The sequence below is a fragment of the Rhizobium sp. 3T7 genome (assembly GCF_020166565.1).
Classification (GTDB): domain Bacteria; phylum Pseudomonadota; class Alphaproteobacteria; order Rhizobiales; family Rhizobiaceae; genus Rhizobium.
Genome location: NZ_JAIQXS010000004.1, coordinates 172,052 through 229,302 on the forward strand (window position 1 = coordinate 172,052; position 57,251 = coordinate 229,302).

Consider the following 57,251-nt stretch of genomic DNA (forward strand, 5'->3'; position numbering starts at 1 on the left):
TCGTATTCATCCGAGATTTTCCCGCCGTCAGCTGTGATCAAGAAGAATTCGGCCTCGACGCCGGTCTTCACCCGCTTGCCCTCGGCCTCGGCTTCCTTGACCAGCTTCTTCAGTACATTGCGCGGCGCCTGGGCGACCAGCTCGCCATCCATCAGCAAATCGGCGGCGACCCAGGCAACATCCTTCTTCCATGGGAGCTGGATGACGGAGGATGGGTCCGGCACGGCGAAGAGGTCTGGATGGGCGGGCGTCATGTCGAGCCAGGTGGCGAAACCGGCAAAGCCCGCGCCCTCTTCCTGCATGCCCGCGATCGCCTGCGCCGGCACAAGCTTGGCGCGCTGGCCGGAAAACAAATCAGTATAGCTGATCATGAAATATTTGATGCCTTTGTCTTTCGCAAAAGCAGCAAGGTCCAGTGTCATTCTTGTTCCCCTTTGGATTTCTTAGAGACACCTCGATTTTGATGCGATGCCGCCGGGCGCTTCGGCCCGACGGTGAAATTCAGTAGCCTCCCTTGCCCGGATACCAGTTGGTGCCCGCAAGCGGGATTTGCGCCATGGCGGCAGCTTCCATCGTCAGCGCGCAGAGGTCTTCCGGTTCGAGATTATGCAGATGATTCTTGCCGCAGGCGCGTGCAATCGTTTGCGCTTCCAGCGTCATCACCTTGAGATAGTTGGCAAGGCGCCGACCGGCCACGATCGGGTCGAGCCGCTTTGAAAGCTCCGGATCCTGCGTGGTAATACCGGCTGGGTCTTTGCCTTCATGCCAGTCGTCATAGGCACCCGCCGTGGTGCCGAGTTTCTGATATTCCTCCTCCCAGCGCGGATCATTATCGCCGATCGCGACCAGCGCTGCCGTGCCGATGGCAACCGCGTCCGCGCCAAGCGCTAGCGCCTTTGCAACGTCGGCGCCGGAACGAATACCGCCGGAGATGATCAGTTGCACCTTTCGGTGCATGCCCAGATCCTGTAGCGCCTGAACCGCGGGACGAATGCAGGCAAGCGTCGGCATGCCGACATTTTCGATGAAGACGTCCTGGGTCGCGGCCGTGCCGCCCTGCATGCCGTCAAGCACGACGACATCGGCACCGGCCTTCACGGCCAAAGCCGTATCGTAATAGGGACGCGCGCCACCGACCTTCACATAAATGGGCTTTTCCCAGTCGGTGATTTCGCGCAGTTCCATGATCTTGATTTCAAGATCATCTGGGCCGGTCCAGTCCGGGTGTCGGCAAGCCGAGCGCTGGTCGATGCCTTTCGGCAGGTTGCGCATGTGGGCGACGCGGTCAGAGATCTTCTGGCCGAGCAGCATACCGCCGCCGCCGGGCTTTGCACCTTGCCCGACGACCACCTCAATTGCATCTGCGCGGCGCAAGTCCTTCGGGTTCATACCATAGCGCGAGGGAAGATACTGATAGACCAGCGTCTGCGAATGGCCGCGCTCCTCGTCTGTCATGCCGCCGTCGCCCGTCGTGGTGGACGTGCCCGCAAGCGTAGCGCCGCGGCCGAGCGCTTCCTTGGCGTTGCCCGATAGCGCCCCGAAGCTCATGCCAGCGATGGTGATCGGCGTCTTGAGCGTGATCGGCTTCTTGGCAAAGCGGCTGCCGAGAACGACCGTCGTGTCGCATTTCTCGCGATAACCCTCAAGCGGATAGCGCGAAATCGATGCGCCCAAAAACAGCAGGTCGTCGAAATGAGGGACCTTGCGCTTGGTGCCGGCACCGCGAATATCGTAGATACCGGTTGCTGCGGCGCGGCGGATTTCAGCCAGCGTATGATCGTCGAAGGTTGCAGACTTGCGCGGCGGCGTAAGCGGGTTGTGATAGCTCATGGTGTCCCTTTCGCCTTAATACGCGTCTGCATTGTCGATGTTGAAGTTGTAAAGCTTGCGCGCCGATCCATAGCGCTTGAATTCGTCCGGTCTGACACCCCTGACCCCCGCCTTTTCAAGAAGCTCGGCGAGCTTCTCGATATGCTCGGGACGCATCTCCTTCTCGATACAATCGGAGCCCAGGCTTTTCACCGAGCCGCGTACGAAAAGCTTGGCTTCGTAAAGACTGTCACCCAGCGCATCGCCAGCGTCACCGAGCACGACCATGTGTCCCGACTGCCCCATGAAGGCCGACATGTGGCCGATATTGCCATGCACAACGATATCGATGCCCTTCATCGAGATGCCGCAGCGCGAAGCCGCATTGCCCTTGATGACCAGAAGGCCTCCCTGACCGGTTGCCCCTGCATACTGGCTGGCGTCACCCTCGATGACAACGGTGCCCGACATCATGTTTTCTGCGACGCCCGGTCCGGCCGAACCATGCACGATGACCGTGCCGCCGTCGTTCATGCCGGCACAATAATAGCCGACGGATCCTCTGATATCGACGGTGACGGGCGTGTCGATGCCGACGGCGACGGCATGATGGCCGCGAGGGTTGACGACTTCGAAGGCGGTATCATTGGCGCCGACCGCAAGGCTGTGAAGCATGCTGTTAAATTCGCGCAGCGAAGTAACGGATAGATCGAAAACTGGCATGAAAGAACTCTCTCGATTGCGCCAAGGCTGGATTAGGCGGCCTTTTCGTGATCCCAGAAATAGACGGTGGCCGGCTCCGGTTCCCAGATGCTGGCATTCTCGATGCCCGGCAGGTTTACGAGCGCACGATATTCGGAGCCGAAAGCGACATACTGATCGGTTTCGGCCATGACGGCCGGCTTGCAGGCGATGGGATCACGAACGACGCCAAAGCCGGACTTCGTGCCGACGACGAAGGTGAAGAAACCGTCGAGATCGCTGAGCGCACCGGTCAACGCCTCGCCGAGGTCCTTGCCCTTGGCCATCTCGGCCGTCAGATAGGCGGCGGCGACTTCGGAATCGTTCTGTGTTTCGAAGGTCATGCCCTCGCGCACGAGTTCGCGGCGAAGATTATTGTGATTGGAAAGCGAACCGTTATGGACCAGGCATTGGTCTGATCCAGTTGAAAACGGATGGGCGCCAAGCGTGGTCACGGCCGATTCCGTTGCCATGCGGGTATGGCCGATGCCATGCGTTCCGGACATGGAGGTTACACCGAAACGCGAGATGACGTCCTTCGGCAGGCCCGTCTCCTTGTAGATCTCGATGGCATCGCCGCTGCTCATCACCCGGACATCGGGCCGTAGCGTCGCGATCGCCGCCCGGCCCTCGTCGAGTTTCTCCTTCGCAAGCGCAATAACGGCATGCGTGCTCTTTACCTCGACCGACACCGGCGTATCCAGCGCGCGCCTCAGCTCGTGCTCGAGGCCGTCGAAGTCCTTTGCCGGGCTGGCCGACTGGATCGTGATCTTCGCCTTGTTGCCATTGGCGCCGCCGTAAATCGCAATGCCCGCGCTATCAGGCCCGCGATCAGTCATCGTGACAAGCATTGACGAAAGAAGCGAGCCGAGCTCCGGCTCGAGGCTTTTGTCTTTCAGGAAGAGACCTACAATTCCGCACATGATCAGACCCTCCATTTCGCGTCTGCAAAATGGCTAGCAGGTCTATTTTTGGATTTCAACCCAAAAGAATATTTTTTTCTTTTGAGGCAAATTATTCATTCTTGCCGCGCTGTGGATAGCTGATGATCGACAGGTATTTGCTCGGCAATTTCACCAGCACTTCCGGGCCATGCGGTGCGTCCGCATCGAAGAACAGGCTATCGCCGGGCTGCATGGGGTAAAGCTGATCGCCATGGCGATAGACCACCTCGCCTTCGAGCATGTAGAGGAACTCCATGCCCTCGTGCTGGAAGGTCGGGAACACATCGGAATCGGCCGTCAGCGTGATGAGGTAGGGCTCGACGATGACGCCGCTCGAATTATTGTCGATGTGGCCGAGCAGATTATATTGATGGCCAGCGCGCGTGCCGCGCCGCTCCAGCTCCACGCCCTGCCCCGCCTTGACGAAGACGGCATTGCGCTGCTCTTCGTAGCGACGAAAGAACGCCGTCAGCGGCACGCCGAGGGCGCGGGAGAGCGATTGCAGTGTTGTCAGCGACGGCGAGATATTGCCGTTTTCGATTTTCGAAAGCATGCCGAGCGAAATTCCGGTTGCCGCGGCCAGATCCGTCACCGTGATGCCGAGCTTCTTGCGATAGGCGCGCACCTCGTGGCCGATCGCCATTTCAAGATTGTTTACCTTCGGTTCGCGAACCGCATGCGGATCCTGCAAGAATGCTGGCCGTGCGGTATGCGAATGGTCCTCGCTCGACGTCTTGTGCGGCTTGGTCTTCATTCACGATCCTTTTCCGATATTGCCTATTGCAACTCTATCTTCCCAGTGAAATTTTCTCAACTATGACGAAAGTCACGCCTGGCGGGTTTCACTTGGAGCGATGCCATAGAGATTGCGATAGGCTCGCGAGAAATGGGCGCCGCTTGAAAAGCCTGTCGCGATGGCGATTTCGGAAATCGAAAGCGGGCTTTGTTCGAGCAGCCGCCGCGCATGCTGCAGCCTGATGCGGCGATATTGATCGAGGAACGTCGAGCCCAGATGCGCAGCAAACAGCCGGTCTAGATGGCGCGGCGTGACGCCTGCAATTCGCGCCATGGCGGTGCGGTTAAGCGGCAGTTCGATCGTCTCCTCCATTTTCTCCAGCACACTTAAAAGACCGGGATGGTGGACGCCGTAGCGCTCGGCCAGAGACCCTCGCTGCGGCGCCGTCGGCTCCCCCACCTGTGTGTGCAGATACCAATCGCTGACGCGGCGGGCGAAATCCGGCCCCATACGTTCGGAGATCAGCACATGCATCATGTCGAGCGGGGCGATCCCGCCGCCGCAGGTGATGCGGTTGCCGTCGACGACGAAGCGGGCCTGACGCGGCGACAGGGCCGGAAAAGCCTCGAGCAGCGCCGGAGCGTGCTCCCAATGGATGGTGAAATCGCGCTCTGTCAAAAGACCGGCCGCGGCCAGCAGATAGGGACCTCCGGAAATGCCGCCGATACGCACCCCCTCACGCGCCAACTGCCTCAGACAGGCCAGTACAGCCGGATAATGCCAGTCGCGTGGAGTGCCGCCGGCACATACGAAGACCGTTGCGAGCCCGGAGCCACGGCCGGGAAGCGGTGCCGCCGGCACGGGCACGCCACCGGACGACAATGCCGGCGCACCATCCGGCGAGAAGGTCGACAATCGATAGATCTCGCGTCCGGCCAGCAGATTGGCGGCGCGCAGCGGCTCGCTCGCCGAGGCATAGGACATCAGCGCAAACTCCGGGATCAGGATGAAGCCGATATGCTGAACGTTTCTCGCATCGATCGAAGACATGTCCCTTTTCTATCGAAATATGTCCTGAATAGGCAAGTCGGCAAATGCCGTTCTGCCATCATGAGCGCAACTCCACTTGGATGAATCGATGCGCTATTCCGCTCTCTCCATTTTCCTCAACGGTCTTCGCGGCAATGCCGGCTGGGCTCCGGCCTGGCGTCAGCCGGCGCCGAAGCCGCACTATGACGTCGTCATCGTCGGTGGCGGCGGTCATGGGTTGGCGACGGCTTATTATCTCGCCAAGATCTTCGGCATCACCAATGTCGCCGTGCTGGAAAAGGGCTATCTCGGTTCCGGCAATATCGGCCGCAACACGACGATCATCCGCTCGAACTACCTGCTGCCCGGCAACAATCCCTTCTACGAGCTATCGATGAAGCTTTGGGAAGGGCTCGAGCAGGATTTCAACTACAACGCCATGGTCTCGCAGCGCGGCGTGCTCAACCTCTTCCACTCCGACGCCCAGCGCGACGCCTATACACGGCGCGGCAACGCCATGCGGCTGCACGGCGTCGATGCCGAATTGCTCGACCGGGCGGCAGTACGCCTGAAACTCCCCTTCCTCGATTTCGACAATGCCCGCTTCCCCATCATGGGCGGCCTGTTCCAGCCGCGCGGCGGCACGGTGCGCCACGATGCGGTCGCCTGGGGCTATGCCCGCGGCGCCGACAGCCGCGGCGTCGACATCATCACCGGCTGTGAGGTAACCGGCATCCGCAGCGAGAACGGCCGCGTAACCGGTGTCGAGACCAGCAAGGGCTTTATCGGCTGCGGCAAGCTGGCGCTGGCGGCCGCCGGAAATTCCACTGTCGTCGCCGACATGGTGGGGCTGCGCCTGCCGATCGAAAGCCATGTGCTGCAAGCCTTCGTCTCCGAAGGGCTGAAGCCGTTCATCGATACCGTGGTCACCTTCGGCGCCGGGCACTTCTATGTCTCGCAATCGGACAAGGGCGGCCTCGTCTTCGGCGGCGATATCGACGGCTATAATTCCTATGCCCAGCGCGGCAATCTTTCGACTGTCGAGCATGTCGCCGAGGCCGGCGTCGCCCTGATCCCTTCCTTGACCCGCGTGCGCTACCTGCGCGCATGGGGCGGCGTCATGGATATGAGCATGGACGGCTCGCCGATCATCGACCGCACCCATATCGACAATCTCTATCTGAACGCCGGCTGGTGTTACGGCGGCTTCAAGGCGACACCCGCCTCCGGCTACTGCTACGCCCATCTGATCGCCCGCAACGAACCGCACGAGACGGCGCGGGAACTGCGCCTCGACCGGTTCCAGCGCGGTTACCAGATCGATGAAAAGGGCGTCGGCGCCCAGCCGAACCTGCATTGAGGACATGACGACATGGCAAGCCTGATTTCCTGCCCTCACTGCGGCATTCGTCCCAAGGAGGAATTTACCATCAAGGGCGACGCAAGCCTTGCTCGCCCGGCTCCCACTGCCGGTCCCGACGCCTGGTACGACTACGTCTACCTGCGTGACAATCCGAAGGGGCGGCACAAGGAATATTGGCACCATTCCTCCGGTTGCCGCCGCTGGCTGGTCGTCGAGCGCGATACGGTTACCCACCTGGTCTACGGCGTCAGCGACGCAGCCCTTGCCAAGCTCGGAGATCAGGCATGACCAGTTTCCGCCTTTCTTTCGGCGGCCGGATCGACCGCTTCAAGAGCATCCGTTTCAGCTTCGACGGCGCCGATCTCACGGGCCACCCCGGCGATACGCTCGCCTCCGCCCTGCTTGCCAACGGGATCCAGCTCGTCGGGCGCAGCTTCAAATATCACCGGCCGCGCGGCATTCTGACGGCGGGTGCGGCCGAACCCAACGCGCTGGTGACCACCGGAGCCGGAGGCAGGACGGAGGCCAACAGCCGCGCCACGATGATCGAACTGCACGAGGGGCTGGTTGCGCGCAGCCAGAACCGCTGGCCCTCGCTCGGCTTCGATGTCGGCGCCGTCAACGGACTGCTCTCGCCCTTCCTCAGCGCCGGTTTCTACTACAAGACGTTCATGTGGCCGGCCGCCTTCTGGGAGAAGGTTTACGAACCGGTCATCCGCAAGGCCGCCGGCCTCGGTAAGGCATCCTATGAGACGGACCCCGATTCCTACGAGAAATGCTGGGCGCATTGCGACCTGCTCGTCATCGGCGCGGGGCCTGCGGGGCTCGCCGCCGCGCTGACGGCAGGACGCGCCGGAGCGCGCGTGTTGCTTGCGGACGAAGGATTTGCCCTTGGCGGCAGCTTCCTTACTGATCGCGAATCACCACTTGGCGACATTCTGAACGAACTCGAAAGCCTGCCGAACATCCAGTGCCTGCCGCGTACGACCGTCATCGGCTGGTATGACGACAACGTCTTCGGCGCCGTCGAGCGTGTGCAGAAACATGTCGCAACGCCCGATGCGCACCGGCCGGTCGAGCGCCTTTGGCGCATCATCGCCAGGCAGGCTATTCTTGCCACCGGCGCCGAAGAGCGGCCGCTCGTCTTCGGTGGCAACGACATTCCAGGCGTCATGATGGCGGGCGCCATGCGCAGCTATCTGAACCGCCATGCGGTCGCACCGGGCAAGCGGACCGTTGTCTTCACCACGAACCGGTCCGGCTACCAAACGGCAGCCGATCTCGAAGCGGCAGGTATCGAAGTCGCCGCCATCGTCGACAGCCGCGCTGGGGCAAGCGACGCTTGGAACGGCAAAGCGCCCTTATTGTCAGGTGCCCGCATCATCGATGCGCATGGCGGCAAGCAGCTGCGTCGGGTTAGCATTGCGACGGCCTCAGGAATACAACAGGTCGAAGCCGATGCGCTTGCCATGTCCGGCGGCTGGAGCCCGATCATTCACCTTGCCTGCCATCGCGGTGGAAGGCCGGCCTGGTCCGACAAGCATGCAGCCTTCCTCGCGCCGGAGCGGCAGGAGGGATTGCTAATCGCGGGTTCGGCTGCCGGTCTTGCCTCAACGGATGCGTGCCTAGGTGACGGCGCGCGCAAGGCAGTAGAGGCGCTGGAGGCGATCGGTCTCGCCAAGATCGAGCCTGCCTTCCTGCCGGTGGAAGACATACAGGCTTCCGCCTCACCGCTCTGGTCCGTCAAGGGTGGCAAGGGCAAGGCCTTCGTCGATTTCCAGAACGATGTCCACCTCAAGGACCTCGGCCTTGCCGTGCGTGAGGGTTATGGGCATGTCGAGCTTGCCAAGCGTTATACGACGAACGGCATGGCGACCGATCAGGGCAAGCTCTCCAATATCAACGCGATCGGCATTCTCGCCGAGGCCCGTGGGGTGTCGCCCGCCGAAGTCGGCACCACGACATTCCGGCCCTTCTATACGCCGGTCTCCTTCGGCGCCCTTGCCGGTTCATCGCGCGGCAAGCACTTTCAACCCGCGCGCAAATCACCTTTGCACGACTGGGCGAAGAAGAACGGCGCGGTCTTCGTCGAGACCGGGCTCTGGTATCGTTCCTCCTGGTTCCCGCGCGAGAGCGAAAAGAGTTGGCGCGAGAGTGTCGACCGCGAGGTGCTGAACATCCGCAAGAATGCCGGCATCTGCGATGTCTCGACACTCGGCAAGATCGAGATTTTCGGCAAGGACGCGGCGACCTTCCTCGACCGCATCTATTGCAACGGCTTCGCCAAGCTTTCCGTCGGCAAGGCGCGCTATGGCATCATGCTGCGTGAAGACGGCATGATCTATGATGACGGAACCACCAGCCGTCTCGGTGAGGAGCATTTCTTCATGACGACGACGACAGCCCTTGCCGCCGGCGTGCTGACCCACCTCGAATTCTGCGCTCAGACGCTTTGGCCTGAGCTTGAGGTCTACTTTGCCTCCTCCACCGACCAATGGGCGCAGATGGCGGTCGCGGGGCCGAAATCCCGGGCGATCCTCTCCGAGATCGTCGATGAGGACATATCCGATGCCGCCTTCCCATTCATGAGCGCACGCGCGGTCACGCTGTTCGGCGGCAAGCTCGAGGGCCGGCTCTTTCGCATCTCGTTTTCCGGCGAACTCGCCTATGAGCTCGGCGTGCCCGCTGCCTATGGCGAGTCCGTCGCCGATGCCATCATGCGGGCGGGGCAGAAGTACGAGATCTGCCCCTATGGTGCCGAGGCGCTCGGCGTCATGCGTATCGAGAAGGGCCATGTCACCCATGCCGAAATCAATGGCACCGTTACGCCGGGTGATCTCGGCTTCGCCCGTTTGGTCTCCGCGACGAAGGCCGATTTCATCGGCAAGGCGATGCTTGCCCGCGAGGGTCTTCAGGCCACCGACCGCCCACAGCTCGTCGGCGTCAAGCCACTGGATCCGGCGACAAGCTTCCGCACAGGCGCCCATATCCTTGCGGACGGCGCAGCAGCAACGCTGGAAAACGATCAGGGCTATGTGACGTCGAGTGCCTTTTCGCCGAGCCTCGGTCACACGATCGGTCTGGCACTGGTCAAGAACGGGCCGAAGCGGATCGGCGAAAAAGTCTTGATCTGGAACGGCCTTCGAAATGAATTCACCGAAGGGCAGCTCTGCAGCCCGGTCTTCATCGATCCTGAAAATGAGAAGCTCCATGCCTGATCTTCCAGAAAAAAGCTCGGTCCTTGCCGGCAAAGCCATTTCGCAAGGTCCGGGCCTCCGGCTCGAGGCCCGGCCCGAGGGCCATCTGCTGCAGGTGATGGGAGCGACAACGACCGAAGGCCTCGAGGCACATCTTTCAGCGGCTGGTATCAAGGACAGCGCCGTGCGCCCGGCCGGATACCGGCAATGGTTCATCGCCGGCAACGATATCCTCTCCACGGCCCTTATTCAGGATTTTTCCAACGCTCTTGCCGGTAGCGCCTTCGTCTCTGACCAGAGCCATGGCCGCGTCCGCATCGGCGTCTGCGGCCTGCTTGCCGCCGAATTACTGCGCAAGGGCACGGCGATCGACCTTCATCCGTCAGCCTTCCCTGAGGGACGCGCCGTGGTGACGCTCTTCGGCCACATATCGGTGCAGGTCGCACGCACCGGTGCTGACGACTTCGAGCTGACGGTGCTGCGCAGCTTTGCGGAATCTCTGTACGATGAGCTCGAGGTACTGGCGCTATCGCTGGGTGGCGCGCGCGTTGCATCTTGAATGCTGATTTCCACTGAGAACCGACCCGGCGTTTCCGCCGAGAATTGACCCGCTTCTTAGACCGTATGTTTCGGGTTAGTGGTCGTGGCCAAGTTCTTGGAGTGCCCCACTTGGGGTGGACAGAGAGATCAGGCTGCGGTTTGCCCGTCAGCCGGATATGTTGATCCTCGAACTGCCTGGGGCTGAGATACCCCAGCGCCGGCTGCAGCCTTCGTTTGTTGCAAGTCTCCTCAATGAAGCAGGGAAGATGCTCGATGACATCGTCGTAGGTTTCGGACGCCATCGGGTAAACTGCTTCTACCTTGAGCGTCTTCACGAAGCTTTCGGCTTTGGCATTATCATACCGATTGCCTTTGCGTCCCATGGACCCCACCAGTCTATGATCGCTGAGGTGGCGACGACTGCGGGCGACAGCTTCAAATACCCGGATGGGAAGGAATTCTGCGGCACGATTGAGGTGCGCTAGGTGCCCGCGACGGGGAACGGTGCCAGACGATGTCCGTGGCCATGTTGGGTGTTCGGTCGTGCCTTGGAAACGGCGGAGACGCTATGCCACGGCGGCGCTAAAGCTCTTGCTCAAACTCGCCGCGGGTTTCCGGACTTTCAAGAAAAAGATTGGATGCCGCTTGCTTGGAAACGATGCTCAGATAATCGTGACTCCCGCGCGCTTGCCATAGCCTCTCAACTCCAGAAGAAGATTGGGGTTTGTGGCAACATCAGGAGGTTCTCGAACGCTACTTTGCGCGACTGATAAGATGCGCGGCGCTTCTGTGCGCAGCGCCGGCCAGTTCGTGCTCAAACATTAGGCAATTGCTGTTGAGTGTACACAGTCATGAATCGCTCCGGACACAGAAATGATGAAAATCAATAGTTTATAATTTGGCACACCTCTTGCTTCGAAAATACTGAGTTGGTGGCTAGGGTTCCGGCGCTTCAAGAGCGTGCTGGTCCGAGAGCTGCCGTCGGCGGGGGAGAAATCCCGTCGGGTGCACGGCGGGACAAAAGCCCGGGAGACCTCGTAAGCCAAGGGATTGGCGGCACGATGGTCATTGCCGATCCCTTTTTGAAGAAAAGCAAAAGGGGAATTTCAATGCAGACTTTTTCGAAGATCCTTTCCATCACCGCCCTCTCCGCCTCGTTGGCGCTGGGATTTGGCTCCACCGCCAGGGCCGAGCAGAAGACCGAATTCAAGGTCGCGTGGTCCATCTATGTCGGCTGGATGCCCTGGGGCTATGCCGCCGATCACGGCATCGTCAAGAAATGGGCCGACAAGTACGGCATCAAGATCGATGTCACGCAGTTCAACGACTACGTGGAGTCGATGAACCAGTACACGGCGGGCGCCTTTGATGCCGTGACACTGACCAATATGGACGGCCTGTCGATCCCGGCCGCCGGCGGCGTCGATACGACCGCCGTCATCGTCGGCGACTTCTCGAACGGCAATGACGCGGTCATCCTGAAGGACAAGGCAAGCCTTGCCGATATCAAGGGCCAGAACGTCAACCTCGTTGAATTCTCCGTCTCGCACTACCTCCTCGCCCGCGCGCTCGAAGGCATCAAGCTGACAGAGCGCGACGTGAAGGTGGTCAACACGTCCGACGCCGACATGGTCGCCGCCTACAAGACGCCCGATGTCACCGCCGTCGTCACCTGGAACCCGCTGGTGTCGACCATCCTGGAAGACCCGACCGCCAAGAAGGTCTTCGACAGCTCACAGGTGCCGGGCGAAATCATCGACCTGATGGTCGCCAATAGCGGCGTGCTGAAGGACAATCCGAATTTCGGCAAGGCGCTTGCCGGCATCTGGTATGAGACGGCCGCCCTACTGCGGGCCGATACCGTGGAAGGCAAGGCAGCCCGCGAGGCCATGGGCTCGGCGTCCGGCACAGACCTCGCCGGTTTCGAAACCCAGCTTGCCGCTACCAAGCTCTTCGACAAACCGGCTGACGCCGTTGCCTTCACCGCCTCGCCCAACCTGCCGAAGACCATGGATCTGGTCCGCAACTTCCTCTTCGAGAAGGGCCTCCTGGGCAATGGCGCTCCGTCTGCCGACGTCATCGGCATTGAAATGCCCGACGGCAAGGTTCTGGGCGACAGCGGCAATGTGAAGCTGCGCTTCACGGAGACCTACATGAAGGCAGCCGCCGACGGTTCGCTCTGACCGCAACAGGAGGCGCGGTTTGCCGGCGCCTCCTCCCCTTTAGCAGCGGAGCAGTTCCCATGCGTTGGATCAACACGAGGCCGAGCCGGGGCGCGCAGCTTGCCTTGATGCTGCTGCCCTTCGTACTGCTGGCCCTTGCCTATGCCTTCGGCTCGGCCGCGCGACTGGCGGAAAACGCCAATGACAAGCTTTTGCCGAGCCTTGCCGGCTTTGCCGATGCGATCAACCGTCTGGCCTTCGTCGCCGACCAGCGCACCGGCGAATTTCTGCTATGGTCGGACACCGGAGCGAGCCTGATCCGGCTGCTCTCAGGCCTCGGCATCTCGACGGCGATCGCGCTCCTGATCGGCATGCTGATCGGCATGCTGCCCTATCTCAGAGCACTGCTCGCGCCATTCATCGCCGTCATTTCCATGGTGCCGCCGCTCGCGCTCCTGCCGATCCTGTTCATCATCCTGGGGCTCGGCGAAACGTCGAAGATCGCCCTCATCGTCATCGGTGTCGCGCCAACGATGATCCGCGATCTGGCGCTGAAGGCGCTGGAATTGCCTCGCGAGCAGATCGTCAAAGCCGAGACGCTCGGCGCCTCCTCGTGGCAGATCGGCCTGCGTGTCGTGCTGCCGCAGGTCCTGCCGCGGCTGATCACCTGCCTCAGACTGCAGCTTGGTCCGGCCTGGCTCTTCCTGATTGCAGCCGAAGCGATCTCCTCGGATTCCGGCCTCGGTTACCGCATCTTCCTCGTCCGCCGCTATCTCTCGATGGATATCATCTTCCCGTATGTCGTCTGGATCACCCTGCTTGCCGTTGTCATGAACGCGCTGCTCGATCGCCTGCGCATCGCCGTCTTCCCTTGGTCGGAACTGGAGAAGCAGGCATGAGCGAACTGAAGGTCGAAAGAGTCTGGAAGGAATACGGCGACCAGATCGTGCTCGAGGACGTGTCCCTGACCGTCGCCTCGCGCGCCTTCGTCGCCCTTGTCGGCCCCTCCGGCTGCGGCAAGAGCACCTTCCTGCGCATGCTGCTTGGCCAGGAGCAGCCGACGAAGGGGAAAATCCTGCTCGACGGCGAGCCTCTACCACCGGAACCGGGACCGGATCGTGGCGTCGTCTTCCAGCGCTATTCCGTATTTCCGCATCTGACCGTGCTCGGCAATGTGCTGCTCGGCAAGGAATTTTCCGCCGCGCGATACAAGGCCAAGCTCTTCGGCACCACACGCCGCAACGCCATCGAGGAAGCACGCCAGCTGATCGCCGATGTCGGCCTCGCCGGCTCCGAAGGCAAATATCCAGCCCAGCTTTCCGGCGGCATGCAGCAGCGCCTTGCGCTTGCCCAGGCGCTCATCATGAAGCCGAAAGTGCTGCTGCTCGACGAGCCCTTTGGCGCACTCGATCCCGGCATCCGTGCTGAAATCCACACGCTGATGAAGCGACTCTGGCACGAGACGCAGATGACCGTGGTCATGGTTACCCACGATATGCGCGAAGCCTTCACGCTTGCGAGCCGTGTCGTCGCCTTCGAGCGGCGCCGCGACCGGCCGGAGGAGAAGGAGCGCTACGGCGCGACCATCACCAAGGATATCTCCATCTGGCCGCCGCGCCTTGCCGGCCAGTCGCCAGTCTTCAGCCCCGACCGGGACGGCCCGGTCGCTTCCCTGGGGCACCGCCGGGACGACCTGGCACCGTCAGGAGAGATGCAATGATGCATGTGAGACGCTCGCCCATGGAAATCGCCGCAAATCGCGCGCGCTATGAGGAGCATCAGAAGAAGGGGCTGGAATTCGCCCCCAAGGCCCTGCCCGACCCGAGCCCGCTGCCGGCGCCGGCCATCGATGCTGCCGCCGTTATCCACCAGGAGACCGTCCCGGGCGGCTGGTACTGGTCGACGAAGCTGCTGCGTGGGGAGGCGATCCGCATCGATCAGGCTGAAGGCAATTCCACAGTGGCGCTCGTCGCCTGGAATGCCGCCGACACCAGCGAGCGGATCAATCTCGTCGATACCGCCAAAGTCCAGTGGACGACGGCGCTCGGCAAGGGGCGCGTGATCTTCTCCGACATGGGCCGCGTCATGTTTTCGATGATCGAGGACAGTTCTGGCGCCCACGACTGCCTGATGGGCGGCTCGAGCGCTGCCTCGAACACGGCGAAATATCCGGGCGAAAAGACACGCAACACCCGCGACAACCTGATCCTCGCCGCTGTCAAGCTTGGCCTCGAGCGCCGCGACATACCCGGCATCCTCAATCTCTTCGCCCCCGTGCGCCTCGCCGAAGCGGGCGGCTTCGGCTGGCAAGGCAAGCGCTCCAACAGCGGCGATTATGTCGAGCTGCGCGCGGAAATGGACATGCTGGTCGGCTTTTCCAATTGCCCGCATCCGCTTGATCCCGACCCGACCTACCAGCCCAAGCCGGTCGTCATCACCCGCTACAAGGCCGCGATCCCGGCTGCGGATGATCTTTGCCGCACGGCAACTGCCGAAGCCGTTCGCGGTTTCGAAAACAACGTCCTGATGCAGGCCTGAGGAGAAGACGATGTCAGATTTCATCCAGACCTCGGCTGCCCGCAGCGTGGAAAGTGCCGCGCAGGATCACTTCATTGCGGCGGAAGCCCCATGGTCCGGCATCGTGCGTAAGGGGCAGACCATCCGTATCGAGGATAGCTACGGCCAGCAGGCGATCGACACGCTCTTTTACCGTGCCGATGATTTTTCCGAGCGCTATTCCAACCAGGATACGATGCGCATGCAGGGCGCCGCTTATATCGGCATCGGCACCAAGATCATGTCGAATGAAGGCAATGTCATGCTGACCATGACGGCAGACAGCTGCGGGCGTCACGACACTTCGGCCGGCGCCTGCTCCTGCGAGAGCAACACAGTGCGCTTCGGCCATGGCACGAAATATCTGCATGCCTGCCGCGACAACTTCGTCCTCGAAGTCAGCAAGCATGGCATGGGCAAGCGCGATATCGTGCCGAACATCAATTTCTTCATGAACGTGCCGATCAGGCCGAATGGTGAGATGACGATCGTCGACGGTATTTCCGCGCCGGGCGACTATGTCGAACTCGTCGCCGAGATGGACGTGCTCTGCGTCATCTCCAACTGCCCGCAGATCAACAACCCCTGTAACGGCTTCGACCCGACGCCGATCCGAGTGCTGATCTGGAATGGCGAGGACTGATCATGTTCAAAAAAGTCCTGATCGCCAACCGGGGCGAAATCGCCATCCGGGTCATCAAGACCCTGAGGCGGATGGGCATTGCCTCGGTCGCCGTCTATTCCGATGCCGACCGTTTCGCCAAGCCCGCGATGATGGCCGATGAAGCCGTCCGCCTCGGGCCGGCACCGGCCAGCGAAAGCTATCTCAATGTCGATGCCGTCATCGCTGCCTGCAAGGCGACGGGGGCGGAGGCGGTGCATCCCGGCTATGGCTTCCTGTCGGAAAATATCGGCTTTGCCGAGCGCCTTGCCGCCGAAGGCATCGCCTTCATCGGTCCCCGACCCGAGCACCTCTTTGCCTTCGGCCTCAAGCATACGGCCCGCGAGCTCGCCAAGGCGAGCGGCGTGCCGCTCCTGCCTGGCACCGGCCTGCTTACAAGCGCCGATGAAGCGCTCTCGGCGGCAAAGATGATCCGATATCCCGTCATGCTGAAAAGCACAGCCGGCGGCGGCGGCATCGGCATGCGGCTCTGCGCCGATCCTGAGAGCCTGAAGGCCTCCTTCGAAAGCGTGCAGCGCACCGCGCGGGCAAGCTTTGGCGATGCGCGCGTCTATATCGAGCGTTTCGTGGCAGAGGCACGGCATGTCGAAGTACAGATCTTCGGCAATGGCAAAGGCAAGGTGATCGCACTCGGCGAGCGCGACTGCTCGCTGCAGCGACGAAACCAGAAGGTAGTCGAGGAGACCCCTGCCCCCGGCCTTTCGGCCGTAACCCGCGCCCGTCTGCACAAGGCAGCCATCGACCTCGGCGCTGCGGTTTCCTACGAGTCCGCAGGCACGGTTGAATTCATCTATGATCCACTGCGTGAGGACTTCTATTTCCTTGAAGTCAATACCCGCCTGCAGGTCGAGCATCCCGTAACGGAGACCGTCTTCGGCATCGACCTTGTCGAATGGATGATCCGCCAGGCTGCAGGCGAGGACGTGCTCTCGGGCGCCGAGGCTCTGCAGCCGAAAGGGGCAGCGATCGAAGTGCGCGTCTATGCCGAGATGCCGCATGCCGATTTCCGCCCGAGTGCCGGCCTGCTAACGCAGGTCGCCTTTCCTGAAGATGCGCGCATCGACGGCTGGATCGAGACTGGGACGGAAGTGACGCCCTTCTACGATCCGATGCTCGCCAAGGTGATCGTCTCCGCCGAGGATCGTCCGGCGGCAATCGAAAAGCTGAAGACGGCACTTGCCAGCACGGCGATATCGGGCATCGAGACCAATCTGGACTATCTTCGCGCCATTGCCGGCTCCGAGCTTCTCGCGAGCGGCAGGGTGGCGACGACGGCGCTGCGCGACTTTTCCTTCGTACCTGACGTCGTCGAGGTGATCGCGCCGGGCGCACAGTCGAGCATTCAGGAATTGCCGGGCCGGCTTGGCCTCTGGCATGTCGGCGTGCCGCCGAGCGGCCCGATGGACGAGCGCTCGTTCCGCCATGCCAATCGCCTCGTCGGCAACGGTGACACGGTCACGGCGCTGGAACTGACGGTCTCAGGTCCCGTACTGAAATTCCATGCAGATACGCTGGTCGCGCTTGCCGGCGCCAAGATGGCGATGAGCGTCGACGGCGTAAAGGTGTCCCATGACGAAGCCGTGACCATCCGCGCCGGTCAGATCCTCTCGATCGGTAGCATCGATGGGCCGGGGCAGCGGGCCTACCTCGCCGTGGCTGGTGGTTTTGCCGCCCCCGTCGTGCTCGGCTCGCGCGCCACCTTCGGCCTTGGCCAGTTCGGCGGCAACGCGACCGGCACGCTGAAAACCGGCCATGTGCTGCATCTTGCCCGTCAGGCCTCCGTCGAACCGCCGAAGTCGGCAACCGAGCCGGCGGAATTGACGCGCGAATGGGATGTCGGCGTTCTCTACGGTCCGCACGGCGCTCCTGATTTCTTTCAGCACGGCGATATCGAGACCTTGTTCTCGACGAGCTATGAGGTGCATTTCAACAGCGCCCGCACCGGCGTGCGCCTGATCGGTCCCGCGCCGAAATGGGCGCGCAGCGATGGCGGCGAGGCCGGTCTTCACCCCTCCAACCTGCACGACAATGCCTATGCGATCGGCGCGATCGATTTCACCGGTGACATGCCGATTATCCTCGGGCCTGACGGGCCGAGCCTTGGCGGCTTCGTCTGCCCAGCGGTGATCGCCCGTGACGAACAATGGAAGATGGGTCAGTTTAAGCCGGGCGATCGCATCCGCTTCCATCCCGTCGCGCGACCTGAAGATCCGATTGCCGGTCCAGCGGTGCATCGCGCGAAGGAAGAAGCAGGCTCGCCGATCGTCGGCCACCGCGACGACGGGCCTGTCTCGGTCGTTTACCGCCGCCAGGGCGATGACAATCTGCTGGTCGAATACGGGCCGATGACGCTCGATATCGCCCTGCGGCTCAGGGTGCATCTCTTAATGCAGGCCGTATCGCAGGCGCGTGTGCCGGGGATCATTGATCTCACGCCCGGCATCCGTTCGCTACAGATCCACTATGACGGTACGGCGCTGACCCGCAAACGCCTCCTCGGCCTGCTGGCCGAGATCGAGGCGAGCCTGCCGGCAGCGCAGGACGTCAAAGTGCCGAGCCGCATCGTGCATCTGCCACTCTCCTGGAATGATCCGGATGCCGAACTTGCCATGCGCAAGTATCAGGAGCTCGTCCGGCCGAATGCGCCCTGGTGCCCCTCCAACATCGAGTTTATCCGCCGCATCAACGGACTGGCGGACGAACAGGCGGTGCGCGACGTCGTCTTCGATGCCAGCTATCTCGTGCTCGGCCTCGGCGACGTCTATCTCGGCGCGCCGGTCGCCACACCGGTCGATCCACGCCACAGGCTGGTAACGACGAAGTACAATCCAGCCCGCACCTGGACGCCGGAAAATGCCGTCGGTATCGGCGGGGCCTATATGTGCATCTATGGCATGGAAGGCCCCGGCGGCTACCAGCTCTTCGGCCGCACTATCCAGGTGTGGAACACCTGGCGGCAGACGCCGGTTTTCGCGAAGGACAAGCCGTGGTTGCTCGATTTCTTCGATCAGATCCGCTTCTTCCCGGTCAGCCACCAGGAATTGGCGGAAGCCCGCAGCGCCTTCCCGCATGGCGGTTATCCCGTCAGGATCGAGGAGGCGGAGTTCTCCTATGCCGCCTATGAGAGGCAATTGCAGGCGAATGCCGTCTCGATCGGGACCTTCAAGGCAAGCCAGCAGGCGGCTTTCGATGCGGAGCGCCAGAGCTGGAAGGAGGCGGGCCTCGACAGCTTCGTCATGGACGAAGGAACCGGCGAAAGCCTGGATGGGGATATTCCCGAAGGCTGCTTTGGCGTTGCCAGCGCGGTGCCTGGCAATATCTGGAAACTGCTGGTCGAGCCGGGCGCACCGGTCGCGGCCGGCGACACGCTTGCCATCCTCGAATCCATGAAGATGGAAATTAACGTTACCGCACATGCGCCGGGCCGCGTCCGCGACCTGCGCGCCGGGCCCGGACGAAACGTCAAAGCGGGCGATGTCATTGTTGTTTTGGAGGAGTGCTGACCCATGCTGCCGACCATTCTTGATCTGACAAGCCTTCGCGCAGCCTATGAGGCAGGTCAAAGCCCGCTCGACGTTATCGATACCGTCATTGCCCGTCGGGCAGCCTCGAAGGATCCGGCAATCTTCATCACGCCGACGCCTGATGACACATTGCGGGCCGAGGCACGCGCTCTGATGGAACGTGTGCCTGAGCCGAACAGCCTGCCGCTCTGGGGCATTCCCTTCGCTGTGAAGGACAATATCGACGTGGCGGGTCTGCCGACCACGGCCGCCTGCCCTGCCTTCGCCTATCAGCCTGAAAACGACGCAACAGTCGTTGCAAGGCTGCGGGCGGCAGGCGCGATCGTGATCGGCAAGACCAATCTTGACCAGTTCGCGACCGGCCTGAACGGTACACGCTCGCCGCATGGCGCACCGCGCTCGGTCTTCGACAAGGATTATGTGTCGGGGGGCTCGAGCTCCGGCTCGGCGGTTGCCGTCGCTTCGGGCCTGGCGAGCTTCGCACTCGGCACTGACACGGCTGGCTCCGGCCGCGTGCCGGCAGCCTTCAACAATCTCATCGGAATCAAGCCGACACCGGGACTGGTGCCGAATGTCGGCGTGGTGCCTGCCTGCCGCAGCGTCGATGTCGTCACCGTCTTTGCCGCAACCGTCGGCGACGGCGTCGCGATCCGCAAGGTGATGGAGGGTTATGACGCCGCCGATCCGTTCTCGCGCAAGGCGGTTCCCACCAACCTGCCCACCTCCGGTTTGCGCATCGGCGTGCTCGACGGAGCCGAACGGGAATTCTTCGGCAACAGGCACGTCGAGGCTCTCTATGATGCGGCAATCGAAAGGGCGCGCGCCCTCGGCGCCACCATCGTTCCCTTCGACTACGCGCCGTTCCGGGAGGCCGCCGAACTGCTCTACAACGGTCCTTGGGTCGCCGAACGGCTGGCTGCGGTGAAGGATTTTCTTGTCACCAACGCTGGTGACTTCGACCCGACGGTTCGCACAATCATCGAGGGCGCGAAAGCCTATGACGCGGTCGCTGCTTTCGGTGGCAGATACAAGCTCGAAGCACTGCGCCAAAAGACCGGAAAGGAGTGGGAGAAGGCTGATATCCTGATGTTGCCGACCTCGCCGACCACCTATACGGTTGAAGAAATGATGGCGGATCCGATCGTCAAGAACGGTCATTTCGGTCGGTACACCAACTTCGTCAATCTGCTCGACTGTGCGGCGATCGCCGTTCCGGCCGGCTTCGACGCCGACGGCCATCTGCCGGCCGGCGTGACACTGGTCGGGCCCGCCTTTACCGACGACGCCCTCGCACCCTTCGCCGACGCTATGCATCGCATCTTGAACGCGGGGATGGGCAAGGATCGCCTGGCGCTAATCCCCGAGGCAAGCCGCGTGCCGCAGGCCGATGACGGCTTGGTGCCGATCGTCGTCGTCGGGGCGCATCTCACCGGTATGCCCCTCAACCACGAACTGACCCGGCCAGGCGGCAAGCGCGTCAAATCCTGTCGTACTGCGCCGGACTACCGCCTGTTCGTTCTGCCCGATACCGCACCGCCGAAGCCGGGCCTAATCCGCGAACCGGGCTTTGCCGGCAAAGGGCTCGAAGTTGAGGTTTGGAAAGTCACGCCGGAGGCTTTCGGGCGTTTTGTGCAGAACATCCCGGCCCCGCTCGGCATCGGCAAGGTAACTCTCGATGACGGTTCCCAAACTTCCGGTTTTCTCTGCGAAGCTCATGCCCTCGAAGCTGCGCGCGAGATAACCGAATTCGGAGGCTGGCGCGCCTACATCGCAAATCAAAGGATGGGGAAATGAAAAACAGCGTGAAGCATCGTCTCAAAAAGCTCCTGTTAGCCCTGCTGGCGGCGCTTGAGGCCCGAAGTGCCTTTCGACGGTTCGGTCGCGGAATATGGTAATCGATTGCCGGTGCGGCCTTGATCGCCAGCTTGCTTTTCCTCGAGAAGCCTCGCAGGCATTCACCGCCCTGCCCTCTTCGCCGCCGCCCTGCCGGTCGGAATGACTATTTTCCATCCGTGCTTCCCGATTGTTTTGTGGCTGCCTTTAGCACTCCTTCGTGCAAATCCGCCTCATCGGCAAGAATGGCGCCGGCCTCATCCAGCAAAACGTCTTTTGCCTTCTTGCGGGCATTTTCAATGGCTATATCAGCACTTAGGCTGCGCTCGTTTGCCTGCAGACCATCATCACCGGTATCTTCGCCATCGCTTGCTTGCGCTCGAGACTTGAGACGATTTTCTCGAGCAGTCAATTCGCTACGACGTTCGGCTTCATTGAGAGAGACAATCCCTTTCTCACGCTGCGCCTTCAGATCAGCAATGTCTTGTAACAGGCGTTGGAAGTCCGGATCGCTCTCAACCCGGGCATCATGGCGACTTTGCAGTGTCGGCAGCAAGGTCGTTACAGTGTCGTCGGGCGCATAGGTCGCAGGCTTGATCTGCGCCCACGGCAAGGCATTGTCATAGCTGGTCTCGCCAAAACGTGTCGGATCCGAAAGTCCGGGCAAGCTAATATCAGGCGTCACACCGCGCAGCTGCGTCGTACCGCCATTGATCCGGAAAAACTGGGCAATCGTCACTTTCAGTTCACCGAATTCGGGCTTGTTGTTATGAACCATCTGGTCAAGATTAACGACAGTTTGAACTGTCCCCTTGCCGAAACTGGGTTCGCCGACAATCACGCCTCGACCGTAATCCTGGATTGCCGCAGCAAAAATCTCTGAAGCTGAGGCCGACCCGCGATTGATCAGGACACCAACGGGACCAGTCCAGACAGGGGCTGGAAGATCAGCGCTTCTTACCGTGACCTTACCGTCGCTGCCGCGTTGCTGGACGACCGGGCCATGGCCGATGAACAGGCCGGTCAAATCGATCGCCTCGTCCAATGAACCGCCGCCATTGTTGCGCAGGTCAATGAGAACACTGTCGACCTTTTCTTGTTTCAGCTCGCCGAGAAGCTTGGCGACATCGCGGCTTGCGCTTCTGTAGTCCTTGTCTCCTTTGTGCCGGGCTTCGAAATCCTCATAGAACGCTGGCAGAGTAATCACCCCGATTTTACGTGTCGCATCGCCCACTTTCACCGGCAGCACGGCCTTGCTGGCCGCCTGTTTTTCGAGGCTGATTTTATCGCGCACCAGGCTGACAACACGATGGGTGCCATCGGCTCCGGCATCGGCCGGCAGGATGTCCAAGCGCACGACAGAGCCTTTTTTCCCTCGTATCAATTGCACGACTTCATCAAGGCGCGTGCCCACCACTTCTTTGATCGCCCCATCCTTGCCCTGCCCAACGCCGGTAATGCGGTCTCCGACCGAGAGCTTCCCGGACAACTGCGCCGGCCCGCCAGGCACGAGCTCACGGATCGTCGTGTAGTCGTCGCGTTCCTGCAGAACCGCACCGATACCAAAGAGCGAAAGTTTCATCGCGATATTGAAATCGGCCGAAGCGTTCGCGCCAAAATAGTCCGTGTGCGGGTCGATCGAGTTTGAATAGGCATCCATGAACGACTGGAAAACGTCGTCGCTTTTGTACTTGTAAACGCGCTCGAGGGCGTTCGCGTAGCGTTTGTCGAGCGTTTCGCGAATAGCCGTGTCGGTTTTGCCACCCAGTTTCAACCGCAACCAATCGCTTTTGACGCGCTTGCGCCACAGTTCATTGCTCGCCGCTTCCGACTGCGGCCAAGGAGCCTTGTCGCGCAGCACGGAATAAGTTTCCTGCGCCGCGAAATCGAAGTCCTCCTTAAGCAAGTTGCGCGCGTAGTTCATGCGGTCGACAACGCGCTGTTCATACACGTTGAAGATCGCAAACGGGATCTTCAAGTCCTCCCTATCAATGCCATCGTCGATCTCGCTGCGCTCCGCCATGAACCTGTCAATGTCCGCCTGCAGGAAGAGCACGCGGTCGGGATCGAGTGATTTAATGAACCGATCCATGATCCTCGCCGACAAAGCGTCGTCGAGTGGAACAGGCTTGTAGCCGAAACGCGTGAGAAATTGTGCACTCAATTGAGCGGCTTGTGCCTGTTGCTTTAGCGGCGCCAAAACAGGCGGTGATGCGACTTCGGCATTTGCGGACTGTACGAGTGCAACAAATGCACCAAGGAAGACGTATGATATGCGCATTCAGCGTTGATCCAATTCTTAATGCCGAGTGTCGATGTGCTTTTAGGTGAAGCAATTGTGGTTTTTTGGCAACCGGGTGGATCATACGCGCCAATTCGTATGGCCGAAAAATCCGTTCAAACGACAGACAGGGGGCACCCAAAGAAGCTGCCACCCCAGCTGATCGACCGCCTGCGACGCCCGTCGGCGCCGGCATAAAGCGAGGTCTTTTCAGCGACCGAGCGGCAAGCTCTCGTTCACAAGTGCGGTGCGGGTTATCCACTCGGCGGTAAGTCGAAGGAGTGTAACCGGCCCCATTTAAGGCACGCAATGGAAACGACCCAAGAGAATAGCTATCTTGTCGCGGGCTGAACCAGACTTGACCGCGTACCATGCCTGACGCCTTACTGAACGATACCTCAGCTGATCTGCTGGCTTGGGAGGGCACCCATTGACCTTGAGACACCAAATCATTGCGCTGGCGATCATTCCGCTCGTGATTGCCATCCTGGCAATCACGGCATTCATCACCTGGCAATCGGCGCACCTTACCCGGGACAATATTGCGACATTCGAGCAGAATATGCTGAAGGCCAAGGAGACGGAGATTCTCAATCTCACCAACCTCGCGCTATCTGCAATCCAGGCGACCTATGGTGGTGCCGGTGCGGACGACCAGGGCGCCAAAGACAAGGTGGCGGCGATCCTGAACTCGCTCGACTACGGCAAGGACGGATATTTCTTCGTCTACGACTATGACGGAAACAACATCGTTCATCCGCGCCAAGGCTTCCGGCATGGGCAAAACTGGCTCAACCTGACCGATCCGGATGGCGACAAGGTGATCGCGGAACTGATCGCCACGGCCAAATCGGGCGGCGGCCTGCACCAATACAAATGGCAGAAACCGTCGAGCGGCCAGATGGCAGACAAGCTGTCCTTCGTCGTCAGCCTCGACAAGTGGCACTGGGTCGTGGGAACCGGCGTTTATCTCGATGACGTCTATGCCCAAACGGCTGCCGCGAATGCAAGCATGCGCGCCAACATCAAGCGGACCTTCGTGATTGTGGCGCTGATCGCCGTCCCCGCTGTGCTGGTCGTCTTCACCACCTGCATGCTGGTGACCTTCCACGAGCGACGCATGGCGGACGGCAAACTCAAGGAACTAACGCAGCGGGTGATTAACACACAGGAGGAAGAGCGCGCCCGACTTGCCCGCGAGTTGCATGACGGCATTTCGCAAAATCTCGTCGGCGTGCGCTATACGATGGATCTCGCGGGACGTAAGGTCAGGACAGATGTCGATGGCGCCGCACAGATTATCAATCGTGGCATCGAGGCCTTGAATGGCGCGATCAAGGAAATCAGGCGGCTGTCGCACGATCTCCGGCCACGCGTGCTCGATGATCTCGGCCTGACGGCCGCGATCGAGGCACTGTGCTGCAATTTCGTCGAGCGGACCGGTATTCAAACCGATATCGAAGCTTCGGGCTTCATCGACATGCTAAAGCCGGAAGCCAGCACCGCACTTTATCGCGTCGCACAAGAGGCCTTCAACAATGTCGAACGGCATTCCGCCGCAACACGGCTTTCCGTCAAGCTCTGGAGCGAGAAAGGCCGCGCCCGCATGATGATTTCCGACAACGGTTCGGGCTTCGGCAGCGGCGGAGACGGGGCCCCCAACCGATCCGGTCTCGGCCTGCGCAATATGCAGGAAAGGATGGCGCATTTCCGCGGCCTGTTGCTGATCAATAGTGATGCAAGCGGCACAGTGTTGACCGCGATGCTGCCAAAATCGGCCAATCGTCCCGCCAACCAGCAGGCCGAAGCCGCATGACCAAAGGCGACAAAATCAAGGTCCTGTTGATCGACAACCATCCGCTCGTGCTGGATGGGCTGAAGGCCGTCCTTGAGACATTCGACCACATCGAAGTCGTAGGAACAGCCGGCCTCGCCGAGACCGGCCTCGAACTCGCCTGCCAGGTCCGGCCGCATGTTTTGCTGATGGACATCAACATGCCGAAGCTCAGCGGCATCGACGCGATCGAGCTTTTCAAGAAACAGATCCCGGAAACGCGGATCGTGATGCTCTCCATGCATGACAGCCGCGAATACATATCCTCCTCGGTGATACGCGGCGCCGCAGGCTATATTCTCAAGGACGTATCGACCGACGAGATCATTTCGGCCGTCGAGACCGTTGCGGATGGCGGAAAATATTTCTCGTCCGGCGTCTTTGACGTACTGATGGAAGGGGAGGCCAGTAATGGCGCCGATCCCCTCACGCCGCGCGAGCGTGATATCCTCAGCCTGCTCCTTGCCGGAAAGGCCAACAAGGAGATCGCCGAGGCACTCGGGATAACGCAGGCCACCGCCGAAACGCATCGCAAGAATCTCAAGAAGAAGCTCGGTATCGCGACAACGGCCGGCTTGATCCGTTATGCGCTCGATCACGGGATCCAGACCAAAACGACCTGAACTCAGTCTACCCACTTATGGGTAGTCCCGGGCATTTCACCCCTTCCCTCCTCTTGTCGCATGCAAAGCTTCGCCATAGGACTTGGGCACGGCTCGCCAAGCGCAGCCGTTGGGAGGACTTTCAAATGCACAACGCTCTCTTCCGCCTTCGCGGAAAACCCGTCGCGAGAAGGCGGTTCGGGCTCACTCTGTCCAGCGACTGACAAACCACATTAACCACCGACACCTGCAACTTGGCGCCGATCGCACGGCGCCCGAGAGGTATCCGTCATGGAAAAACCAAAGAACAGGGCAGCCTGCTGGCTGCTCGTCATTCCGTATATCGGGCTGCTCTGGCCACCTTTCTACAATATCCGCGAACCGGCTCTCTTCGGTTTCCCCTTTTTCTACTGGTATCAGCTTGCCTGGGTGCCGGTTACCGCTTTCCTGACCTGGATCGCTTACCGGAGCATGCGCGATGACGACTGAAATCAACACCACCGCACTTGCCGTCTTCATCTTCTTCTTCGTGCTCGTCACGGTCATGGGTTTCGTTGCATCCCGCTGGCGTAAACCCAAAACGCTTGCCCATATCGAGGAGTGGGGTCTCGGCGGCCGCAGCTTCGGCACCTGGATCACCTGGTTTCTGGTCGGCGGCGACTTCTATACCGCCTACACAGTCATTGCCGTCCCGGCGCTGGTCTACACCGTCGGCGCTTACGGCTTCTTTGCGCTGCCCTACACCATCGTCGTCTATCCCTTTGTCTTCATGGTCATGCCTGTGCTGTGGAAACGGGCGAGGGATTTCGGCTACGTCACCGCAGGTGATGTGGTTCACGGCCAATATGGTTCGCGCGGCCTGGAGCTTGCGGTTGCCGCAACCGGCGTGATTGCGACAATGCCCTACATTGCGTTGCAGCTCGTTGGCATGACCGCTGCGCTCAAGGCGCTCGGTCTCCACGGTGAAGTACCGCTGGCGATCGCCTTCATCGTACTGGCACTCTATACCTATTCGGCGGGCCTGCGGGCGCCGGCGCTGATCGCCTTCGTCAAGGACATCATGATCTACATCGTGGTGATCGCCGCCGTGGCGCTTATCCCCTCGAAGCTCGGCGGCTATGCCAATGTCTTTGCGGCCGCCGATGCGGCGTTCCAGGCAAAGGGCTCCGGCAGCCTGCTCCTGCAACCCAACCAGTATGTCGCCTACGCGACGTTGGCGCTCGGTTCGGCGCTTGCGGCCTTCATGTACCCGCATACGTTGACCGGCATCTTTGCCTCCAACAGCGGCAACACGATCCGCAAGAACGCTGTGCTATTGCCGGCCTATACATTGCTGCTCGGCCTTCTGGCCCTGCTCGGCTACATGGGTCACGCCGCGGGCTTGAAGCTCGAAAGCGCCAACGATGTCGTTCCGGCGCTCTTCCAGACGCTGTTCCCGAGCTGGTTTGCGGGCTTTGCCTTTGCGGCGATTGCCATCGGCGCGCTGGTGCCGGCGGCAGTGATGAGCATTGGCGCGTCCAACCTCTTCACCCGCAATTTCTGGAAGGCCTACGTCAACCCGGCGGTGACGGATGCTGGTGAGGCCAAGGTCGCGAAGGTGACGTCGCTCGTCGTCAAGGTCGGCGCGCTTCTCGTCATCGTCTTCCTGCCGACGCAGTTTGCACTCGACCTTCAGCTTCTTGGCGGTATCTGGATCCTCCAGACGTTTCCGGCGCTGGTTTTCGGTCTCTACACCAACTGGTTCCGCGCGCCGGCACTGCTCGCCGGCTGGTTCGTCGGCTTCATCGGCGGCACCTACCTCGTCTGGGATGCAGGCTGGAAACCGCTGCACATGATCAGCCTCGGTGGCGAACCGTTCACCATCTACACCGGACTGCTTGCCCTTGCCGCAAACATTCTCGTCGCGGTGGCGGCCAATGCCATCGTTCCAGCAAGAACTCCGGCACGTGCATAAGCTGTCAAGAGCGAGGGGCCTCGACCCCTCGCTCTTGACGCTGCTGATGACAATAGTATCAGCGCCCGGCGTCGCCATTTATGGTCGTTTCGAAATCTAACCCCTCACGGCATCTGAAGTCGTCGTTGCGGGCCGATATCGGCACCGTGACACTCTGGCGGGCCGATCAGCCCTGATGAAAGAACGCACGAGCCGTGCAGACGGTGGCAGAATCGACCTGAAACAGGCTCCTATCCGGCAAATTTGCGCGCCGCAGCCACGCAGGCAATGACAGCGGCGGTTGCAGCAAGCATCGTCCAGGTCACCGTTTCATGCAGCAGCGTGGCTGCCAGGGTCAGACCGAGGAAGGGCTGCAGCAACTGTAGCTGTCCGACGCTGGCAATCCCGCCCTGGGCAAGGCCGCGATACCAGAAGACAAAACCGATCAACATGCTAAAGAGCGAGACGTAGGCCAGGCCTGCGAGCGCTGGCGCATCGATGTTCGAGAAGCTTGCCGGCATGAACCAGATCGACGAAAGGATCATCAGCGGGAGCGACAAGACGAGCGCCCAGGATATGACCTGCCATCCCCCCAGCGTTCGCGAAAGTTTGGCGCCTTCGGCATAGCCGAGCCCACAGACGATGATCGCCGCCATCATCAGCGCGTCTCCGACAGGCGCGGCCGTCAGCCCCTGCGACAAGGCAAAACCGCAGACCAATGCACTTCCCGTCACGGCAAAGAGCCAGAAGACCGGCTTCGGGCGTTCTCCGCCACGGATGACGCCAAAGACAGCCGTCGCAAGGGGCAACAGCCCGACGAAGACCACCGAGTGCGCCGACGTAACGTGCTGCAGCGCAAGCGCGGTCAAGAGCGGGAAGCCCACCACCACGCCCGCGGCGACCACCATCAGCGACAAGATATCGCGTCTTGCCGGTCGCTTTTCTTTGAAAAACAGCAGAAGAAGAAGCGCCAGCGCGCCAGCGATCCCCGCCCGCGCGACGGTCAAAAACACCGGATCAAACTGCATCACCGCCAAACGCGTGGCGGGCAGCGAGCCGCTGAAGATCACGACGCCGATCATGCCATTAAGCCATCCAGATGCTGTGCGGTCCATTTTCACTGCCTTTCTCTGCTGCCGTCCTTATCGGACAGAAGTCATGGTCATACCAGCAACGGTCTGGTACAGTTTGAGAAAACTGTTATGCTTGAGGTAGCAGTACGGATGGACACAAACACCGAACACAACATCACCAGAGTGGCGATGGTCATGGCGGCAATCCGGCAGCGGATTGCCAGCCGCAATTTGACGCCAGGCGCGAAACTGCCATCGGTTCGGGCAATGGCCGCAGCAGCAGGCGTGTCCACGTCGACGGTCGTCGATGCCTATGAGCGCCTGGTCGCCGAAGGTGTGATCCTGTCTCGACCGGGCTCCGGTTTTTACGTCGCAAACCAGGTCGCTCCATTTTCGCTTGCCGACGTTGGCCCGAAACTGGATCGCGCAGTCGATCCCTTCTGGGTATCCCGTCAGTCGCTCGAGGCTGAGGAAAGTGATTTAAAGCCAGGCTGCGGCTGGCTGCCGCCATCCTGGCTTGCGGAAGACGGCATTCGACGGGCGTTGCGAACACTTTCGCGCGCCGACAATTCCGCGCTTGCCGACTACGGCTCGCCGCTTGGATTGCCGCCGCTGCGCCAGCATATCGCGCGGCGCATGGCGGAGCGAGGCGTGGAGGCCTCGCCGGATCAGATCATGCTGACGGAATCCGGCACGCAGGCGATCGATCTCCTCTGCCGCTTCCTCCTCGAACCGGACTCTGTCGTGCTGGTCGACGATCCCTGCTATTTCAATTTCCAGGCACTGCTGCGGGCGCATCGTGCCAGGATCGTCAGTGTTCCCTATACACCGTCAGGCCCTGACATAGACCTGTTCACCCGGGTCGTTGCAGAGCACCGGCCGCGCCTCTACATCACCAACTCGGCCATCCACAATCCGACCGGTGCCACGCTTTCTCCTGTCGTCGCCCACCGGGTCTTGAAGATCGCCGACCAGTTCGACGTTACGATCGTCGAAGACGATATCTTTGCCGATTTCGAGCACACGCTGGCGCCGCGTCTTGCAGCCTTTGACGGCCTGGACAGGGTCATCCATATCGGAAGCTTTTCAAAAACCCTGTCGGCCGCCGCCCGCTGCGGCTTTATCGCCGCCAAGCGGGACTGGGTCGATGGGCTGATCGACCTCAAGATCGCGACCTCGTTCGGCGGCGGGCGGCTTTCGGCTGAGCTTGTCTACAAGGTGCTCAGCGATGGCGGCCACCGCAAACATATCGAGGCGCTGCGCAGCCGGCTTTCGAAGGCGATGTTCGAGACGTCTGCCAGGCTAAAGAACCTTGGAATAAGGCCCTGGCTGGAACCGTCGGCAGGCATGTTCCTTTGGTGCCGATTGCCGGGAGACACCAGCGCCACCGATATCGCGCGCGCAGCACTGGAAAGGAAAATTGTGCTCGCGCCCGGGAATGCGTTCAGCCTTTCCCAGACGGCCGCGAATTTCATGCGCTTCAATGTGTCCCAGATGCTGGATCCGCGGGTCTTCGATGTGCTGCGCGAGATCCTGAAGCACTAAATGGTTGGGAATTGGGGCGCTGTTCTCTTGGCCTCAGCGATCGAACATGTCCTGCCATTGCCGCTCGCCGATCATGCAGTCGGTTGCCGGTTGATCCGTAATTTTGCCAACCGTGGGCCGAGGGGAAAGCCCGCTGACCTCAAGGACCAGCTTTCGGCGCACTGCCACAGCGAAGTCCTCGATCTTGTAGACCGGCAGGACAAATGATCCTGGGCCGCCGATTACGCAATCGGCATAATACTTGTCGAGCCCACCCGGTGCGCCAGAGGGGCGCAACATCAGCGTCAGCCCATTGATGATGATGCCGGCCTCCACCGCCTTGTCACGCGTTGGTGCGACCGGATTGCCGGAATTGTTTGTACCGTCGCCCGAGACATCGATCACCTGGCGAATGCCTGAATAGGGACTGGAGACGATCATTGCAGCGCCCTGGGCAATCGCGGTGGAGATTGACGTGCGGCGCTGGGTGATGATCGGTCGCTGTTCAAGCTTGTTGGCAAAGGCAATCGCATCCTGCTCCGTCTCAATCAGATGCCAGTCGATGACGGAATCCGGCACGACATAGCCGGCCCATTCAAAGTAGCTGATCGCAATGCGCCCAGTGAGCCCGCCGGTCACCGCCTCAATGAATTCCCTGTGCTTGAGCGCCTCGACGTAGCCCTCGCGCTGAATGCGGACCTCTTCCTGATCCATGGACCGGGAGGTGTCGACAGCGAGGACCAATTTCACATCCACGTCGCTCGCCCCAAGTTGCGCAGCAACCGGGGTTGCTCCGGAGAGGGTCAAGAGCATCGCAATCGTTGCCAACATCGGCGTTCCAGTCCCGCCTCATTCAAGGAGTGAAAAATGTAGCACAGCTTGGTAGGCAGGCGACGTCGCCTTGCACGCTACAGGTCAACTTTCAGTGATGGACATGGCGCGATATCGGCGTGGCGGAGCCAAGCCAATGCGACAGCCGCGAGCTGGACTTGATTTGAGTTGCGCGCAATCTCATCTGAATAGGACTGTTTCAATCTGTCGAACCGACAGCCTCTCGCCTCTGCAGCCGCTGCCGTTTCCCAACACGACGCTTGCGCGTCGGAAGGGTCTTTTCATGGGATTCCTAGATCGTGACATCCAGTCGTCCGAGGACGCCGGCCTGCTGGATGCCTATTCTCATTCCGTCTCGAACGCCGTCGACCTCGTTGGACCCGCCGTCAGCCGCATCGAACGCGTCGGTGGTCGCGCCGGGCATGGTTCCGGATTTGCGATTTCGCCGGATGGTCTTGTTGTTACGAACAACCACGTCGTCGACGATGCCAGGACCGTTCGTATCAAAACGCCTGATGGCACGGTGATCCAAGGCAAGGTGCTGGGCCGCGACCCGGACAGCGACCTCGCGCTTATTCGTGCGAATGACTGGTCGGGCGCCTGGGCCAAGCTTGGAGACTCCAAGACCCTGAAGCGCGGCCATATCGCAATCGCAATCGGTAATCCTCTCGGCTTCGAGTGGACGGTGACGGCCGGCATCGTATCGGCACTCGGCCGATCGATGCGCGCGGCCAGCGGACGCCTGATGGATGATATCATCCAGACCGACGCTGCGCTCAATCCCGGGAATTCCGGTGGTCCGCTCGTCTCGTCGGCAGGTGAAGTCATCGGCGTCAACACGGCCGTGATTCAGGGCGCCCAAAGCATCGCTTTCTCTGTCGCATCCAACACAGCCAAACATGTTGTGTCAGAACTTCTGCGCTTCGGTCATGTGAGGCGCGCCTATATCGGCATTGCAGCCGATACAGTGGAACTGCATCGTCGTGTGGCCCTGGAAGCCGGGCTTGCTCAGACAACAGCTGTGCGCCTGCGCCGGGTGGAAGCCGAAAGCCCGGCAGCGCGAGCTGGACTTCGGGAAGGAGACTATCTGCTGGCGATCGACGGCCATCCCACTTCCGGCATTGATGACGTGGTCAGGCTTATGGACGGGGACAAGATCGATGTGGATGTCGAGGTCTTGATCTTTTCGATTGCCGGTCGGATCGAACGCCACACGGTTCGCCCGACACATCGACCGAAACTGGCGTAGCCGACAACCCATGACCTCGGCGGAGAGAGGTCTCTGAGCCGCGGATCGTTTTCGCGAGACAGGTCGAGTTGGTGACACCGCGGATGTTGCCGATTTCCTGCGCTATGCAGACGGCGCATGTCCAAGACCGCGGTCACCGCTGAGATCGTTGCCATCAATGCCAGATCGCGGGTCGAAACCGAACGGCGTTCCCAATGACGAGCAAGCGTTGGGCGTAAGGACTATCACCTTTCAGCCTTAAGCTTCTGCTTTCCTGTATTGGCCGCCATGCCGAAGGAGAGCGCCGCTACCACGATCTCGGCAACCGCCAATGTCGCAATGACGGCAGGACGTTTGTCCTTGATTGCGGTGCCACCGATCGGGCAGACGAGGCGATCGAAAAGCTCTGGCCTTCCGACTTCGCGCGAGAGCCAATTCTTGAAGGTCGCACGCTTGGTCTTCGAGCCGATCATCCCGACATAGGCAGCATCCTCCCGGCACAGTGCTTCGGTGGCAATCAAAAAGTCGAGCGCGTGGTCGTGGGTGAGGATGACGAACGCGCTTCCTGCCGGTGCATTGCGCACGATCATCTCGGGCATTGCGGTCAGGCACGTTTCGATGCCCGAAGCGCGCGACGCGGCAAGCTCGTCTTCGCGGGTATCGACCAGCACCGTGCGCAACGGCGCCAGCGACAGGGCCTCGGCCAGTGCGTCACCGACATGACCCGCGCCAAAGACGTAGACATGCGGACGCCGGGCAATTTCGGCGTCTGCCCGCGCAACCAGTTCAGCGGCCAGGTCGCGCGTTACCGCGGTGAAGGAAAGTCCGACCCGACCGCCGCAGCACTGACCGATCTCCGGTCCGAGGGCAATGCTCATCGCTGCGGCCGGTTGGGACTGGCGCAGCGCCCGTCGCGCCTGGTCGATCGCCATATACTCCAGTTGCCCGCCGCCGATGGTTGAATAGGAGCGGCTTATGGAAACCAGCATCCAGGCGTCGGTATCGCGCGGCGTCGAGCCGACTGCTCCCGTCACTTCGACGAGGATGCAATCGCGCTCTTCGCGCAGAAAGTCCCGCAGATCGTCGCGAGCGGCAGGCATTCCGGTCAACCTTTCCTTTCAACAGCACGCATGCGTTCGATGGCCATCAACACACGCTCCGGCGTGGCGGGCGCATTGACGCAGGGAGGAACATGATAGTCCGCAACACTCGCCGCCGCCATCGAGATTGCAGAGCAATGCGCCCGAGACGGCTCGGCTTGCCGCATCAGCCAGCTGCGGATTTCCCGTGACGGCAAGGAAGACGAAGATCGGGCCAACCAAGCGCCTGTTGCCAGGTGAAGCCGAGAGAGCTGCAACGCCAGTGAAAGCAAAGAAAGCGTTGAGACCCATTCCGGCACCATGTCGATCGGCCAGTTCGCGACAAAGGCCATGATACCGGAGCCGAGCGCTGCCGCAATACAGGTCACGACGAAGATGGCGCGCGGTGGTCGACAGGATGTCGGGGTTCACGAAATTGATGTACGACATCGTGAGGCCGGTAAGGTTCGTGCGAAACGCAATTTGCTGACCGCCTGGTCGACATCCGAACAACGACGCAACGGCGGCTGGCGGCTTGCCAAGATCTTGGATCGCGCTTCCGCCGCTCATCTCTGCTTATCAAACGCTGCTCAGCAGAAGGCTCGTCTCGCTGTTGGCGACGCCATCGATCATGCGCACCTCGCGCAGTACGCGGTCGAAATCCGCAAGGCTCGCCGCCCGGATATTGGCGACGAGATCCCAATTGCCATTGGTCGTGTGCAACGCGGAAATCTCGGTGAGACCGCGCAGCTTGCGAATGACCTGCGTCGTCGACTTGCCGACGACCTCGATCATCATCACCGCATGCACCGCGCTCAGATCATAGTCTTCTCTCACCCGCACGGTAAATCCGAGCAGTGTCCCCGTTTCGATCAGGCGGTCCAGCCTGTTCTGCACGGTACCGCGGGCAACGCCGAGCGCATCCGCAAGCTTGGTCAACGAGGCGCGTCCGTCGCCACGAAGGTGGGCGATGATACGCCGATCCAGATCATCGGGCGAATATTTCGCGACATCCATGTTTCCCACTCCAGGCTGACAAATTTATGCAAACTGACTGATCAGTTTGTACAATCGACTGCCGGAACTAGCACAGTTTTGCGCTTTCGGCCAACACTTGGGAACGCTAACCTCTCTCTATCAGCTCAGCGCCAGAGGAATTCGTGATGATGTCACCCCTTCCATCGGAAAAAGCCTTCGTACCCTTCGTCAGCGTCGAGAACATGATGCGGCTCGTCCACCATATCGGGCTGGAAGCCTTGCTGTCCGAGCTCACCGACGTCATCGAGGCGGATTTCCGCCGCTGGGAGCTCTTCGACAAGACACCGCGGGTCGCCTCCCATTCCCGCGAGGGCGTGATCGAGCTGATGCCGACCTCGGATGGCGAGATCTATAGCTTCAAATATGTGAACGGCCATCCGAAAAACATGGCGCAGGGCCTGCAGACCGTCACCGCCTTTGGCCTCCTGGCGGAAGTCTCGACCGGCTATCCGGTGCTGCTGACTGAAATGACGCTGCTGACAGCGCTTCGCACCGCCGCCACCTCGGCCATGGCGGCACGGCATCTGGCACCAAAGGGTGCGCGCACCATGGCGATGATCGGCAACGGCGCGCAGGCAGAATTTCAAGCGCTTGCCATGAAGGCCGTCTGCGGCATCGATCACATCAGGCTCTACGATATCGATCCGCAGGCGACGGCAAAGATGGTGCGCAACCTTTCGGGCGCCGGATTGACGGTCACCGCCTGCACCTCGTCGCAAGCCGCAATCGAAGGCGCCGACATCATCACCACCTGCACCGCCGACAAGCAATATGCGACGATCCTCACCGACAACATGATCGGCGCCGGCGTCCACATCAACGCTATCGGCGGCGACTGCCCCGGCAAGACCGAGTTGCATCGCGATATCCTGCTGCGCGCCGACACTTTCGTCGAATACCCGCCGCAGTCGCGCGTCGAAGGCGAGATCCAGCAGATGGAAGCGGACTACCCCGTTACGGAATTGTGGAAGGTCATCACCGGCCAGGCGCAAGGGCGACGCGATATCAGCCAGATCACCCTGTTCGACAGCGTGGGTTTCGCGATCGAGGATTTTTCCGCGCTCCGCTACGTCCGCGAGAGGCTCAGGGGCACAGGGCTCTACCAGAACCTCGACATCATCGCCGACCCCGATGATCCGCGTGATCTCTTCGGCATGCTGCAGCGGGCAAGGCAGGCATAGGAGCAAAACGATGCCGCGACATTCAGCCTATTCCATCCAGGCGCCCTCCGCCGTCGTCATGGTGCGTCCGCACTATTTTACCGTGAACACGGAAACGGCGGCCGACAACCATTTCCAGACCAGCCAGGACACGAGGGAGGATCTGTCGTCCGTCGCGCATAGTGAAATAACCGAGGCAGCCGACACGCTCGGACGTCACGGCCTCGACGTGCATCTCTTCGAGGATACCGGTCGGCAGACGCCGGATTCGGTCTTTCCCAACAACTGGTTCTCCACCCATGCCGGCGGTCACGTCGCGATCTACCCGATGAAGGCCGTCAGCCGCCGCCGCGAACGGCGCAGCGACGTCATCGAAATGCTGAAGACCCGTTATCGGGTGCAGGAGGTCATCGACTATTCGGGCCTTGAACCCGACGGGCTCTTTCTCGAGGGCACCGGTGCCATGGTCCTCGATCACATCGACCGGGTCGCCTATGCGGTGCGCTCCGACCGCACCGATCCGATCACGCTCGAACGCTTCTCGACCCATTTCAATTACGAGCCGATGGTGTTCGACGCCCGCGACGAAAACGGCGTGTGCGTCTATCACACCAATGTCCTGATGTGCATCGCCACCGATTTCGCCATGATCGGGCTGGAGATGATGACCGATCCTGCCAGACGGCAGGAGATCATCACCAGACTGGAGCGTTCCGGCCGGAGCATCGTTGCACTCACCAACGAGCAGATTTCGCGCTTTGCCGGCAACGCCCTTGAGCTTCAAGGAAAGGATGGTCGAATCCTGGCGCTTTCGACCACGGCGCTCGCCTCTCTCGACCGGGATCAGCTTGCCGTGATCGAGGAAAGCGTCAAACCGGTCGCCCTTGATATTCCGACGATCGAAAAAGCGGGCGGATCGGTCCGTTGCACGCTGGCAGGTATCCATCTGGTACAGCGCTCATAAGCGCAGCGCGCTACGGCGTAAGCCGAATACGCAAACCAAACCCGGCTCTGTTTTTGGCGCCGCCCGCGCAATTAGCGCTTGTCATGGGTTGAACCCACGAGCATCCGACCCGTCGATTTGATGGCACTCGACCTGGTCCCGGTGATTCCTCACCAGGAGGCCGTGTTCAGCAGCGACACCGCTCGCCCACCCGCATCCACATCGGCGAGGTCTAATGCATGGCCTGCACGTATCTACGTGCGCTTTGCGCTCGCGGAGCGCTGTTTCAGGCGGCCAGATGACCCTGAGGCAAGTCGCTTACACCGGGAACGAGAACGACGCGTGTTCCAAGGGAAACGCTCGGTGGGGTGCGGACCGTCGTACTGTGCTCACCTAGTTTGAAGAGCCGTTCGTCCCGAAGCCACGGCCGCCTCATACTCGGCAGGACAATAGTGTTGCGGAACGCTATCGCCAGCAGTGTATTTCCATGCCGCAGGCGAAAGACTTTCAAATTTTCAGTGAAGTTCACGAAGCGGGATCCGAGAGAAACTACGCATATTCCGCGGGTTATGTCCACGCTACCCGGAGGCGACACGGCCTTCACGCCGGAACGCGTCGGGGCTTTTCGACATCCATTTGCGAAAGGCGCGAAAGAAGGCGCTGGGCTCCGAATAGCCAAGCTGGGCGGCAATATCGCCTATCGTCTTCGACGTGTTGAGCAGCATATCGACCGCAAGATCACGGCGTAGGTCGTCCTTGATGCCGGCATAGCTTTGCCCCTCGTCGCGCAGCCGGTGACGCAAGGTCGAGGGCGGCATGCGCATCTCTGCGGCGAGATCCGAGAACCTCTTCCATGCGGCCGGAGGCACCCTGTCCAAGCGCCGCCTGACGCTGGAAGCGAGCCCCGCGTCATAACGATAACGCACCAGGATATTGGCCGGCGCTCCCCGTAGGAACTGCTTCAGCGCCTGCTCGGTACGCGTGACCGGCAGATCCAGCATCGCACTGTCGAAGCCAAGACGGCTGATCGGCTGCGCGAATCTGACCGGCGCACCGAAGAAGAGCCGATAGTCGGCCTCCTGCTTTGGTTCGGCGCAGCGGAAATCGACAAGCCGGATCGGAATACGTCTCCCAACCAGCCAGCAGGTTATCCCATGGATGAGGATCCAGTAGGTGCGGTAGGCAAAGGCCGAACGTGGTCCGCCGGCATCCGCCAACTCGATCTGGGCAAGCCCATCCCTGACGACAAGTCTACCGCGCGGATCGTCCAACACGACGTCGAGGAAACGCAGAGCCCGGCGCAGCGCATGACCGAGTGTCGGCGCATGCAACACACAATGGCAAAGCAGGGTGAAGCTGCCGCTGCGCATCGGCCGGCCGCCCATGGCGAAAAACTCGTCATCGAGCTCTTTGGCAATGGCAAGCCAGAGGGCGCCATAAGTCTCAGCCGACACCGGTTGGTCAACGACGGGCGGCAGCCCTAGCGAAGAAAGCAACGGCGCCGTCGGTCGTCCCATGCGACGCAAACTGTCCAGCGCCTCCTCGACGAATGCCGGCGCGATCATGCGCCTCTCGATGTCAGCCACCAGATCCTCCACCTATGGCAAAACTGTCCGAAACAATGCAGCACTTTAGTCATCGCTTGCAATATGGCGACAGAATAGAATCCACCGACTTGGGTCGTGCCGGGAGGACGGCGCGCCTAGCAGACGATCGCAAGGTGATGGGAGCAGACCGATGCTGATCCGTGGAGGAACCTTTATCGTCACCGGCGGCGGGTCAGGCCTCGGTGCAGCAACGGCGCGCATGCTGGTTGAACATGGCGCACGCGTGATCATCGCCGACCTCAATAATGCAGCCGGAGAGGCGATCGCCGCAGAACTCGGCGCGAATGCCCGCTACCTCAAGGCCGATGTAACAAGCGCAGAGGACGGAGCCGCGGTAGTGGCAACCGCGCTGGAGTCCTTTGGCGGCCTGAGCGGGCTCGTGAACTGCGCCGGCGTGGCGCCGGGCGAGAAGATCATCGGCCGCGACGGCCCACACGGCCTTGACAGTTTCGTGCGGACGATCGGCATCAACCTCGTCGGCACCTTCAACATGATCCGCCTTGCGGCAGCGGCCATCCAGCATCAGCAGGCGGATACCGAGGGTGAGCGTGGCGTCATCATCAATACAGCCTCGATCGCCGCCTTCGACGGACAAGTCGGACAGGCGGCATACGCCGCGTCCAAGGGTGGCATCGCCTCGATGACGCTTCCGATCGCACGCGAGCTGGCGCGTCACGGCATTCGCGTCGTGTCGATCGCCCCTGGCATTTTCGAGACGCCGATGATGGCGGGTATGCCACACGAGGTGCAGGAAGCGCTCGGCAAGAGCGTTCCCTTCCCGCCGCGCCTCGGCAGGCCGGCAGAATTTGCAGCACTTGTGCGCCATATATGTGAAAACAACATGCTGAACGGCGAGGTCATCCGCCTCGACGGCGCACTTCGTATGAGCGCGCGCTGAGTGTTCGGTACAGGAGGCTTGAACATGGTTATGCAGGACCCTGTCGTCATTGTCGCAACGGCGCGCACGCCGATCGGCGGTTTCCAAGGTGAGCTCAAGGAGGCAAAGGCGCCCGACCTTGGAGCAGCTGCCATCCGCGCAGCACTCCAACGCGCGAAGGTGGCCCCGGACGCCATCGACGAGGTCGTCTTCGGCTGCGTGCTGCCGGCCGGCCAGGGGCAAGCGCCCGCCCGGCAGGCAGCGATCGGTGCAGGTCTGCCCTTCTCCACTGGTGCAACGACCGTCAACAAGATGTGTGGTTCCGGCATGAAGGCAGTCATGTTGACCCATGATCTCCTGGCGGCTGGCAGCGCCACCGTCGGCGTCGCCGGCGGCATGGAAAGCATGACCAATGCGCCCTATCTTCTTGATCGTGCCCGTGGCGGTTACAGGCTCGGCCACGGCCGCGTCATCGATCATATGTTCCTCGACGGGCTGGAGGATGCTTATGACAAGGGACGTTTGATGGGCACCTTTGCGGAGGACTGTGCCGAAGCTTACCAGTTCACGCGCGAGGCGCAGGATCGTTACGCAGTGGCGTCACTCATGCGCGCTCAAAACGCCATCGATGCCGGCTACTTCGACGCCGAGATCACGCCGGTCGCAGTCGCTTCGGGAAAGGCCGAGCATACGGTCAGCCGGGATGAACAGCCAGGCAAGGCGAAGATCGACAAGATACCCCTCCTCAAGCCAGCCTTTCGTGACGGCGGGACCGTGACGGCCGCCAATTCCAGCTCGATTTCCGACGGTGCCGCCGCTCTCGTGCTGATGCGTCGTTCCGAAGCCGAACGCCGGGGATTGCCACCGCTTGCGACAATCACCGGCCACACCACACATTCGCAGGCGCCCAGTCTTTTTGCCACCGCTCCGATCGGCGCCTTGCAGACACTTTCCGATCGCACAGGCTGGCCGCTTGATACCGTCGATCTCTTCGAGATCAACGAGGCATTTGCCGTCGTCGCCATGGCTGCGATGCGCGACCTCCATCTGCCGGATGAAAAGGTCAATGTGCATGGCGGCGCCTGCGCGCTTGGCCACCCGATCGGCGCATCCGGCGCACGCATTCTCGTCACGCTGCTTGCCGCGCTGGAGCGCTACGACCTGAAACGTGGCATGGCAGCTCTATGCATCGGCGGCGGTGAGGCAACCGCTGTCGCCATAGAGCGCCACTAGGAAAGGCAGGGAGGAGACAAGCATGATCCTTTCCGAACTGCAGCAGCAAATCCGCGATCTCGCCAGAGATTTCGCCCGCGAGCGGCTTGCCCCCGGAGCGGCTGCCCGTGACCGCGAGCACAGGTTTGCGCGCGAGGAACTCGCAGAGATGGGTGAACTCGGCCTGCTCGGCATGCTGGTCCCGGAACAGTATGATGGCTCCGACACCGGCACGCTTGCCTATGCAGCCGCACTGGAAGAGATCGCGGCCGGCGACGGACCGTGCTCCACCATCATGAGCGTCCACAGCTCGGTCGCCTGCGTACCGATCCTGAAGTTCGGTACCGAAGAGCAGAAGCAGCGCTTCCTGCCGAAGCTTGCCAGCGGCGAATGGATCGGCGGCTTTGCGCTGACGGAACCGCAAGCGGGTTCGGACGCGTCCAATCTACGCACTCGCGCCCGCCGCAATGGCGATCACTACGTTCTCGACGGCGCCAAGCAGTTCATCACCTCGGGCAAGAACGGCCAGATGATCATCGTCTTTGCGGTGACAGATCCGGACGCCGGCAAGAAGGGGATCACCGCCTTCATCGTACCAACCGACACACCTGGCTACGAAGTGATCCGCGTCGAGGAAAAACTCGGGCTGCATTCGACCGACACCTGCCAGATCGCCTTCAACGGCATGCGGATCCCCGCTGAGTTGAGGTTGGGCGCGGAGGGCGAGGGATACCGGATAGCACTGGCGAACCTCGAAGGTGGGCGTATCGGCATTGGCGCTCAGGCTGTTGGCATGGCGCGTGCAGCTTTTGAGGCGGCGCGCGACTATGCGCGTGAACGCACGGCCTTCGGCAAGGCGATCATGGAACATCAGGCCGTGGCCTTCCGGCTGGCTGACATGGCGACCCAGATCGAAGCCGCACGTCAGCTCGTCTTTCACGCAGCAGCGTTGCGCGACAATGGTCTGCCGTGCCTTTCGGAGGCATCGATGGCCAAGCTTTTCGCATCCGAGATGGCAGAGCGGGTCTGTTCGGACGCGATCCAGATTCATGGGGGCTACGGCTACATGGCCGATTATCCCGTCGAGCGGATCTATCGGGATGTCCGCATCTGTCAGATTTACGAAGGAACGAGCGATGTGCAGAGAATGGTGATCGCGCGCAATCTATAAGAACAAGAACTGCGGCATTCCGTTTCTGAGGAGAGAAGCGGACATCGCAGCTGGGAGGGAAAAACGATATGACGGACACAGCTCAACTGAGCCTCCACGTTCCGGAACCTGCCGTCCGACCGGGCGGCCAACCCGATTTCTCCAACGTGAAGATTGCCAAGGCGGGCGTGGTGCCGCGCCCCGAAATCAACGTTGCGCCAGAGGAGATCCGCGACCTCGCCTATTCGATCATCCGTGTGCTCAACCGGGAGGGAGAGGCCGTCGGCCCATGGTCGGGTATGCTTTCCGACGAAGAGCTGTTGACCGGCCTGCGCAACATGATGAAGCTTCGCGCCTTCGATGCGCGGATGCTGATGGCACAGCGTCAGGGAAAAACGTCCTTCTACATGCAGCACCTTGGCGAGGAGGCCGTCAGCTGCGCCTTCCGCAAGGCGCTCCGCAAAGGCGACATGAACTTCCCGACCTATCGGCAAGCGGGCCTCCTGATTGCGGACGACTACCCGATGGTCGAGATGATGAACCAGATCTTCTCGAACGAAAGCGATCCGCTGCACGGCCGCCAGCTGCCGATCATGTATTCGTCGAAGGAGCACGGTTTCTTCACGATCTCCGGCAACCTCGCGACGCAATATGTGCAGGCAGTCGGATGGGCAATGGCGTCAGCCATCAAGAACGACAGGAGGATCGCGGCGGGTTGGATCGGAGATGGCTCCACTGCCGAATCCGACTTCCACTCCGCACTGGTCTTTGCCTCCACATACAAGGCACCAGTGATCCTCAATATCGTCAACAATCAGTGGGCGATTTCCACTTTCCAGGGCATTGCGCGTGGCGGCTCCGGCACGTTTGCCGCACGTGGGCTTGGCTTCGGTATTCCGGCGCTGCGGGTCGACGGCAACGATTATCTCGCCGTCCACGCCGTCGCCTGCTGGGCGGCCGAGCGTGCAAGGCGAAATCTCGGCCCGACCCTGATTGAATATGTCACCTATCGCGTCGGCGCTCATTCGACGTCGGACGATCCAAGCGCCTATCGACCGAAGACCGAGTCCGAGGCTTGGCCGCTTGGCGACCCGGTACTGCGCCTGAAGAAGCATCTGATCGTCAGGGGCGTCTGGTCGGAAGAGCGCCACGTGCAGGCCGAAGCGGAAATCGTGGACGAGGTGATCGAAGCCCAGAAGCAGGCGGAGCATCATGGCACGCTGCATGCCGGCGGCAAGCCGTCCGTGCGCGACATCTTCGAAGGCGTCTACGCGGAAATGCCGCCGCACATTCGTCGCCAACGGCAGAAGGCAGGTTTCTGACATGGCCAGAATGACGATGATTGAAGCGGTGCGCAGCGCCATGGACGTGTCGATGGCGCGCGACGACAATGTGGTCGTCTTCGGCGAGGACGTCGGATACTTCGGCGGCGTGTTTCGCTGCACCCAGGGACTGCAGGCGAAGTACGGCAAGACACGATGCTTCGATACGCCGATCAGTGAATCCGGCATTGTCGGTACTGCCATCGGCATGGCCGCCTACGGCCTGAAGCCCTGCGTCGAGATCCAGTTCGCCGATTACATGTATCCGGCCTACGACCAGATCACGCAGGAGGCGGCGCGCATCCGCTATCGCTCGAACGGCGACTTCACATGCCCGATCGTCCTTCGCATGCCGACCGGTGGCGGCATCTTCGGCGGCCAGACCCACAGCCAGAGTCCGGAAGCGCTCTTCACTCACGTCTGCGGCTTGAAGGTTATCGTGCCTTCCAATCCCTATGATGCAAAAGGCCTGCTTATTGCCGCCATCGAGGATCCGGATCCCGTGATGTTCCTGGAGCCGAAGCGGCTCTACAACGGCCCGTTCGACGGGCATCACGAACGACCCGTCACACCCTGGTCGAAGCACGACCTCGGCGAGGTACCGGAGGGGCACTATTCAATTCCGATCGGCAAGGCTGAGGTCCGGCGCTCGGGATCTGCCGTGACGGTAATCGCCTACGGCACGATGGTGCATGTCGCGCTTGCCGCTGCTGAAGACACGGGCATCGATGCCGAAGTGATCGACCTGCGCAGCCTGTTGCCGCTGGATCTTGATACGATCGTGCAATCCGTCAACAAAACCGGACGTTGCGTGGTCGTTCACGAAGCGACGCTGACCTCGGGGTTCGGCGCGGAGATCGTATCCCTCGTGCAGGAACATTGCTTTTACCGTCTGGAAGCCCCCGTGGTGCGCGTCGCCGGTTGGGATACGCCCTATCCGCACGCACAGGAGTGGGACTACTTTCCCGGCCCCGGGCGCGTCGGGCGCGCGCTTGCCGAAGTCATGGAGGCCTGACGCATGGGCGAATTTATTATCAAGATGCCCGATGTCGGCGAAGGCGTGGCCGAGGCCGAACTTGTCGAATGGCACGTCAAGGCGGGCGACCCGGTCAAGGAGGATATGGTCATCGCCGCCGTCATGACCGACAAGGCGACGGTCGAGATCCCCTCGCCAGTCACCGGAACCGTCGTCTGGCTGGGCGCTGAAATCGGCGACAAGATCGCCGTCAAGGCGCCGCTTGTCCGGATTGAGACGAATGGTGGTGATGCGACTGCCCAAGTCGAAGCGCGCCCTGCCGAAGCAGCGGCCAAAACTCCCGACAGTCGGCCCCCTGCCATTGAGCCGGACACCACGCCTGCGCCGAAGGCCACCAGTGCTCCACGCCCCGAGGCTCCGGCAGAAAGGCCGCTGGCGTCACCATCCGTGCGGCTCTTTGCAAGGGAAAGCGGCGTCGACCTGCGTCAACTGAAGGGATCTGGTCCCGCCGGCCGCATTCTTCGCGAAGATGTCGAACAATTCATCGCGCGTGGCGAGCTGCCTTCCCTTCAGCCGGCCATGGCGAAGAAGACCTCGGCCGAAGAGATCAAGCTCACCGGTCTCAGGCGCCGCATCGCTGAAAAAATGTCGCTCTCGACCTCCCGCATTCCTCACATCACCTATGTCGAGGAAGTCGACGTGACCGCGCTTGAGGAGTTGCGGGCTACCATGAATCGCGACCGCAAGCCCGAGCAACCGAAGCTCACGGTCCTGCCGTTCCTGATGCGGGCGATCGTAAAAGCGGTCGCCGAGCAACCGAACGTCAACGCGACCTTTGACGACGAGAAGGGCATCCTCACCCGTCACGGTGCCGTCCATATCGGTATTGCCGCGCAGACGCCTGCCGGGCTTGTCGTCCCGGTCGTGAGGAACGCCGAGGCGCGCGGCATCTGGGATTGCGCCACCGAGATGGGGCGCCTGGCGGAAGCTGCGCGCGCTGGTACCGCGACCCGCGACGAGCTTGGCGGTTCGACCATCACCATCAGTTCGCTTGGTGCGCTCGGCGGCATCGTCTCGACACCTGTCATCAACCATCCGGAAGTCGCAATCGTCGGTGTGAATAAGATTGCCGTGCGACCGGCCTGGGATGGAACCCAGTTCGTACCGCGCAAGATGATGAATCTGTCCTCGAGTTTTGATCATCGCATCATCGACGGATGGGATGCAGCCACCTTCGTCCAACGCGTCCGGGTTCTTCTCGAAACACCCGCCCTCATCTTCATCGAAGGCTAGGATCCATGAAAGAGATCGTCTGCAAGCTTCTCGTCATCGGCGCCGGACCGGGGGGCTACGTCTGCGCTATCAGGGCCGGACAACTCGGCCTCGACACCGTCATCGTTGAAGCCGACAAGCCAGGCGGCACCTGCCTGAACGTCGGCTGCATTCCGTCAAAGGCCCTTATTCACGCAGCCGAGGAGTTTGGCGCCACTAAACAGATGCTCTCCGGAAAGAACACGATGGGCATCCGTGTCGAGGGCGCATCGATCGACCTTGCAAAAACCATCAGCTGGAAGGACGGCATCGTTGGCCGGCTGAATGGAGGCGTCTCCGCCCTGCTGCAGAAAGCTAGGGTCAAGATCGTTCACGGTCGCGCGGCCTTCCGCGATGGCAAAACGGTGGAGGTCGAGACCGAGGTGGGCATACAGGTCATTCGTGCCGAGACAGTGGTGATCGCGACAGGTTCCGAACCTGTGGAACTCGCAGCCCTGCCCTTCCAAGGTCGTGTCATCTCGTCCACGGAGGCGCTTTCCCTGGCCGAATTGCCGAGGCGACTCGTTGTCGTGGGCGGAGGCTATATCGGCCTCGAACTCGGTACGGCGTTCGCCAAGCTGGGCTCGGACGTAACAGTCGTTGAAGCCATGCAGCAGATACTGCCGCAATATGATGCCGATCTCGTGCGGCCGGTTGCACGACGGCTTGGCGAGCTTGGCGTTCGCGTCCTGACAGGTGCAAAGGCGAAGGGCCTGGCCGACGACGGCAATGCGCTGTCCGTCGAGACCTCGGACGGCCAGCAACAGCTGCTTCCGGCCGACCGCATACTGATTACCGTTGGTCGCCGCCCGAAAATTGCAGGATCGGGGATCGAGGAGCTCGATCTCGATCGTGCCGGGCCATACCTGCGCATCGACGATCGCTGCCGCACCTCGATGCGCGGCGTCTACGCGATTGGCGATATCACCGGCGAACCGATGCTGGCCCATCGCGCCATGGCGCAGGGGGAAATGGTCGCAGAGATTGTTGCCGGCAAGAAGCGCGCCTGGGACAAACGCTGCATCCCAGCGATCTGCTTTACCGATCCGGAAATCGTAACGGCGGGGCTTTCACCGGACGAGGCTCGCGCTCAAGGCTACGCGATCCGTGTCGGGCAATTCCCGTTCAGCGCAAATGGCCGCGCAATGACGATGCTGTCCGAGGAAGGCTTCGTGCGCGTCGTCGCGCGCGCCGATACCGGCCTTGTTCTTGGCCTGCAAGCCGTCGGTGCCGGCGTGTCCGAACTCTCGGCTGGCTTTGCGCTGGCAATCGAGATGGGGACGCGGCTGGAAGACCTCGCCGGCACAATCCATGCGCATCCGACGCGCAGCGAGGCTGTCCAGGAAGCAGCGTTGAAGGCCTTGGGGCATGCGTTGCACATCTGAACGCCGTTTTGACGCAAGGTAGGCTCTCTGGCAGAACGATATCTGTTTGGACACGCCGCGTTATCTGTTAGCTAGCGCTCCAATCACGACCGGAGCAATTAAAGAATGGCCGCCGCATTCTACCGAGACTATATCGTCGACTTGAAAGTCAGGATCGACGACCTTCACACCAACGCGGAGCGCTATCAAACCTACGAGTTGACGATGGAATTGCTGGCACAGAAGAACCTCGTCAGCTACACCGAGAAGAAGGCGAAGGGACAGACAGAGGGCCTGTCTTACCGTCGCGACTTCATGACGGGTCAAGCTGTCCATATGCAGCAGCAAAACGCCCACGCCCTGTTTAGCGGATTTTTCAATCTCGGCGAGTTTCTGGCCTTTACCGGAGAGAGACGTGAGCAGGACGCGAAGCAGTTTGCAGAGCTTTTGACCGACCACTGGCAGTATCCGACATGCGCCGTGCATTTCGTTTTCCGTCAGAAGGGACAGCCAAAGACAGCGTCGATGAAGATGCATTTTGTCGGACTGAACGGCGAGGCCGATGCAGCAGCCTACGAAGACGCGGCTGAGCGGGCAAAGCGGCTGGTGCAACACCGCCCCTTCTCGTCAGATCTGTTCTGGGAATGGAAGTAAGGAACGGCCGCGGACCGGCTATCGACAGGACCCGATAGAATTTTGCCGTTGACCACGCATCACGGATTGTCCGTCGAACCATGATCGTGGTGGGCGGTCGTGTCTTCGTGGTCGTGAACATGGGTTGCTTCGGGTTGGGCGCGTAGGTCCGCGATCTCAGCCGATTTCTTTGCCAGATACGATATCAGATCTGCAGTATCGGTCGCCGACATGCCCAGGTTCGGCATACGCACGCCTTTGAACTTTGCATCGAGGTCCGCCAGCGTTTGATCATTCTCGGCCCTGAGCCGGGCGGGATTCATGATCATTTGCCCCAGCCATTGCCGATCGCGCCTGACAGTAACGTCAAGAAGGTCCGGGCCGATGCGGTCGCCAACTCCAACCGTGTGACAGGGCGCACAGATCTTCTTAAACAGGATTTGTCCCGGTTCCCGCTCCAGCTTCAGGCCATGATGGTCGGTGGCCGGAGCCAATGCCATGGCCGGAGCGTAGTGGCCCTCGCGCCAGGCCGGATCCATGTCGCGGATCGCCAGTTCGACATTTTCGATGTCGGCAAACGGCGAGTTCCTGGCCCACTCTCCGGTACTGTCGTTGCCGAGCACGATCTCGTTTCGATGGTCGGTTGCAACCTCGCTTTTGTTTCCAAGCTTCGCGTTGATGGCGCGAATCTCATCGGGCTTGCCGGTGATAAACGTCCACCCAGGCCCCTTGTAGAAGGCGTCGGCGAAAGCTTTCAATTTATCGGGCGTGTCGTTTTCGGGATCGACCGTGATCGATATCACGAAAATCTTCTTGCCGATCTGATCCTGGATCCTATCAACGACCTGGGTTATGCGCGCGGTCGTCAGCGGACAAAGGTCGGTGCAGCTGGTGAAAATGAAGCTGATCAGGACGATCTTGCCCTTGATCAGGTCGTCATAGAAATGCACCGTCTCGCCGTTCTGGGTGAGAACCTCGGTGTTGGGAAAATAGTCTTTGCCCCAACGTGAACTGGCGGCTGCAACATCTCCGCACAACGCGGACAGAACGGCAGCGGCAGCCAGCAGAAACACAGACCCGCGCTTCATGAAAGCCCTCCGGAACGGATCCAGTGATGTGATTGGGCTGCACAGTTTGCGCAGCCCATCATGGCGTGGGGTTGGTATTCAGCTGCGCTTGAACCTGGGATTGGGTATTCGTCCATCCCTTCGGTGCGCCTTCCGGCAGAATTTCAGGCGTGGTGAAGAACACACCATCCGGGGTCGGATTGGGTGTTGGCGTCACTGCGGCCTGCGGCGTTCCGGCAATACCAGTCAGCAACTGAACCCGCGCCAGCATCGCGAAATCCTCATGGACCGTATTGTGGCAATGGTTGACATAGGATCCACCGAACTCGCCGAACTGGATCTGGAAGGTAACGCTGCCACTTTCTCCAAGCCGCCAGACATCCTTTCTCACCAGGTTCTCGGTCGGCGGCGGTGCCGCACCGTTGCGCAGCATCGTTATGCCTTCCTCGAAATGCAGATGAATGGGATGATCCCATCCGCCGCCGCCGTTCTTGTAGGTCCAGTGCTCGACTTCACCAGCTTTGGGAATGAGCAGGGAAATCCTGTTGGCGTTCATCGAGTGCGAGGACTCGCCGTTGATACGAATGGTCCAGGGGAAACTTACATACTCACCGCAATCGGGCGTGCATCCATTCGGCCCGCGCGAATCTCCGCTCCCAGACCTACCGAACTCGACAACGCGTGTGCGCACCGGGGTCACGATCGGGATCTGCTCCGTCAGTACTGCCGGCACCTGGCTCTTGTCGGGGTCGGTGGCGCGGTGAATGACGCCGGGGACATCCACACTTTCGACAGCGCCAACAATACGGAACTCCAGCATCGGCCCGACGACGGGGTCTTCCGACGTGCCCCTAAGCGCTTTGGCGAGGCTGAGTTCCTCCTTGGGCCGCCGCCCATCCTCATGGCGCAAGTGATTGACCACCTTGATCCGGTCGCCGATCTTGAAGCCCGAGAAATCGACAATGAAATCGTAACGTTCTGCCATTCCCTGCACGGGCAGCGCCGTCATCGTTATCGGGGTAACGACAAGGTTGCCATCGTTGGCGATGAACTTGATGGGGACGGGATTGCCCTTCGCATCTGCCAGTCCGAGCTTCAGGAAGCGCGACATGCAGGCATTCAAGACGCGGAATCGATATTTGCGCGGCAGCACCTCGAAGAAGGGCGCGAACGCAAAATTGACGAGCGGAACGTCACCGAGCATCCCGTCGGTGTCGAAGATGTCGAAATAGAGCTGACCGGCCGCATCGCAAGCGCAGTCCGAGAAGATCAGATTGACGTCGAAATCCGTGTTTCCCCAGCCGAGCAGCCTGCCGCTGGGCAGCCGGAGATTGACGCCATCCGACAACTCTTCGTTGCCGCGGTCGGGACCGCTGTAGTAGTTGATGGCGCCAAGGTTGCCCTTGTAGACGTTTTCCGCCGTGAAGAAGAAACGGTGGTCGTGGGCCCACATCGATCCCTGCAACTCGCGGAAATCACCGGCGACGTTGACAAGGCCCGTGTTGTCGTCGGGGCCGGAAGCGCGCCGGTCGCCCGCCTGGGTATTGATCTTGTCGCGCCGCGCCAGTGCCGTGCTCCAGCGATAGTCGTAGAAGGTGCCCGGAAAGTGGTGCACATTCGCGGCGCCGTCGCTCTCCGCACCATTGTGGGCATTGTGGAAATGCAGCTGCGTTTCGTTTCGCCCAAAGCCATTGTTCGCGGCTCGATCGACCGGCAGGTCATTATATATGCGCGTGATGATTGGCTCGCCGTAGCGACCCTTGATCAGAAATGGCGGCAGCTCGCACTCGCCGCCCCGTCCCGACGCATAGGTCCAGCAGCTATTCGGCTGCTGGAGTGGGAAACTGTCATGGAAATAGCCGCCTCTGCCAGTTTGGGAAACCTGACCAAGACGCATGATGTACCCGACCTTCGGGAAGAATTCGTCCCATCGCTGATGGGCAAAGACCTCGCCAGGTGGACGTCCCTCAATCGGTCCTCGATGCGTCAGTGGGTTAATGAATTGCTGATTCGCGGGACCGGCGGAAAAATCCGTATGATAGGAAAGTCGCTTGGCCGGCCGCTCGCCAAGGCTCGTCGGGAAGGCCGCATGCCCCTCGGCTGTCCGTGCAATCGGTAACGGCTTCAAGTGGTTCAGCCGATGCATAGGTTGGGTGAATTTCTGGATGCCAAACAGCGGCGTGCGTGGCGTCCCGGTCGGAACGGCAGCAAAGGCGCTCTTTGCAAACGGACTGAGGCCGTTCTTGCAGGCCAGATAGCCGCTCGCCGTAAAGATGCCCCATCGGAGTAATTCCCGACGGGTGACCTGCCCCTGATTCAATGCCCTTACGATCTCTGCTCGATTTTCTCGAGCGAGTTGTGCTTCTCGTTGACGGATTCGTGACGCATCGCGAGAGATATACATTCGACCAGCCCCCAATCAAATGTAACGGTTCTATCAATATATGATTGCAATGCCACAATACGCCTTAAAACTTCCAACCACAAACGCTTATTGTAATAAGTCTGACAATATTCAGCAGCTTTCAGATTTAGATTCCAAAATTGTATTTTATGAATAGTAAGATCGTTGAGATTTCTCGCGGATTTTTGTATAGTTCACCTAGGCTTATTTAAAACGCAATCAATCAACCCGATTCGATACTGCATATTTTTTCGACACATCAGGGGCGATTACGGCGATGCCGAACTTCAGGTACCGGGCGATCGATCTCTCGGGGCAGATGCTCGAGGGTGTTTTGCAGGCAAACTCCAGCGCGCTGATGGCCGCGGAGCTCGAACGCCGGTCCCTGCTTCCAATCGACATCGAAGAGGTGAAACGAACCGGCGCTGGACTGGGCCTGTCATTCCAATCCACCCCATCCTGCGACGATGTGACGGCGTTCACCGAGGATCTCGCCGCCCTGCTTTCGGCAAGCGTCGCCCTGGATCGGGCCTTGCAGATCATCCATCAATCCACAAAGCGGCATGCTCTCAGCAGCATGACGCGCGCGCTTTGGGAAGTCGTTTCGAAGGGACACAGCTTCGCCGAAACGATCGCGGCCTATCCGGCAGCGTTTCCACCGACCTACATCAAGATGGTCGAGGTCGCAGAGGTTGCCGGCAACCTTGACGTCACGCTGCAAGTGATTGCGCAGGAGCGCCGCCGCGGACGGGAACTGAGGCAGCGTCTGACGTCAGCACTCGCCTATCCCGCATTTCTGGTACTTGCCGCCGCAGGCGTCATGTTTTTCGTCCTCACAGTTGTCATTCCCGAATTCGACAAGGCACTCGTTGGCATGGGCTCGGCGGCAAACGGATCGACATCCGTCGTCTTTGCCCTGTCGCGTGCGACCGCAGCCAACAGCACCTTGATTTCCGCCATGGGCGCGGCGGCGCTCTGCAGTATCCTCTTCATCAGCCGCAGCAAGACGGCAAAGACGATCATCGTTTCGCTCATCGGGCATCTCCCCGGCTTCGACACGCTGCTGATGCAGGAACGAGCCGTCGTCTTCTGTTCGACATTCGCCATGCTGAACAAGAGCGGCGTCGACCTTCCGACATCCCTTCGCCTTATCCGTGGCCTGATGCGCGATGGGCACTCGGCGGAGCTCGTCGCTGACGTTCTCGCCAGGGTCAGAGACGGAAGCCAACTCACGGACGCGCTTTCACGCGTCGCTTTCCTTCCTCCCTACGGGCTGCAGATGCTGCGCGTCGGCGAAACCACAGGAGATACCGGCAAAGCCGCATTAAGGGTCGCAACATATTATGAAACGCGACTCGATCGCTCGATCGCGCGTGCGACGGCGATCATCGGCCCGCTGGTTCTATTGACTGTCAGCGCGCTCATCGCCTGGATCATCGTCTCGGTCATCACGGCGTTGCTCAGCCTGAACGAACTACTGTTGTGATCGCCATGCAAAAGCTATTGCCACGCCCGTTGCCGACCAACCGCAAATCCTCCCGCCACAAGGACAGAGGCGATGGTGGTTTCACGCTTTTGGAGCTGCTGGTCGTGCTGGTGATCCTGAGCCTGGTTGCAAGCATTGCCGCTCCGCGTGTGCTTGGGTACCTCTCTGAGGCGCGTGTGCGGGCAGCACGGCTGCAGATCGAAGCGCTGACCTCAGCATTCGATCTTTTCTATCTCGACACGTCGCGCTACCCGACGGAACGCGAGGGCCTCACGGCCTTGGTTAGCGGCACAGCCATCAAGCGCTGGAAGGGTCCCTACATTCAGCAGGCCTCGGTGCCGTTGGATCCATGGGGCCACGAATATCAATATCGCATTGGCGACAAGGGGCGACCCCAGATCATTTCCTTTGGTGCCGATGGCGTTGAAGGGGGGGTCGACAATGCCGCAGACATCGCGATCCAGTAGTCATTCTTCGAGCGATGGCGGTTTTGCCCTGCTCGAACTCCTGGCAGCACTTGCAATCGTTGCCTTCGTCGGGGCGGTCGCTCTGCCTTACATGATCAACACCGGACAAACGATGCGGCTGAAGGTTCAGGCTGCGGAGATTGCAGCTCTCCTGCGCCAAGACCGGAATATCGCGATTGCCGAAGGCCGGACCGTCGTGTCGACGATCGACGCTCGTCGCGGCACGGTTCTGTCGGGTTCTTCCGCAAGAAGGGTCATCTTGCGTGAGGGGTCTGCGATCCGGGTAGGGCGCGCGTCGCACGCCGGCGTGGTGGCATTTCAGGCCAACGGCCTCTCATCCGGCGCGACATTTGATATCCAGGGACCGCGCGCGACCTTTCGCATATCGGTGAACCCACTGACCTCGGGCATCATGCTATCAACGATCGAATGAGGCCCCGCATGCGCGCGAATCCCACTCACAGTGCTCTAAGGATACGCGATCGGCGCGATCAGGGTTTTACGCTGCTTGAGGTTCTGGTGGCGGTGGCGATCCTTGCCGCCCTGCTCTACGTCGTGCCAAGAAGCCTGGTCTTAGCACGCACCTCGATCGTCCAGTCCCATGCCTGGCTGGAAGCGCGGCTGGTTGCCGAAGAAGTCCTGGCCGAAGAGTTGCACAGCGGAGCCATCCGCCCCGGTACCTTTGGCGGCGTAAGCCATGGACGCAGATGGCGCGCCATTGTCACACCATCTGCAATCGCTGAAGGGCGTGGGCCAGAGGGACAGATACTGCTCGAGGCAAGGCTTTCCGTCGACGTATCGCCTTCCCGCAGGCTGGCTGTCGATCGGCTGCTGATCGGGGTGGCAGAATGAGGAAGAAGCGCGAGAGAGGAGACGGTGGCTTTGCTATGCTGGAGGCGCTGGTTGTCCTCCTGCTTAGTGCGCTCGTATTCCAGGCGCTGCTGCTGTCGGCCTATCTTGTGGCGCGATCTTCTGCCGCGGCCAGCCGGGACGCGGGAAGCGTCGAGCGGCTGGCGACCGGGCTCACCGCCCTGCGACGCGACTTGTCTGAGGTCGCGGCAATCAAGACGAGCGAGAGAGCCGGCGCGCCCTTGCTGTTTTACGGCAGCGAACAGGCCGTTGGGCTCGCGACCGGCTCGGCGTCGGATCAACTGGTGTGGATCTCGGTCAGGTCGGGCGACCTCGTTCGGTCGGCAATTGCGCGGCTTCCCTCGGCAACCAGCTTTGAAAAAGTACGTGTCGCGACCCCGACAGCGGTGCTGCAGGGCGGGTGGGACTATCGCTTCTCCTTTGCCCAGAACACTGAAAAGGGTGTCGTATGGAAAAGCTCCTGGGCCGATCGCCCACGGCTTCCCGATATCATTCGCCTGCAGATATGGAACAGATCCGATGGCAGGCGCCAACCTTTGACGCTCGTGGTTTCGCCACATGTCGATCCGCCGCGGCTATGCCCGGAAGGAGCGAACTGCGAGGGAGGCCCCGATGCGACGTGACAGCGGATATGTCACGCTGGCGACCCTTGTCGTATGCGGCTTGCTGGCGGGAATTGTATCGACACTGGTGTTGTCAGCACAGCCGACCCTGGTCCTTACCCGATTGGGGGTTGACGATCTCGTGACGGAGAACCTGCTCGACAGTGGCGCCACAGCCTCCGCCTATCTCCTGTTTGCCGAAGGCAAGGATGCTTCGGTGGTGGATGGTCGCATCATCACCTTGCCGACAGGCAGCGTTACGCTACACGTTGCGGCCGAGGCAGGCCGGTTCGATCTCAACGCCTCGCCGCCCGAACTGCTCAAGGGCCTCTTCAAAGCAGTGGATGGCCAGTCCCTTTCACCTGACGCATTTGCGGCGCGGATCGTTGACTGGCGCGACGGAAACGACGAGCGGACGCCTGAAGGCGCCGAGCGCTCCGACTATCGCGGGGCCGGAGCAAACGGCCTGCCAATGAACGCCAAATTCCAGTCGGTCGGCGAGTTGCGCTTCCTGAAGGGACTGAGCGAGAATGACTACATGAAACTCGAGTCGTTCCTCACGGTGCACAACCGGGGCGGCATGCTTTATCCGAAAGCCGCATCCCGGAAGGCCCTGCTTGCAATCCCTGACATGAGCGAGGCGGACGCATCTGCCCTTGCCGAACTGCGTGGCGCCGAAGACAACGACGAGCGGCGCGCCCTTTTGCAGAAATACAAAGGCTTCCTGACGGAAGAGACCCCCACGGTTTATCGCATCACGCTTGTCGCACGCAGCAAAAGCGGCCGCACCGGAACTGCCGAGATGATTGCGGGCGATGCCAAAGACAGCCCAAAAGGCTATGTCGTCCACTCGTGGAACCTCGCCGGACCGGCGGCTCATTGATGGCGGGGAGTATCGAATGACCGGCCTCACTACATCGATCAGACGCAGCGGTTCGGCACTGCTGGGCGAGATGGTTTCCTGGCAGGCAGCAGCCAACATCCCCCGCCGAAATAGTGGAACATTCCTCGTCGTCGAAGAGCCGACCAAGCTTGTCTGCTATCGCGCCTCCAGGGCGGGACCGATCCACAAAGCCGAGGGACCGCGTGACGATCTCACCTGGCTCAGCAAGGTCGTCGGAAATCAACCGATCGAAGTGCGCCTTGGCGCCGATCGTGCGGTCGTTCGATCTCTCAAGCTTCCGGCGGCCAGCAGAAATCATATCGATGCAATCATCCGCCACCAGCTCGAACAGCTTGTTCCCTGGCCTGCGGACAGGATGACGTTCGACTACGACCTGCAGGACGAGGAGGCGGCAAGCCCTTCTGATCAGCTCCACCTGCGGGTCGTTGCTGTGTCTCTGTCCGCGATGCGGTCGGCAATCGACCCCTTCAGTGCCGCGGGCGTCAAGCCCGTTGTCGTCGGCCTGGCGGCCGATCCGCTCGGAAAAGCCAGCGCAATCAATTTACTACCGGGCGCGAAAGCGGCGCTCACGGAGCGGCGTTCGCGCATCGCGCTCCTTTCCCTTTGCGTCTTGGCAGCCATCGGGACATTCATGATCACGGTCGGTGGCTGGCGGCTCCACCAAGAGATGCAGGAAGCCAAGCGGATCGAAGCCTCGCTCGTCAGTCTTCGCAGCACGATCGATAAAGCTCGCCAGAAGGCCGAGCAGGCGGACAGCTCCAGCGTGAAGCTCGCGCGCAAATGGGATGCCGCCCCCATGGTCGTCCTGATGGATGAGCTGTCGAAAATCATTCCGGAAACCACCTATCTGACTACACTTGACGTTGCCGATCGGGATGTGCGGATTGCAGGGTTTTCAACCGATGCTGCCAGCCTGATCAGGGTCATCGAGGACTCGGATATGCTGGAAGCGGCAAATTTCTCCGCGCCGGTTGTCCGTAACGGCGACAACGGCAAGGAGCGGTTTGAAATCCTGGCCCGTCTTGTGGGAGCGAAAACACAATGAACCGCAAAAGGGGTACCGCGAAGAACGTTAGGGCGGCCGTTGTTGCGGTCCTTGCAGCTCTGCTTCTGGTTCCAGGCGCTATTGCGGCATGGAGCTTGATGGAAGCACGCCACCTGTCACAAGCAAATGCCGAGCAGCAACTGTCCCTCGACGCGCTGAAAGCCAAGCTGGCAGCGCTCGAAGACAGCAGCGCAAATGATGCAGATGGGGATGGCGCCGCAATCTACCTGGCGGGCGATACCTCCGCTGTCGCTGGTGCCGAGTTGCAACGGCTGATGACTGAAATGATCAGTCAGACCGGAGCAAAGATTGCTCAGTTTGAATTCGTGGAGCCGGCGGAAGATGCGTCCGACGACGGCACCGTCGAAATGCGCGTTCTTTTTGAAACAACGACAGAGCCGTTGCAGCAAATTCTCTTTGCCACCGAAAGCAACCGGACAGCGCTCATCTTCAAATCCATCACTATCGAGAGCGCCGAATCGAGCGTAGACAATAAAGAGCCGCCTTCTCTGCGCGTTTCGGCCTCGGTTGAGGGCTATTGGCGAAGGAGCAAGCTGTGAACGGTCGGGCAAGACTTGGTACCGCGACAGGCGTCATCGTGCTGGCGATTGCGCGAGCCGCCTTGTCGCAATCAGAGCCGGACACAGCAGCACCATGGCTCAGTGGTGTTACACTGGAGAAGCTTGAGGCGACACGGCTTCATCCGCTTTTTTCACCGCTAAGGCAGCCTCCAGTCATCGACGAGCCGGTCGTCGAAGCTGCCCCTGTGGTTGCGAGTATATCGGAGGCATCTGTATCGCCGCCTCAGATGAAGCTCGTTGGAATAATTTCGGCGAGCGGAAAACGCCAGGCGCTCCTCCAGGACCCCGCAAGCGGCCAGATCCATCGCTTGAAGAGCGGCGACAGGCTTCAAAACTGGGTGGTGTCCATCGTCGACAATCGCACCGTCCAGCTCGAGCAGAATGGCCAGCACCAGGACTACCGGATGTTTGCGCCGACCCAGTAGCGTCACTCAAACCGTAACGCGCAGCACCTCCTCGATCGAGGTGATGCCCTTGCGGTATTTCGCAAAGCCATCGTCGAGCATCGTGGTCATGCCAGCGTGCACAGCTGCAGCCTGGATCTTCTGCGGATCGACGTCCTCACGGATCAGCCCGCTCAACTCGGCATCAACAGGCAGAACCTCGAAAATTCCGACGCGTCCGCGATAACCGCTCTCGCCGCAATAAGGACAGCCGACGGCACGAAAACAAGTATCTCCGGGGCGCGATACGAAGCCGCGGCGTGCAAGGGCGGCATGCTCAACGCCCGC

The 57,251-nt window shown here is 60.9% G+C and carries 52 protein-coding genes, 1 pseudogene and 1 riboswitch (2 of these 54 running past the window's edge); of the genes and pseudogenes, 37 read left to right on the top strand and 16 right to left on the bottom strand.

The genetic code is table 11. The features are described from left to right. The 6 genes from glnT to K9B32_RS08210 all read right to left on the bottom strand — a co-directional run. Window positions 1-422 carry the 5' end (the start) of a type III glutamate--ammonia ligase gene (gene glnT, locus K9B32_RS08185; RefSeq protein ID WP_224561447.1) on the bottom strand. Its footprint begins 886 nt before the window's first position, so the window shows 422 of its 1,308 coding nt (coding positions 1-422); its start codon is at window positions 420-422; its stop codon lies off the left edge, out of view. 79 nt (window positions 423-501) lie between these two features. Continuing rightward, the gene (locus tag K9B32_RS08190) at window positions 502-1,830 is read right to left on the bottom strand and encodes an FMN-binding glutamate synthase family protein (RefSeq protein ID WP_224561448.1); all 1,329 of its coding nucleotides are present in this window, start codon (window positions 1,828-1,830) and stop codon (window positions 502-504) included. Window positions 1,831-1,845: 15 nt separating this feature from the next. After that, entirely contained in the window at window positions 1,846-2,532 is a 687-nt protein-coding gene (locus tag K9B32_RS08195; protein ID WP_224561449.1) for a GXGXG domain-containing protein, read from the bottom strand. A 32-nt stretch (window positions 2,533-2,564) separates the two neighbouring features. Further along, window positions 2,565-3,473 carry a class II glutamine amidotransferase gene (locus K9B32_RS08200; protein WP_224561450.1) on the bottom strand — a complete coding sequence of 303 codons (909 nt, stop codon included), beginning with the start codon at window positions 3,471-3,473 and terminating at the stop codon, window positions 2,565-2,567. 91 nt (window positions 3,474-3,564) lie between these two features. Then, entirely contained in the window at window positions 3,565-4,248 is a 684-nt protein-coding gene (locus K9B32_RS08205; protein WP_224561451.1) for a helix-turn-helix domain-containing protein, read from the bottom strand. Between the two features lie 72 nt (window positions 4,249-4,320). Continuing rightward, window positions 4,321-5,280: a GlxA family transcriptional regulator gene (locus K9B32_RS08210; RefSeq protein ID WP_224561452.1), complete on the bottom strand. Its 960-nt coding sequence runs from the start codon at window positions 5,278-5,280 to the stop codon at window positions 4,321-4,323. Window positions 5,281-5,368: 88 nt separating this feature from the next. Between K9B32_RS08210 and K9B32_RS08215 the strand changes: the two genes are divergently transcribed. The 12 genes from K9B32_RS08215 to atzF all read left to right on the top strand — a co-directional run bounded on the left by K9B32_RS08215 (window position 5,369) and on the right by atzF (window position 21,077). Continuing rightward, window positions 5,369-6,619, top strand: coding sequence for a sarcosine oxidase subunit beta family protein (locus K9B32_RS08215; RefSeq protein WP_224561453.1), 1,251 nt, complete (start codon window positions 5,369-5,371; stop codon window positions 6,617-6,619). Between the two features lie 12 nt (window positions 6,620-6,631). Further along, window positions 6,632-6,910 (top strand): sarcosine oxidase subunit delta, encoded by a 279-nt coding sequence (locus K9B32_RS08220; RefSeq protein WP_224561454.1) that lies wholly within the window; start codon window positions 6,632-6,634, stop codon window positions 6,908-6,910. Further along, the gene (locus K9B32_RS08225; RefSeq protein ID WP_224561455.1) at window positions 6,907-9,840 is read left to right on the top strand and encodes a sarcosine oxidase subunit alpha family protein; all 2,934 of its coding nucleotides are present in this window, start codon (window positions 6,907-6,909) and stop codon (window positions 9,838-9,840) included. The genes K9B32_RS08220 and K9B32_RS08225 overlap by 4 nt, the downstream gene beginning before the upstream one ends. After that, window positions 9,833-10,378, top strand: a complete 546-nt coding sequence (locus K9B32_RS08230; RefSeq protein ID WP_224561456.1) for a sarcosine oxidase subunit gamma — start codon at window positions 9,833-9,835, stop codon at window positions 10,376-10,378. The genes K9B32_RS08225 and K9B32_RS08230 overlap by 8 nt, the downstream gene beginning before the upstream one ends. A gap of 115 nt (window positions 10,379-10,493) precedes the next feature. Next, on the top strand, window positions 10,494-10,844 hold the full coding sequence (locus tag K9B32_RS08235) for a hypothetical protein (protein ID WP_224561457.1): 351 nt from the start codon (window positions 10,494-10,496) through the stop codon (window positions 10,842-10,844). 440 nt (window positions 10,845-11,284) lie between these two features. Continuing rightward, window positions 11,285-11,393: riboswitch (guanidine-I (ykkC/yxkD leader) on the top strand. A gap of 75 nt (window positions 11,394-11,468) precedes the next feature. After that, window positions 11,469-12,542: a putative urea ABC transporter substrate-binding protein gene (locus K9B32_RS08240; RefSeq protein ID WP_224561458.1), complete on the top strand. Its 1,074-nt coding sequence runs from the start codon at window positions 11,469-11,471 to the stop codon at window positions 12,540-12,542. 59 nt (window positions 12,543-12,601) lie between these two features. Next, complete coding sequence (locus tag K9B32_RS08245; protein WP_224561459.1) at window positions 12,602-13,420, top strand: ABC transporter permease; 819 nt, start codon at window positions 12,602-12,604, stop codon at window positions 13,418-13,420. After that, window positions 13,417-14,241, top strand: coding sequence for an ABC transporter ATP-binding protein (locus K9B32_RS08250; protein WP_224561460.1), 825 nt, complete (start codon window positions 13,417-13,419; stop codon window positions 14,239-14,241). Before K9B32_RS08245 ends, K9B32_RS08250 begins: the two co-directional genes overlap by 4 nt. Continuing rightward, window positions 14,238-15,059: an urea amidolyase associated protein UAAP1 gene (locus tag K9B32_RS08255; protein ID WP_224561461.1), complete on the top strand. Its 822-nt coding sequence runs from the start codon at window positions 14,238-14,240 to the stop codon at window positions 15,057-15,059. Before K9B32_RS08250 ends, K9B32_RS08255 begins: the two co-directional genes overlap by 4 nt. 10 nt (window positions 15,060-15,069) lie before the next feature. Next, window positions 15,070-15,720, top strand: coding sequence for an urea amidolyase associated protein UAAP2 (locus K9B32_RS08260; RefSeq protein ID WP_224561462.1), 651 nt, complete (start codon window positions 15,070-15,072; stop codon window positions 15,718-15,720). A gap of 2 nt (window positions 15,721-15,722) precedes the next feature. Next, complete coding sequence (gene uca / locus K9B32_RS08265) at window positions 15,723-19,262, top strand: urea carboxylase (protein ID WP_224561463.1); 3,540 nt, start codon at window positions 15,723-15,725, stop codon at window positions 19,260-19,262. A 3-nt stretch (window positions 19,263-19,265) separates the two neighbouring features. Then, the gene (gene atzF, locus K9B32_RS08270; protein ID WP_224561464.1) at window positions 19,266-21,077 is read left to right on the top strand and encodes an allophanate hydrolase; all 1,812 of its coding nucleotides are present in this window, start codon (window positions 19,266-19,268) and stop codon (window positions 21,075-21,077) included. A gap of 205 nt (window positions 21,078-21,282) precedes the next feature. On the opposite strand, the gene K9B32_RS08275 is transcribed toward atzF, so the two are convergent. Next, the gene (locus K9B32_RS08275; protein WP_224561465.1) at window positions 21,283-23,397 is read right to left on the bottom strand and encodes a carboxy terminal-processing peptidase; all 2,115 of its coding nucleotides are present in this window, start codon (window positions 23,395-23,397) and stop codon (window positions 21,283-21,285) included. Between the two features lie 430 nt (window positions 23,398-23,827). Here K9B32_RS08275 and K9B32_RS08280 point away from each other — a divergent pair, with 430 nt between their 5' ends. The 4 genes from K9B32_RS08280 (at window position 23,828) to mctP (ending at window position 27,787) form a co-directional block, all read left to right on the top strand. After that, entirely contained in the window at window positions 23,828-25,213 is a 1,386-nt protein-coding gene (locus K9B32_RS08280; RefSeq protein WP_224561466.1) for a cache domain-containing protein, read from the top strand. Next, complete coding sequence (locus K9B32_RS08285; RefSeq protein ID WP_224561467.1) at window positions 25,210-25,854, top strand: response regulator; 645 nt, start codon at window positions 25,210-25,212, stop codon at window positions 25,852-25,854. The genes K9B32_RS08280 and K9B32_RS08285 overlap by 4 nt, the downstream gene beginning before the upstream one ends. A 270-nt stretch (window positions 25,855-26,124) precedes the next feature. After that, a complete protein-coding gene (locus K9B32_RS08290; protein WP_007800082.1) occupies window positions 26,125-26,322 on the top strand; it encodes a DUF3311 domain-containing protein in 198 nt (65 codons plus the stop codon). Continuing rightward, window positions 26,312-27,787 carry a monocarboxylate uptake permease MctP gene (mctP, locus tag K9B32_RS08295; protein WP_224561468.1) on the top strand — a complete coding sequence of 492 codons (1,476 nt, stop codon included), beginning with the start codon at window positions 26,312-26,314 and terminating at the stop codon, window positions 27,785-27,787. The genes K9B32_RS08290 and mctP overlap by 11 nt, the downstream gene beginning before the upstream one ends. 230 nt (window positions 27,788-28,017) lie before the next feature. Here the strand turns inward: mctP and K9B32_RS08300 are convergent, their stop codons facing one another. Further along, complete coding sequence (locus K9B32_RS08300) at window positions 28,018-28,881, bottom strand: DMT family transporter (protein WP_224561469.1); 864 nt, start codon at window positions 28,879-28,881, stop codon at window positions 28,018-28,020. An 87-nt stretch (window positions 28,882-28,968) separates the two neighbouring features. On the opposite strand from K9B32_RS08300, the gene K9B32_RS08305 reads away from it, so the two are divergent. After that, window positions 28,969-30,384: a PLP-dependent aminotransferase family protein gene (locus K9B32_RS08305; RefSeq protein WP_224561470.1), complete on the top strand. Its 1,416-nt coding sequence runs from the start codon at window positions 28,969-28,971 to the stop codon at window positions 30,382-30,384. Between the two features lie 33 nt (window positions 30,385-30,417). On the opposite strand, the gene K9B32_RS08310 is transcribed toward K9B32_RS08305, so the two are convergent. Then, the gene (locus K9B32_RS08310) at window positions 30,418-31,194 is read right to left on the bottom strand and encodes a DUF1194 domain-containing protein (protein WP_224561471.1); all 777 of its coding nucleotides are present in this window, start codon (window positions 31,192-31,194) and stop codon (window positions 30,418-30,420) included. A 283-nt stretch (window positions 31,195-31,477) separates the two neighbouring features. Here K9B32_RS08310 and K9B32_RS08315 point away from each other — a divergent pair, with 283 nt between their 5' ends. Then, window positions 31,478-32,443, top strand: coding sequence for a S1C family serine protease (locus K9B32_RS08315; protein ID WP_224561472.1), 966 nt, complete (start codon window positions 31,478-31,480; stop codon window positions 32,441-32,443). 224 nt (window positions 32,444-32,667) lie between these two features. Here the strand turns inward: K9B32_RS08315 and xdhC are convergent, their stop codons facing one another. From xdhC to K9B32_RS08330, 3 genes and pseudogenes are all read right to left on the bottom strand, one after another. Then, entirely contained in the window at window positions 32,668-33,522 is an 855-nt protein-coding gene (gene xdhC / locus K9B32_RS08320) for a xanthine dehydrogenase accessory protein XdhC (protein ID WP_224561473.1), read from the bottom strand. A 217-nt stretch (window positions 33,523-33,739) separates the two neighbouring features. Continuing rightward, a pseudogene (locus K9B32_RS08325) lies at window positions 33,740-33,963 on the bottom strand (NCS2 family permease); the annotation flags it as partial. Between the two features lie 117 nt (window positions 33,964-34,080). After that, window positions 34,081-34,518: an Lrp/AsnC family transcriptional regulator gene (locus K9B32_RS08330; RefSeq protein WP_007787781.1), complete on the bottom strand. Its 438-nt coding sequence runs from the start codon at window positions 34,516-34,518 to the stop codon at window positions 34,081-34,083. Between the two features lie 146 nt (window positions 34,519-34,664). Here K9B32_RS08330 and K9B32_RS08335 point away from each other — a divergent pair, with 146 nt between their 5' ends. Further along, a complete protein-coding gene (locus K9B32_RS08335; RefSeq protein WP_224561474.1) occupies window positions 34,665-35,720 on the top strand; it encodes an ornithine cyclodeaminase in 1,056 nt (351 codons plus the stop codon). 10 nt (window positions 35,721-35,730) lie between these two features. Continuing rightward, window positions 35,731-36,663, top strand: a complete 933-nt coding sequence (ctlX, locus tag K9B32_RS08340; protein ID WP_224561475.1) for a citrulline utilization hydrolase CtlX — start codon at window positions 35,731-35,733, stop codon at window positions 36,661-36,663. A gap of 557 nt (window positions 36,664-37,220) precedes the next feature. On the opposite strand, the gene K9B32_RS08345 is transcribed toward ctlX, so the two are convergent. Then, window positions 37,221-38,228: an AraC family transcriptional regulator gene (locus K9B32_RS08345; RefSeq protein WP_224561476.1), complete on the bottom strand. Its 1,008-nt coding sequence runs from the start codon at window positions 38,226-38,228 to the stop codon at window positions 37,221-37,223. A gap of 151 nt (window positions 38,229-38,379) precedes the next feature. On the opposite strand from K9B32_RS08345, the gene K9B32_RS08350 reads away from it, so the two are divergent. The 8 genes from K9B32_RS08350 to K9B32_RS08385 all read left to right on the top strand — a co-directional run bounded on the left by K9B32_RS08350 (window position 38,380) and on the right by K9B32_RS08385 (window position 47,115). Further along, window positions 38,380-39,147 carry a 3-hydroxyacyl-CoA dehydrogenase gene (locus K9B32_RS08350; protein ID WP_224561477.1) on the top strand — a complete coding sequence of 256 codons (768 nt, stop codon included), beginning with the start codon at window positions 38,380-38,382 and terminating at the stop codon, window positions 39,145-39,147. Between the two features lie 24 nt (window positions 39,148-39,171). Beyond that, the gene (locus K9B32_RS08355) at window positions 39,172-40,359 is read left to right on the top strand and encodes an acetyl-CoA C-acyltransferase (protein WP_224561478.1); all 1,188 of its coding nucleotides are present in this window, start codon (window positions 39,172-39,174) and stop codon (window positions 40,357-40,359) included. Between the two features lie 22 nt (window positions 40,360-40,381). After that, complete coding sequence (locus K9B32_RS08360; RefSeq protein WP_224561479.1) at window positions 40,382-41,509, top strand: acyl-CoA dehydrogenase family protein; 1,128 nt, start codon at window positions 40,382-40,384, stop codon at window positions 41,507-41,509. A 68-nt stretch (window positions 41,510-41,577) separates the two neighbouring features. Continuing rightward, window positions 41,578-42,810: a thiamine pyrophosphate-dependent enzyme gene (locus K9B32_RS08365; RefSeq protein ID WP_224561480.1), complete on the top strand. Its 1,233-nt coding sequence runs from the start codon at window positions 41,578-41,580 to the stop codon at window positions 42,808-42,810. A gap of 1 nt (window position 42,811) precedes the next feature. Further along, on the top strand, window positions 42,812-43,825 hold the full coding sequence (locus tag K9B32_RS08370; RefSeq protein ID WP_007800058.1) for an alpha-ketoacid dehydrogenase subunit beta: 1,014 nt from the start codon (window positions 42,812-42,814) through the stop codon (window positions 43,823-43,825). 3 nt (window positions 43,826-43,828) lie between these two features. Beyond that, complete coding sequence (locus K9B32_RS08375; RefSeq protein ID WP_224561481.1) at window positions 43,829-45,079, top strand: dihydrolipoamide acetyltransferase family protein; 1,251 nt, start codon at window positions 43,829-43,831, stop codon at window positions 45,077-45,079. Between the two features lie 5 nt (window positions 45,080-45,084). Beyond that, entirely contained in the window at window positions 45,085-46,482 is a 1,398-nt protein-coding gene (gene lpdA, locus K9B32_RS08380) for a dihydrolipoyl dehydrogenase (RefSeq protein ID WP_224561482.1), read from the top strand. Between the two features lie 105 nt (window positions 46,483-46,587). After that, complete coding sequence (locus K9B32_RS08385; RefSeq protein ID WP_224561483.1) at window positions 46,588-47,115, top strand: hypothetical protein; 528 nt, start codon at window positions 46,588-46,590, stop codon at window positions 47,113-47,115. Between the two features lie 59 nt (window positions 47,116-47,174). On the opposite strand, the gene K9B32_RS08390 is transcribed toward K9B32_RS08385, so the two are convergent. Both K9B32_RS08390 and K9B32_RS08395 read right to left on the bottom strand, forming a co-directional pair. After that, on the bottom strand, window positions 47,175-48,182 hold the full coding sequence (locus K9B32_RS08390) for an SCO family protein (RefSeq protein WP_224561484.1): 1,008 nt from the start codon (window positions 48,180-48,182) through the stop codon (window positions 47,175-47,177). Window positions 48,183-48,240: 58 nt separating this feature from the next. After that, a complete protein-coding gene (locus K9B32_RS08395; RefSeq protein WP_224561485.1) occupies window positions 48,241-50,481 on the bottom strand; it encodes a multicopper oxidase family protein in 2,241 nt (746 codons plus the stop codon). 361 nt (window positions 50,482-50,842) lie between these two features. Between K9B32_RS08395 and K9B32_RS08400 the strand changes: the two genes are divergently transcribed. The 9 genes from K9B32_RS08400 to K9B32_RS08440 are packed head-to-tail and all read left to right on the top strand — an operon-like array spanning window position 50,843 to window position 56,945. Beyond that, window positions 50,843-52,051: a type II secretion system F family protein gene (locus K9B32_RS08400; RefSeq protein WP_224561486.1), complete on the top strand. Its 1,209-nt coding sequence runs from the start codon at window positions 50,843-50,845 to the stop codon at window positions 52,049-52,051. Between the two features lie 5 nt (window positions 52,052-52,056). Continuing rightward, window positions 52,057-52,518: a type II secretion system major pseudopilin GspG gene (gene gspG / locus K9B32_RS08405; protein ID WP_224561487.1), complete on the top strand. Its 462-nt coding sequence runs from the start codon at window positions 52,057-52,059 to the stop codon at window positions 52,516-52,518. Continuing rightward, entirely contained in the window at window positions 52,493-52,951 is a 459-nt protein-coding gene (locus K9B32_RS08410) for a prepilin-type N-terminal cleavage/methylation domain-containing protein (RefSeq protein ID WP_224561488.1), read from the top strand. The genes gspG and K9B32_RS08410 overlap by 26 nt, the downstream gene beginning before the upstream one ends. Window positions 52,952-52,959: 8 nt before the next feature. Then, window positions 52,960-53,370, top strand: coding sequence for a prepilin-type N-terminal cleavage/methylation domain-containing protein (locus K9B32_RS08415; protein WP_224561489.1), 411 nt, complete (start codon window positions 52,960-52,962; stop codon window positions 53,368-53,370). Next, window positions 53,367-54,011: a hypothetical protein gene (locus tag K9B32_RS08420; RefSeq protein ID WP_224561490.1), complete on the top strand. Its 645-nt coding sequence runs from the start codon at window positions 53,367-53,369 to the stop codon at window positions 54,009-54,011. The genes K9B32_RS08415 and K9B32_RS08420 overlap by 4 nt, the downstream gene beginning before the upstream one ends. Continuing rightward, entirely contained in the window at window positions 54,001-54,873 is an 873-nt protein-coding gene (locus K9B32_RS08425; protein ID WP_224561491.1) for a general secretion pathway protein GspK, read from the top strand. The genes K9B32_RS08420 and K9B32_RS08425 overlap by 11 nt, the downstream gene beginning before the upstream one ends. A gap of 16 nt (window positions 54,874-54,889) precedes the next feature. Beyond that, a complete protein-coding gene (locus K9B32_RS08430) occupies window positions 54,890-55,939 on the top strand; it encodes a PilN domain-containing protein (protein WP_224561492.1) in 1,050 nt (349 codons plus the stop codon). Next, a complete protein-coding gene (gspM, locus tag K9B32_RS08435) occupies window positions 55,936-56,499 on the top strand; it encodes a type II secretion system protein GspM (protein WP_263490573.1) in 564 nt (187 codons plus the stop codon). The genes K9B32_RS08430 and gspM overlap by 4 nt, the downstream gene beginning before the upstream one ends. After that, a complete protein-coding gene (locus tag K9B32_RS08440) occupies window positions 56,496-56,945 on the top strand; it encodes a pilus assembly protein PilP (protein ID WP_224561494.1) in 450 nt (149 codons plus the stop codon). Before gspM ends, K9B32_RS08440 begins: the two co-directional genes overlap by 4 nt. A 6-nt stretch (window positions 56,946-56,951) precedes the next feature. Here K9B32_RS08440 and K9B32_RS08445 read toward each other — a convergent pair whose 3' ends face one another. After that, window positions 56,952-57,251 carry the 3' portion of a GspE/PulE family protein gene (locus tag K9B32_RS08445; RefSeq protein ID WP_224561495.1) on the bottom strand. Its footprint extends 1,347 nt past the window's final position, so the window shows 300 of its 1,647 coding nt (coding positions 1,348-1,647); its start codon lies beyond the right edge, outside the window; its stop codon occupies window positions 56,952-56,954.

What these genes read in the sequence shown, in the direction of transcription:
- K9B32_RS08330 (WP_007787781.1), bottom strand. Translation starts at nt 34,518, where the DNA reads ATGGATGTCGCGAAATATTCGCCCGATGATCTGGATCGGCGTATCATC.
- K9B32_RS08195 (WP_224561449.1), bottom strand. Translation starts at nt 2,532, where the DNA reads ATGCCAGTTTTCGATCTATCCGTTACTTCGCTGCGCGAATTTAACAGC.
- uca (WP_224561463.1), top strand. Translation starts at nt 15,723, where the DNA reads ATGTTCAAAAAAGTCCTGATCGCCAACCGGGGCGAAATCGCCATCCGG.
- K9B32_RS08355 (WP_224561478.1), top strand. Translation starts at nt 39,172, where the DNA reads ATGGTTATGCAGGACCCTGTCGTCATTGTCGCAACGGCGCGCACGCCG.
- K9B32_RS08205 (WP_224561451.1), bottom strand. Translation starts at nt 4,248, where the DNA reads ATGAAGACCAAGCCGCACAAGACGTCGAGCGAGGACCATTCGCATACC.
- mctP (WP_224561468.1), top strand. Translation starts at nt 26,312, where the DNA reads ATGACGACTGAAATCAACACCACCGCACTTGCCGTCTTCATCTTCTTC.
- atzF (WP_224561464.1), top strand. Translation starts at nt 19,266, where the DNA reads ATGCTGCCGACCATTCTTGATCTGACAAGCCTTCGCGCAGCCTATGAG.
- K9B32_RS08255 (WP_224561461.1), top strand. Translation starts at nt 14,238, where the DNA reads ATGATGCATGTGAGACGCTCGCCCATGGAAATCGCCGCAAATCGCGCG.
- ctlX (WP_224561475.1), top strand. Translation starts at nt 35,731, where the DNA reads ATGCCGCGACATTCAGCCTATTCCATCCAGGCGCCCTCCGCCGTCGTC.
- gspG (WP_224561487.1), top strand. Translation starts at nt 52,057, where the DNA reads ATGCAAAAGCTATTGCCACGCCCGTTGCCGACCAACCGCAAATCCTCC.
- K9B32_RS08410 (WP_224561488.1), top strand. Translation starts at nt 52,493, where the DNA reads ATGCCGCAGACATCGCGATCCAGTAGTCATTCTTCGAGCGATGGCGGT.
- K9B32_RS08250 (WP_224561460.1), top strand. Translation starts at nt 13,417, where the DNA reads ATGAGCGAACTGAAGGTCGAAAGAGTCTGGAAGGAATACGGCGACCAG.
- K9B32_RS08385 (WP_224561483.1), top strand. Translation starts at nt 46,588, where the DNA reads ATGGCCGCCGCATTCTACCGAGACTATATCGTCGACTTGAAAGTCAGG.
- K9B32_RS08285 (WP_224561467.1), top strand. Translation starts at nt 25,210, where the DNA reads ATGACCAAAGGCGACAAAATCAAGGTCCTGTTGATCGACAACCATCCG.
- K9B32_RS08240 (WP_224561458.1), top strand. Translation starts at nt 11,469, where the DNA reads ATGCAGACTTTTTCGAAGATCCTTTCCATCACCGCCCTCTCCGCCTCG.
- K9B32_RS08365 (WP_224561480.1), top strand. Translation starts at nt 41,578, where the DNA reads ATGACGGACACAGCTCAACTGAGCCTCCACGTTCCGGAACCTGCCGTC.
- K9B32_RS08350 (WP_224561477.1), top strand. Translation starts at nt 38,380, where the DNA reads ATGCTGATCCGTGGAGGAACCTTTATCGTCACCGGCGGCGGGTCAGGC.
- K9B32_RS08200 (WP_224561450.1), bottom strand. Translation starts at nt 3,473, where the DNA reads ATGTGCGGAATTGTAGGTCTCTTCCTGAAAGACAAAAGCCTCGAGCCG.
- K9B32_RS08360 (WP_224561479.1), top strand. Translation starts at nt 40,382, where the DNA reads ATGATCCTTTCCGAACTGCAGCAGCAAATCCGCGATCTCGCCAGAGAT.
- K9B32_RS08375 (WP_224561481.1), top strand. Translation starts at nt 43,829, where the DNA reads ATGGGCGAATTTATTATCAAGATGCCCGATGTCGGCGAAGGCGTGGCC.
- K9B32_RS08420 (WP_224561490.1), top strand. Translation starts at nt 53,367, where the DNA reads ATGAGGAAGAAGCGCGAGAGAGGAGACGGTGGCTTTGCTATGCTGGAG.
- K9B32_RS08210 (WP_224561452.1), bottom strand. Translation starts at nt 5,280, where the DNA reads ATGTCTTCGATCGATGCGAGAAACGTTCAGCATATCGGCTTCATCCTG.
- K9B32_RS08425 (WP_224561491.1), top strand. Translation starts at nt 54,001, where the DNA reads ATGCGACGTGACAGCGGATATGTCACGCTGGCGACCCTTGTCGTATGC.
- K9B32_RS08415 (WP_224561489.1), top strand. Translation starts at nt 52,960, where the DNA reads ATGCGCGCGAATCCCACTCACAGTGCTCTAAGGATACGCGATCGGCGC.
- K9B32_RS08370 (WP_007800058.1), top strand. Translation starts at nt 42,812, where the DNA reads ATGGCCAGAATGACGATGATTGAAGCGGTGCGCAGCGCCATGGACGTG.
- K9B32_RS08335 (WP_224561474.1), top strand. Translation starts at nt 34,665, where the DNA reads ATGATGTCACCCCTTCCATCGGAAAAAGCCTTCGTACCCTTCGTCAGC.
- K9B32_RS08225 (WP_224561455.1), top strand. Translation starts at nt 6,907, where the DNA reads ATGACCAGTTTCCGCCTTTCTTTCGGCGGCCGGATCGACCGCTTCAAG.
- K9B32_RS08290 (WP_007800082.1), top strand. Translation starts at nt 26,125, where the DNA reads ATGGAAAAACCAAAGAACAGGGCAGCCTGCTGGCTGCTCGTCATTCCG.
- K9B32_RS08220 (WP_224561454.1), top strand. Translation starts at nt 6,632, where the DNA reads ATGGCAAGCCTGATTTCCTGCCCTCACTGCGGCATTCGTCCCAAGGAG.
- K9B32_RS08315 (WP_224561472.1), top strand. Translation starts at nt 31,478, where the DNA reads ATGGGATTCCTAGATCGTGACATCCAGTCGTCCGAGGACGCCGGCCTG.
- lpdA (WP_224561482.1), top strand. Translation starts at nt 45,085, where the DNA reads ATGAAAGAGATCGTCTGCAAGCTTCTCGTCATCGGCGCCGGACCGGGG.
- K9B32_RS08215 (WP_224561453.1), top strand. Translation starts at nt 5,369, where the DNA reads ATGCGCTATTCCGCTCTCTCCATTTTCCTCAACGGTCTTCGCGGCAAT.
- K9B32_RS08275 (WP_224561465.1), bottom strand. Translation starts at nt 23,397, where the DNA reads ATGCGCATATCATACGTCTTCCTTGGTGCATTTGTTGCACTCGTACAG.
- gspM (WP_263490573.1), top strand. Translation starts at nt 55,936, where the DNA reads ATGAACCGCAAAAGGGGTACCGCGAAGAACGTTAGGGCGGCCGTTGTT.
- K9B32_RS08300 (WP_224561469.1), bottom strand. Translation starts at nt 28,881, where the DNA reads ATGGACCGCACAGCATCTGGATGGCTTAATGGCATGATCGGCGTCGTG.
- K9B32_RS08310 (WP_224561471.1), bottom strand. Translation starts at nt 31,194, where the DNA reads ATGTTGGCAACGATTGCGATGCTCTTGACCCTCTCCGGAGCAACCCCG.
- K9B32_RS08430 (WP_224561492.1), top strand. Translation starts at nt 54,890, where the DNA reads ATGACCGGCCTCACTACATCGATCAGACGCAGCGGTTCGGCACTGCTG.
- xdhC (WP_224561473.1), bottom strand. Translation starts at nt 33,522, where the DNA reads ATGCCTGCCGCTCGCGACGATCTGCGGGACTTTCTGCGCGAAGAGCGC.
- K9B32_RS08400 (WP_224561486.1), top strand. Translation starts at nt 50,843, where the DNA reads ATGCCGAACTTCAGGTACCGGGCGATCGATCTCTCGGGGCAGATGCTC.
- K9B32_RS08305 (WP_224561470.1), top strand. Translation starts at nt 28,969, where the DNA reads ATGCTTGAGGTAGCAGTACGGATGGACACAAACACCGAACACAACATC.
- K9B32_RS08245 (WP_224561459.1), top strand. Translation starts at nt 12,602, where the DNA reads ATGCGTTGGATCAACACGAGGCCGAGCCGGGGCGCGCAGCTTGCCTTG.
- K9B32_RS08230 (WP_224561456.1), top strand. Translation starts at nt 9,833, where the DNA reads ATGCCTGATCTTCCAGAAAAAAGCTCGGTCCTTGCCGGCAAAGCCATT.
- K9B32_RS08390 (WP_224561484.1), bottom strand. Translation starts at nt 48,182, where the DNA reads ATGAAGCGCGGGTCTGTGTTTCTGCTGGCTGCCGCTGCCGTTCTGTCC.
- K9B32_RS08190 (WP_224561448.1), bottom strand. Translation starts at nt 1,830, where the DNA reads ATGAGCTATCACAACCCGCTTACGCCGCCGCGCAAGTCTGCAACCTTC.
- K9B32_RS08260 (WP_224561462.1), top strand. Translation starts at nt 15,070, where the DNA reads ATGTCAGATTTCATCCAGACCTCGGCTGCCCGCAGCGTGGAAAGTGCC.